Annotated in this window: 62 protein-coding genes and 1 pseudogene (2 of these 63 running past the window's edge); 30 read left to right on the top strand and 33 right to left on the bottom strand. The window is 46.9% G+C overall.

The features are described 5' to 3' along the window. Positions 1-570: the 5' portion of a 3-hydroxyacyl-CoA dehydrogenase/enoyl-CoA hydratase family protein gene (locus LCM10_RS10970; RefSeq protein ID WP_224876302.1), read on the bottom strand. It extends 1,815 nt beyond the left edge of the window; 570 of the gene's 2,385 nt are visible here — the first part of the coding sequence; the start codon lies at positions 568-570; the stop codon falls past the left edge of the window. Between the two features lie 266 nt (positions 571-836). Between LCM10_RS10970 and LCM10_RS10965 the strand changes: the two genes are divergently transcribed. From LCM10_RS10965 to LCM10_RS10955, 3 genes are all read left to right on the top strand, one after another. Then, positions 837-968, top strand: coding sequence for a YuzL family protein (locus tag LCM10_RS10965; protein ID WP_224876301.1), 132 nt, complete (start codon positions 837-839; stop codon positions 966-968). Positions 969-1,204: 236 nt separating this feature from the next. Then, complete coding sequence (locus LCM10_RS10960) at positions 1,205-1,834, top strand: YczE/YyaS/YitT family protein (protein WP_224876300.1); 630 nt, start codon at positions 1,205-1,207, stop codon at positions 1,832-1,834. Positions 1,835-1,969: 135 nt separating this feature from the next. Next, a complete protein-coding gene (locus LCM10_RS10955) occupies positions 1,970-2,920 on the top strand; it encodes a bile acid:sodium symporter family protein (protein WP_224876299.1) in 951 nt (316 codons plus the stop codon). A gap of 55 nt (positions 2,921-2,975) precedes the next feature. Here LCM10_RS10955 and LCM10_RS10950 read toward each other — a convergent pair whose 3' ends face one another. Further along, a complete protein-coding gene (locus tag LCM10_RS10950; protein WP_224876298.1) occupies positions 2,976-3,893 on the bottom strand; it encodes a proline dehydrogenase family protein in 918 nt (305 codons plus the stop codon). Between the two features lie 287 nt (positions 3,894-4,180). Between LCM10_RS10950 and LCM10_RS10945 the strand changes: the two genes are divergently transcribed. After that, on the top strand, positions 4,181-4,444 hold the full coding sequence (locus LCM10_RS10945) for a hypothetical protein (protein WP_224876297.1): 264 nt from the start codon (positions 4,181-4,183) through the stop codon (positions 4,442-4,444). 16 nt (positions 4,445-4,460) lie between these two features. Then, a complete protein-coding gene (locus LCM10_RS10940) occupies positions 4,461-4,814 on the top strand; it encodes a spore coat protein (protein WP_224876296.1) in 354 nt (117 codons plus the stop codon). A gap of 219 nt (positions 4,815-5,033) precedes the next feature. Here the strand turns inward: LCM10_RS10940 and LCM10_RS10935 are convergent, their stop codons facing one another. The 5 genes from LCM10_RS10935 to LCM10_RS10915 are packed head-to-tail and all read right to left on the bottom strand — an operon-like array spanning position 5,034 to position 8,958. Then, positions 5,034-5,297, bottom strand: coding sequence for a DUF2573 family protein (locus LCM10_RS10935; protein WP_224876295.1), 264 nt, complete (start codon positions 5,295-5,297; stop codon positions 5,034-5,036). A 21-nt stretch (positions 5,298-5,318) separates the two neighbouring features. Beyond that, positions 5,319-6,083 (bottom strand): siderophore-iron reductase FhuF, encoded by a 765-nt coding sequence (gene fhuF, locus LCM10_RS10930; protein WP_224876294.1) that lies wholly within the window; start codon positions 6,081-6,083, stop codon positions 5,319-5,321. Then, positions 6,080-6,895 carry an ABC transporter ATP-binding protein gene (locus LCM10_RS10925; RefSeq protein ID WP_224876293.1) on the bottom strand — a complete coding sequence of 272 codons (816 nt, stop codon included), beginning with the start codon at positions 6,893-6,895 and terminating at the stop codon, positions 6,080-6,082. The genes fhuF and LCM10_RS10925 overlap by 4 nt, the downstream gene beginning before the upstream one ends. Positions 6,896-6,910: 15 nt before the next feature. After that, positions 6,911-7,966 (bottom strand): FecCD family ABC transporter permease, encoded by a 1,056-nt coding sequence (locus tag LCM10_RS10920; RefSeq protein ID WP_224876292.1) that lies wholly within the window; start codon positions 7,964-7,966, stop codon positions 6,911-6,913. A 2-nt stretch (positions 7,967-7,968) separates the two neighbouring features. Beyond that, positions 7,969-8,958: a FecCD family ABC transporter permease gene (locus LCM10_RS10915; RefSeq protein WP_224876291.1), complete on the bottom strand. Its 990-nt coding sequence runs from the start codon at positions 8,956-8,958 to the stop codon at positions 7,969-7,971. Between the two features lie 212 nt (positions 8,959-9,170). Here LCM10_RS10915 and LCM10_RS10910 point away from each other — a divergent pair, with 212 nt between their 5' ends. The 4 genes from LCM10_RS10910 to LCM10_RS10895 all read left to right on the top strand — a co-directional run bounded on the left by LCM10_RS10910 (position 9,171) and on the right by LCM10_RS10895 (position 14,101). Further along, positions 9,171-10,130 carry an ABC transporter substrate-binding protein gene (locus LCM10_RS10910; protein WP_224876290.1) on the top strand — a complete coding sequence of 320 codons (960 nt, stop codon included), beginning with the start codon at positions 9,171-9,173 and terminating at the stop codon, positions 10,128-10,130. A 271-nt stretch (positions 10,131-10,401) separates the two neighbouring features. Beyond that, positions 10,402-11,904, top strand: a complete 1,503-nt coding sequence (locus LCM10_RS10905; RefSeq protein ID WP_224876289.1) for a spore germination protein — start codon at positions 10,402-10,404, stop codon at positions 11,902-11,904. Between the two features lie 14 nt (positions 11,905-11,918). Beyond that, entirely contained in the window at positions 11,919-13,007 is a 1,089-nt protein-coding gene (locus LCM10_RS10900; RefSeq protein WP_224876288.1) for a GerAB/ArcD/ProY family transporter, read from the top strand. Then, on the top strand, positions 13,004-14,101 hold the full coding sequence (locus tag LCM10_RS10895) for a Ger(x)C family spore germination protein (protein WP_224876287.1): 1,098 nt from the start codon (positions 13,004-13,006) through the stop codon (positions 14,099-14,101). The genes LCM10_RS10900 and LCM10_RS10895 overlap by 4 nt, the downstream gene beginning before the upstream one ends. Positions 14,102-14,214: 113 nt before the next feature. Here the strand turns inward: LCM10_RS10895 and LCM10_RS10890 are convergent, their stop codons facing one another. Next, positions 14,215-15,261: an oxidoreductase gene (locus LCM10_RS10890; RefSeq protein ID WP_224876286.1), complete on the bottom strand. Its 1,047-nt coding sequence runs from the start codon at positions 15,259-15,261 to the stop codon at positions 14,215-14,217. Positions 15,262-15,407: 146 nt separating this feature from the next. Here LCM10_RS10890 and LCM10_RS10885 point away from each other — a divergent pair, with 146 nt between their 5' ends. Then, on the top strand, positions 15,408-15,722 hold the full coding sequence (locus LCM10_RS10885; RefSeq protein ID WP_224876285.1) for a thioredoxin family protein: 315 nt from the start codon (positions 15,408-15,410) through the stop codon (positions 15,720-15,722). A gap of 49 nt (positions 15,723-15,771) precedes the next feature. Here the strand turns inward: LCM10_RS10885 and LCM10_RS10880 are convergent, their stop codons facing one another. Then, a complete protein-coding gene (locus tag LCM10_RS10880; RefSeq protein WP_224876284.1) occupies positions 15,772-17,220 on the bottom strand; it encodes an esterase/lipase family protein in 1,449 nt (482 codons plus the stop codon). Positions 17,221-17,376: 156 nt separating this feature from the next. On the opposite strand from LCM10_RS10880, the gene LCM10_RS10875 reads away from it, so the two are divergent. Beyond that, positions 17,377-17,517, top strand: coding sequence for a hypothetical protein (locus LCM10_RS10875; RefSeq protein ID WP_224876283.1), 141 nt, complete (start codon positions 17,377-17,379; stop codon positions 17,515-17,517). 108 nt (positions 17,518-17,625) lie between these two features. Here LCM10_RS10875 and LCM10_RS10870 read toward each other — a convergent pair whose 3' ends face one another. Beyond that, entirely contained in the window at positions 17,626-17,781 is a 156-nt protein-coding gene (locus tag LCM10_RS10870; RefSeq protein ID WP_224876282.1) for a hypothetical protein, read from the bottom strand. A 119-nt stretch (positions 17,782-17,900) separates the two neighbouring features. Here LCM10_RS10870 and LCM10_RS10865 point away from each other — a divergent pair, with 119 nt between their 5' ends. Further along, on the top strand, positions 17,901-18,080 hold the full coding sequence (locus LCM10_RS10865; RefSeq protein ID WP_224876281.1) for an H-type small acid-soluble spore protein: 180 nt from the start codon (positions 17,901-17,903) through the stop codon (positions 18,078-18,080). A gap of 60 nt (positions 18,081-18,140) precedes the next feature. On the opposite strand, the gene LCM10_RS10860 is transcribed toward LCM10_RS10865, so the two are convergent. The 3 genes and pseudogenes from LCM10_RS10860 to LCM10_RS20865 form a co-directional block, all read right to left on the bottom strand. Then, positions 18,141-19,511 (bottom strand): alkaline phosphatase, encoded by a 1,371-nt coding sequence (locus tag LCM10_RS10860; RefSeq protein WP_224876280.1) that lies wholly within the window; start codon positions 19,509-19,511, stop codon positions 18,141-18,143. 119 nt (positions 19,512-19,630) lie between these two features. Next, the gene (locus LCM10_RS10855) at positions 19,631-20,524 is read right to left on the bottom strand and encodes a dimethylarginine dimethylaminohydrolase family protein (RefSeq protein WP_224876279.1); all 894 of its coding nucleotides are present in this window, start codon (positions 20,522-20,524) and stop codon (positions 19,631-19,633) included. Positions 20,525-20,734: 210 nt separating this feature from the next. Then, positions 20,735-21,267, bottom strand: a pseudogene (locus LCM10_RS20865) (KGG domain-containing protein). Between the two features lie 397 nt (positions 21,268-21,664). On the opposite strand from LCM10_RS20865, the gene LCM10_RS10840 reads away from it, so the two are divergent. After that, positions 21,665-22,282, top strand: a complete 618-nt coding sequence (locus tag LCM10_RS10840) for an acetate uptake transporter (RefSeq protein ID WP_224876278.1) — start codon at positions 21,665-21,667, stop codon at positions 22,280-22,282. Positions 22,283-22,333: 51 nt separating this feature from the next. On the opposite strand, the gene LCM10_RS10835 is transcribed toward LCM10_RS10840, so the two are convergent. Next, positions 22,334-23,914 (bottom strand): long-chain-fatty-acid--CoA ligase, encoded by a 1,581-nt coding sequence (locus LCM10_RS10835; protein WP_224876277.1) that lies wholly within the window; start codon positions 23,912-23,914, stop codon positions 22,334-22,336. Between the two features lie 796 nt (positions 23,915-24,710). After that, positions 24,711-26,330 carry a DEAD/DEAH box helicase gene (locus tag LCM10_RS10830; RefSeq protein ID WP_412103388.1) on the bottom strand — a complete coding sequence of 540 codons (1,620 nt, stop codon included), beginning with the start codon at positions 26,328-26,330 and terminating at the stop codon, positions 24,711-24,713. Between the two features lie 91 nt (positions 26,331-26,421). On the opposite strand from LCM10_RS10830, the gene LCM10_RS10825 reads away from it, so the two are divergent. Beyond that, a complete protein-coding gene (locus LCM10_RS10825; RefSeq protein ID WP_224876275.1) occupies positions 26,422-26,877 on the top strand; it encodes a hypothetical protein in 456 nt (151 codons plus the stop codon). A gap of 46 nt (positions 26,878-26,923) precedes the next feature. Here LCM10_RS10825 and LCM10_RS10820 read toward each other — a convergent pair whose 3' ends face one another. Both LCM10_RS10820 and LCM10_RS10815 read right to left on the bottom strand, forming a co-directional pair. Beyond that, on the bottom strand, positions 26,924-28,087 hold the full coding sequence (locus LCM10_RS10820) for an iron-containing alcohol dehydrogenase (protein ID WP_224876274.1): 1,164 nt from the start codon (positions 28,085-28,087) through the stop codon (positions 26,924-26,926). A gap of 101 nt (positions 28,088-28,188) precedes the next feature. Next, the gene (locus LCM10_RS10815; protein WP_224876273.1) at positions 28,189-29,070 is read right to left on the bottom strand and encodes a LysR family transcriptional regulator; all 882 of its coding nucleotides are present in this window, start codon (positions 29,068-29,070) and stop codon (positions 28,189-28,191) included. Between the two features lie 109 nt (positions 29,071-29,179). On the opposite strand from LCM10_RS10815, the gene LCM10_RS10810 reads away from it, so the two are divergent. The 6 genes from LCM10_RS10810 (at position 29,180) to LCM10_RS10785 (ending at position 33,119) form a co-directional block, all read left to right on the top strand. Next, positions 29,180-30,463 carry an APC family permease gene (locus LCM10_RS10810; protein WP_224876272.1) on the top strand — a complete coding sequence of 428 codons (1,284 nt, stop codon included), beginning with the start codon at positions 29,180-29,182 and terminating at the stop codon, positions 30,461-30,463. A gap of 13 nt (positions 30,464-30,476) precedes the next feature. After that, positions 30,477-31,013, top strand: a complete 537-nt coding sequence (locus tag LCM10_RS10805) for a flavodoxin family protein (protein ID WP_224876271.1) — start codon at positions 30,477-30,479, stop codon at positions 31,011-31,013. A 94-nt stretch (positions 31,014-31,107) separates the two neighbouring features. After that, on the top strand, positions 31,108-31,395 hold the full coding sequence (locus tag LCM10_RS10800) for a hypothetical protein (RefSeq protein ID WP_224876270.1): 288 nt from the start codon (positions 31,108-31,110) through the stop codon (positions 31,393-31,395). 87 nt (positions 31,396-31,482) lie between these two features. Continuing rightward, positions 31,483-31,905 carry an organic hydroperoxide resistance protein gene (locus LCM10_RS10795; RefSeq protein WP_224876269.1) on the top strand — a complete coding sequence of 141 codons (423 nt, stop codon included), beginning with the start codon at positions 31,483-31,485 and terminating at the stop codon, positions 31,903-31,905. A 94-nt stretch (positions 31,906-31,999) separates the two neighbouring features. Further along, complete coding sequence (locus tag LCM10_RS10790; RefSeq protein ID WP_224876268.1) at positions 32,000-32,407, top strand: VOC family protein; 408 nt, start codon at positions 32,000-32,002, stop codon at positions 32,405-32,407. Positions 32,408-32,549: 142 nt separating this feature from the next. Then, positions 32,550-33,119: a DUF6944 family repetitive protein gene (locus tag LCM10_RS10785; protein WP_224876267.1), complete on the top strand. Its 570-nt coding sequence runs from the start codon at positions 32,550-32,552 to the stop codon at positions 33,117-33,119. Here the strand turns inward: LCM10_RS10785 and LCM10_RS10780 are convergent. After that, entirely contained in the window at positions 33,083-34,060 is a 978-nt protein-coding gene (locus LCM10_RS10780; RefSeq protein WP_224876266.1) for an LLM class flavin-dependent oxidoreductase, read from the bottom strand. The genes LCM10_RS10785 and LCM10_RS10780 overlap by 37 nt on opposite strands. 131 nt (positions 34,061-34,191) lie before the next feature. Here LCM10_RS10780 and LCM10_RS10775 point away from each other — a divergent pair, with 131 nt between their 5' ends. Continuing rightward, positions 34,192-34,347: a hypothetical protein gene (locus LCM10_RS10775; protein WP_224876265.1), complete on the top strand. Its 156-nt coding sequence runs from the start codon at positions 34,192-34,194 to the stop codon at positions 34,345-34,347. Positions 34,348-34,391: 44 nt separating this feature from the next. Here LCM10_RS10775 and LCM10_RS10770 read toward each other — a convergent pair whose 3' ends face one another. Continuing rightward, a complete protein-coding gene (locus LCM10_RS10770; RefSeq protein WP_224876264.1) occupies positions 34,392-35,243 on the bottom strand; it encodes a VOC family protein in 852 nt (283 codons plus the stop codon). 133 nt (positions 35,244-35,376) lie between these two features. Between LCM10_RS10770 and LCM10_RS10765 the strand changes: the two genes are divergently transcribed. Then, complete coding sequence (locus LCM10_RS10765; protein WP_224876263.1) at positions 35,377-35,691, top strand: winged helix-turn-helix transcriptional regulator; 315 nt, start codon at positions 35,377-35,379, stop codon at positions 35,689-35,691. A 31-nt stretch (positions 35,692-35,722) separates the two neighbouring features. On the opposite strand, the gene LCM10_RS10760 is transcribed toward LCM10_RS10765, so the two are convergent. Further along, positions 35,723-36,706, bottom strand: coding sequence for a nuclease-related domain-containing protein (locus LCM10_RS10760; RefSeq protein WP_224876262.1), 984 nt, complete (start codon positions 36,704-36,706; stop codon positions 35,723-35,725). Between the two features lie 377 nt (positions 36,707-37,083). After that, positions 37,084-37,239 carry a DUF1540 domain-containing protein gene (locus LCM10_RS10755; protein ID WP_224876261.1) on the bottom strand — a complete coding sequence of 52 codons (156 nt, stop codon included), beginning with the start codon at positions 37,237-37,239 and terminating at the stop codon, positions 37,084-37,086. A 170-nt stretch (positions 37,240-37,409) separates the two neighbouring features. On the opposite strand from LCM10_RS10755, the gene LCM10_RS10750 reads away from it, so the two are divergent. Beyond that, the gene (locus LCM10_RS10750) at positions 37,410-37,616 is read left to right on the top strand and encodes a hypothetical protein (protein WP_224876401.1); all 207 of its coding nucleotides are present in this window, start codon (positions 37,410-37,412) and stop codon (positions 37,614-37,616) included. A gap of 31 nt (positions 37,617-37,647) precedes the next feature. On the opposite strand, the gene LCM10_RS10745 is transcribed toward LCM10_RS10750, so the two are convergent. Beyond that, positions 37,648-38,799: an MFS transporter gene (locus LCM10_RS10745; RefSeq protein WP_412103393.1), complete on the bottom strand. Its 1,152-nt coding sequence runs from the start codon at positions 38,797-38,799 to the stop codon at positions 37,648-37,650. Between the two features lie 186 nt (positions 38,800-38,985). On the opposite strand from LCM10_RS10745, the gene LCM10_RS10740 reads away from it, so the two are divergent. Together LCM10_RS10740 and guaC are read left to right on the top strand one after the other, a co-directional pair. After that, positions 38,986-39,417 carry a MarR family winged helix-turn-helix transcriptional regulator gene (locus tag LCM10_RS10740; protein ID WP_224876259.1) on the top strand — a complete coding sequence of 144 codons (432 nt, stop codon included), beginning with the start codon at positions 38,986-38,988 and terminating at the stop codon, positions 39,415-39,417. A gap of 172 nt (positions 39,418-39,589) precedes the next feature. Further along, positions 39,590-40,573, top strand: coding sequence for a GMP reductase (gene guaC, locus LCM10_RS10735; RefSeq protein WP_224876258.1), 984 nt, complete (start codon positions 39,590-39,592; stop codon positions 40,571-40,573). A gap of 63 nt (positions 40,574-40,636) precedes the next feature. On the opposite strand, the gene LCM10_RS10730 is transcribed toward guaC, so the two are convergent. Further along, positions 40,637-41,536 carry a cation diffusion facilitator family transporter gene (locus LCM10_RS10730; protein WP_224876257.1) on the bottom strand — a complete coding sequence of 300 codons (900 nt, stop codon included), beginning with the start codon at positions 41,534-41,536 and terminating at the stop codon, positions 40,637-40,639. A 95-nt stretch (positions 41,537-41,631) separates the two neighbouring features. Then, on the bottom strand, positions 41,632-41,907 hold the full coding sequence (locus LCM10_RS10725; RefSeq protein WP_224876256.1) for a hypothetical protein: 276 nt from the start codon (positions 41,905-41,907) through the stop codon (positions 41,632-41,634). Positions 41,908-42,013: 106 nt separating this feature from the next. On the opposite strand from LCM10_RS10725, the gene LCM10_RS10720 reads away from it, so the two are divergent. Further along, on the top strand, positions 42,014-42,382 hold the full coding sequence (locus LCM10_RS10720) for a cbb3-type cytochrome c oxidase subunit I (protein ID WP_224876255.1): 369 nt from the start codon (positions 42,014-42,016) through the stop codon (positions 42,380-42,382). 51 nt (positions 42,383-42,433) lie between these two features. On the opposite strand, the gene LCM10_RS10715 is transcribed toward LCM10_RS10720, so the two are convergent. Further along, on the bottom strand, positions 42,434-43,303 hold the full coding sequence (locus LCM10_RS10715; protein WP_224876254.1) for a TetR/AcrR family transcriptional regulator: 870 nt from the start codon (positions 43,301-43,303) through the stop codon (positions 42,434-42,436). A 303-nt stretch (positions 43,304-43,606) separates the two neighbouring features. Here LCM10_RS10715 and LCM10_RS10710 point away from each other — a divergent pair, with 303 nt between their 5' ends. After that, on the top strand, positions 43,607-46,678 hold the full coding sequence (locus LCM10_RS10710) for an efflux RND transporter permease subunit (RefSeq protein ID WP_224876253.1): 3,072 nt from the start codon (positions 43,607-43,609) through the stop codon (positions 46,676-46,678). A gap of 195 nt (positions 46,679-46,873) precedes the next feature. Here LCM10_RS10710 and LCM10_RS10705 read toward each other — a convergent pair whose 3' ends face one another. Together LCM10_RS10705 and LCM10_RS10700 are read right to left on the bottom strand one after the other, a co-directional pair. Beyond that, positions 46,874-47,854, bottom strand: a complete 981-nt coding sequence (locus tag LCM10_RS10705; RefSeq protein ID WP_224876252.1) for a nuclease-related domain-containing protein — start codon at positions 47,852-47,854, stop codon at positions 46,874-46,876. 336 nt (positions 47,855-48,190) lie between these two features. After that, positions 48,191-49,558 (bottom strand): VWA domain-containing protein, encoded by a 1,368-nt coding sequence (locus tag LCM10_RS10700; protein WP_224876251.1) that lies wholly within the window; start codon positions 49,556-49,558, stop codon positions 48,191-48,193. A 630-nt stretch (positions 49,559-50,188) separates the two neighbouring features. Here LCM10_RS10700 and LCM10_RS10695 point away from each other — a divergent pair. After that, positions 50,189-50,380 carry a hypothetical protein gene (locus tag LCM10_RS10695; protein WP_224876250.1) on the top strand — a complete coding sequence of 64 codons (192 nt, stop codon included), beginning with the start codon at positions 50,189-50,191 and terminating at the stop codon, positions 50,378-50,380. A 58-nt stretch (positions 50,381-50,438) separates the two neighbouring features. Here the strand turns inward: LCM10_RS10695 and LCM10_RS10690 are convergent, their stop codons facing one another. Both LCM10_RS10690 and LCM10_RS10685 read right to left on the bottom strand, forming a co-directional pair. Beyond that, entirely contained in the window at positions 50,439-50,885 is a 447-nt protein-coding gene (locus LCM10_RS10690; protein ID WP_224876400.1) for a DUF4385 domain-containing protein, read from the bottom strand. Between the two features lie 97 nt (positions 50,886-50,982). Next, positions 50,983-51,174, bottom strand: coding sequence for a hypothetical protein (locus LCM10_RS10685; protein WP_224876249.1), 192 nt, complete (start codon positions 51,172-51,174; stop codon positions 50,983-50,985). Positions 51,175-51,361: 187 nt separating this feature from the next. Here LCM10_RS10685 and LCM10_RS10680 point away from each other — a divergent pair, with 187 nt between their 5' ends. Then, positions 51,362-52,561 (top strand): iron-containing alcohol dehydrogenase, encoded by a 1,200-nt coding sequence (locus tag LCM10_RS10680; RefSeq protein WP_224876248.1) that lies wholly within the window; start codon positions 51,362-51,364, stop codon positions 52,559-52,561. A 45-nt stretch (positions 52,562-52,606) separates the two neighbouring features. Here LCM10_RS10680 and LCM10_RS10675 read toward each other — a convergent pair whose 3' ends face one another. Next, positions 52,607-53,587 carry a zinc-binding dehydrogenase gene (locus LCM10_RS10675; RefSeq protein WP_224876247.1) on the bottom strand — a complete coding sequence of 327 codons (981 nt, stop codon included), beginning with the start codon at positions 53,585-53,587 and terminating at the stop codon, positions 52,607-52,609. Between the two features lie 190 nt (positions 53,588-53,777). On the opposite strand from LCM10_RS10675, the gene LCM10_RS10670 reads away from it, so the two are divergent. Continuing rightward, positions 53,778-54,149, top strand: a complete 372-nt coding sequence (locus LCM10_RS10670) for a winged helix-turn-helix transcriptional regulator (protein WP_224876246.1) — start codon at positions 53,778-53,780, stop codon at positions 54,147-54,149. 39 nt (positions 54,150-54,188) lie between these two features. Here the strand turns inward: LCM10_RS10670 and LCM10_RS10665 are convergent, their stop codons facing one another. From LCM10_RS10665 to LCM10_RS10655, 3 genes are all read right to left on the bottom strand, one after another. Beyond that, a complete protein-coding gene (locus tag LCM10_RS10665) occupies positions 54,189-55,133 on the bottom strand; it encodes an arginine deiminase family protein (protein ID WP_224876245.1) in 945 nt (314 codons plus the stop codon). Between the two features lie 139 nt (positions 55,134-55,272). Further along, a complete protein-coding gene (locus LCM10_RS10660) occupies positions 55,273-56,013 on the bottom strand; it encodes a YqcI/YcgG family protein (protein WP_224876244.1) in 741 nt (246 codons plus the stop codon). Positions 56,014-56,076: 63 nt separating this feature from the next. Then, a protein-coding gene (locus LCM10_RS10655; RefSeq protein WP_224876243.1) for a LysE family transporter crosses the window boundary here: on the bottom strand, positions 56,077-56,540 show its 3' portion. Its footprint extends 166 nt past the window's final position; only the last 464 of its 630 coding nucleotides appear in the window; its start codon lies off the right edge, out of view; the stop codon is at positions 56,077-56,079.

Here is a 56,540-nt window from a genome sequence, read left to right as displayed (position 1 = left end):
GAAGGTTTTCATGAAGTCCACTACATCCACATCCGTCTTTTTCGTCGGGATGACTTCAAGAAGCTTCAAGTAACGCGGCGGATTGAAAAAATGTGTTCCGAGGAAGTTCTTTTGGAAATCCTCTGAACGCCCTTCCGACATCGCCTCGATGGATATACCGGAAGTATTCGAGCTTACGATGCTTCCTGGCTTACGATATTTTTCAACCTGTTCGAATACAATCTTCTTGATATCCAGATTTTCAACAACGACTTCAATGATCCAATCGCAATCACTGATCTTCTCCATATCGTCTTCAAAGTTACCTGCCGAAATGAGTGATAGGTTTTGTTTAGTAGTAAGTGGAGCAGGTTTTTGCTTCAATAATTTTTTTAAAGCGTTTTCACTTAATCGATTACGAAAGGCCTTGCTTTCCTCTGTCAGACCCTTTGCTTTATCTTCATCTGTCAATTCTCTTGGTACGATGTCAAGTAACATTGTCGGAATACCGATGTTCGCTAAGTGTGCTGCAATCCCTGATCCCATGACGCCTGATCCTAAAACAGCAGCTTTTTGAATTCTGCGAGTCAATGTGTTTTCCCCCTTTGTGAGCACTGTGATAATGATTTTTGTAATAACCGGGCTGATCATGCAGTCCGGGTAAATGGAGTTTGAATGAATACTCATTCATTTTTCGGTCAAAAAAAAGACCCGATTGAGTTCTGTTATCTATAATATATCGGATATTCTAAAATATCGCAATATTTAAACGTTTAAAATAAGGAATTTTTGCAAGAAAATTTTTAAGTCATAAACTTTTACCGTCTGGGACATTTTATGAATGGAGGTGTTCATTCATGGCAAAGCGCAAGAAAAACCCGTCAAAGGCTGGAGTCAGTGCGGCAAGTGTGAAAGGTAACGCAGGTCCGACCGTCGAACATGACGGCGGAAAAGTGAACAGCCAAAACAATCAATTCAAAAAGCAATGATGGATCATCACAGGTGTCTGAACGGGTGCCTGTGATGATTTTTTCATTTGCAAGTAGCTTCATTACTTCTCCCCTATCATCATATGCAAAAATTCACTTTGCTTCCCATCATGTTTTCAAGTAAACTATCAGTATTGTTACTAGTTGTCAGACCTCTTACTACACGTTCCACATCGGTACGAGTCGTCTCACACTGCTTATTTTTGATAACGTTTACAGATGAGGAGAGAAAATAGATGATGATGAAAAGATCAATATTTTTCACGATAGGGTTATTCATATTGACGCTCGGGGTTTCCTTGATTATTAAATCAGGACTCGGTGCCTCTGCCTGGGATGCACTAGCAGTCGGCCAGTCAAGGATGTTTGGGATCACGGTCGGCACGGCCGTGTTCATCAATGGGATTGTCTTGATCATACTGAATGCGATCATTATGAAAAAACGTCCGGATATCCTCGCGACCTTGACAATCTTCGTCATTGGACTATTGATTGATTTCTGGCTTCTTGTTGTGTTGGCTGACTTTGCACCTCAAGCTTTGATCAATCAATTCCTTGCGATTGGGTTTGGGATCCTGACTGTCGGTCTTGGTGTTTCGATCTACCTGCAGGCAAAATTCCCTGCAAGCCCGATGGACACGCTTATGGTCGCGATTCATACCCGCTTTGGTTTGAACTTGCGCAACTCACGGATCATCTCTGAAGGGTTTGCGTTGACACTCGCTTTCCTATTTAAAGGCGATATCGGGATCGGGACCATCCTCGTCACCCTCTTACTCGGATTCGTTGTTCAGTACTTGTTTCCGATCTTTGAACAATTGTTCGAGAGGGACACGTATTCAAAAGCTGCCGTTCCCACTGAATAGCAAGAAGACCTTCCCGCATTTCCGGGGAGGTTTTTTTCATTTATACGGCTATGCCCTCAAACAATAAACAGGATGAAACAAGTCATTACATGATATGATGATTTTATTATTCTGTTTCCTATAGGAGCGTATTATATGCTGCACGCACTAAATAAAAAATTGGAGAAACTGATGCCCTTCATCACGCCGTCCGCTGTCTTGATCGGTGTTCTGTTTGCTTCTTCTTTATCACATCTGACGTTCATCGTCCCATGGGTATTTGCGTTCATGACGTTTTCCGGTAGCTTGAGCTCGAATTTCCACTCCGTGAAGAAGGCCGTTTCATTTCCAGTTCCACTATTGACCTCCCTCCTTATCCTTCATATCTTGATGCCGCTTTGGGCATTCGGGATGGGGAGCATCGTCTTCCCTGAAGACGGGTTGACCGTGACGGGTCTTCTGCTGGCGATGGTCATTCCTACTGGGATCACGAGCTTCGTCTGGGTGACCATCTATAAAGGAAATATCGGACTCGCCCTCTCGATCATACTCGTCGATACCATCCTGTCACCGTTCATTGTCCCGGCAAGCCTTTCATTTATTGTCGGACAGAAGGTTGAAATGGACAGCTGGAGTATCATGAATGGCCTGATGTGGATGGTGGTGATCCCTTCAATCATCGGGATGATTTGCAACCATGTGACGAAAGGGACGATCAAGGACACTCTCGGAAAGAGGTTATCCCCTTTTTCAAAGATTGGTATCGGGGTCGTTGTTGCCATCAATAGTTCTGCCGTCGCCCCTTATCTAAAAGAATTCAGTCCCAAACTATTCATGATTGCTTTCACCGTCTTGTTCATCGCTGTCTCCGGATTCGCCCTCGCCTGGCTGCTCGGGACAATGCTCAAACAATCAAGGGATACGAAAACAAGCCTCCTGTTCACTGGGGGGATGCGTAATATAAGTGCCGGTGCCGTCATCGCCGTTCATTACTTCCCTGCTGCCGTCGCTGTACCGGTTGTGATCGGCATGCTCTTTCAGCAGGTGCTCGCTTCCTTCTTCGGGTTCCTTTTCCACCGGCGTGAACTGCGGATGGAAGGAAATTAATGAATACGAAAAAGGATCCCATTGTCGACAATGGGATCCTTTTTTTATATTCATCTTATTTCTTCATGACGCCTTTCAGGACAAATGCCACGTTGGCAGGACGTTCTGCGAGACGTCTCATGAAATACCCATACCAATCCGTCCCATAAGGAACGTAGACACGCATCTTGTATCCTTCTTTTACAAGCTCATGCTGACGCTCCACACAGATGCCAAACAGCATCTGGAACTCGAATTGGTCCCTTGGGATATTATGCTCTTCAGCAAGCTTCTTCGTGTATTCGATGATGTGATCATCATGTGTCGCGATCGCCGTATAATTTCCATTCAGCATATGCATCTTGATGATTTTCTTAAAATTGTCGTCCACGTCTTTCTTCTCAGGGAAGGCAACTTTAGGCGACTCTTTATAAGCCCCCTTCACAAGACGAAGGTTCGGGGAATACGCATTCAACTCTTCAATATCCTTTTCTGTCCGGTATAGATAAGCTTGGATGACGGTGCCGATGTTGTCGTATTCGGACTTCAATGCCTTGAATATTTCAAGCGTCTTACCGCATCGGGAATAATCTTCCATATCAATCGTTACAAAGACTCCATGCTTCTTCGCTTCTTCAAGGATCATCCTCATATTCTTCATGACGACTTCCTCACTTAAATCAAGACCCATGGACGTCATCTTCAGTGAAAGTTGGGAATTAAGGTTTTCCCTCCCGATTGCACGGACAGCCTCCACACATTCAAGGGCCATTTCATTGGCTTCCTCGACATTATCAACAAACTCACCTAAATAATCAATCGTTACTACAAGGTTCTGTTTATTCAATTCACGAATGACCTCTACCGCTTGGTCTATAGAAGAACCGGCAACAAATCGGGACGCCCCGAAACGTAGGCCGTATTTCTTAGCTAGCTTAGTGATCGGCTTATTTTTAGAAAGGAATAAAAAGAAATTACGCATTGCTTGCTCCATGTTGCTACCTCCCTGAAAAAAGAACATATATGCCATACTATGAAAACGTTTTCTTTTCTGATAAAAAGAAAAGATTTCTTGTAGTATTCTATTTACCAACATTTTATCACCATTTAAACAATTTGAATATACTTTTGTTACTGTCTTGGTAGAATATTATCGAAATTTGTCAGAGGTGCATATCCCCCATAAATATAGGCACACTAACGGTTGATTGCGATTGACAAGGGTGTATTTTCCAGAAACCCCAGGACTTTATACCCGACAACCAAAAGGAGGAATCATTTATGCAGCAACAACCTCAACAAGGCAGCCAGCAACAGACATATACGCAGCCCCCTCAAATGTTGACAACGAAGGATTCACTATACTTGAATGACATGCTGGCATGGAATTTGAACGCCATGAAAAAATGTCATTTTGCAGCTACACATTGCCAGGATCAAGAGATAAAGGCGGCCCTTGACCGTTGCGGCCAAATGCACCAGCGTCACTACGAACAATTATTGGCGCACTTGAACACCACAAATCCGAATCAGGGCATGATGTAGAAGGGAGACTGAACGCATGAATCAGCAAAACCAGAATCAACAGAAAATCCAAAATCCGCAAACACAAGTCCCGTCCACTCCTCAAATGAATGACCGTGACTTTATGACAGACGTCCTGTCTCAAGAAAAATACATGACCGCTTCTTACTGCACGGCCCTCAATGAAGCTAGCCATGCGGCACTGTATCAAGACTTGCTTACGATCTTCAACGAAACCCAGAACGCGCAGCGGGAGCTCTACAATGAAATGTTCCGCAAGGGCTGGTATAAGCTTGAAGCAGCAGACAGCCAAAAAATCCAGCAGTCTTATCAGCAGCACCAGCAGTACTCTTCACAATTCCCATATGGGACAGGTGGACAGTTGCAATAGTGTTGAATCAGTGGTCCTCTATTTTGAGGACCACTTTTTAGATTAGGGTGAAAGCGCGAGTCCGTCCTTTTCTTGAAGGCCCTTCGTTGAACTGAAAGAGGTCGGGGTTTTCCAAGCAACTTGTCGAATCATGTCCCTTTACAACTACCTTGCCTCCCGACGACGTCGCCACTCCCTCACACAAAAAAAGCACCCACACATGGGGTACTTTCTACACGTCTATTCATCCTTCTTCTTACGGTTCAATTCTTCACGATGCGCTTCATTCAACGCTTTCATTTCACCGATGAGATTCTTCATCTCTTCTTTACCATCCGGATATAATGAGTTCCAATGCTTCACCAGCGCCGGCATTTGTTTGGCGATGAACGTGTAAAGCGCATATTGAGTCACCATTTCTTTTTTCTCAGGCGTTGTTTCTCCGATGAGCAGCTCTGTATATTTTTCAATCAATGCATCGAATTGTTCTGGAAATTCACTCATGGACTGGTTCCTCCCTTATGATTACTTCTCCTTGCACGACAGTGGACAGGTTTTACAGCGGAATCGTTCACCATTTTCCAACCGATAGGATAAGCAGCACGTCTTTCTCACACGGATCTTCTCATCGAAACCGTCTCTGTGAACTTTATCAGTATAATATCTGTTAAGGGGATTTTCCTTATACGCCCCGAATACATGACGGTTCTCTTCACTCAGTAAATAAGCGAAATCACGTTCCTTTTTCTCCCGCAGCTCTTCACTCGTTACGAACGCTTCATTTTCATACACCCAGAAAAGATAGACCGCACTGTTTTCCCATAAGATCCGTTTGGACAGCCTGGCGGTTTCATTCAGGACGGAGATGACTATATCAAGATGGCCCCTGAACAGGGACTGGAAGAATTCCTCTTTTTCAGATTGTGACGTGAACTCCGGTGCGCTTTCATCCTTCAGAAAAATACGGGGCAGCCAGAGCCCCTTTTCATTGATGTGATCGACAAGGATGAGATTATGGGGTGACAGATTCAACTTCCGATTCCAGAAGGTGGCCGCGAGCATCCCCAATGCCGGGATGAACGCATATCGTTTCATAAAAAGGGATGCGGCCGTCCTTAATTCATCCGCACCCGTCAAGGCAACCCGTTCCTCAAGATACCGGACCATCATCCCGTCTTCAAAAAGGAGCCGTGATGCCTCCACTCCGCCCGTTACTGACGGATCCCATTTCTGAAGCCGGTACTCTCCGAGAAGCGCCCATTGTTCATCCGAAAGTGTCGGGGCTCTCACACCTTCTCACCCACCTCATTGAGGATGCATCTCCCTTTTCCGAACGGGATGCAAAGCGGGGTGCCGAATAACGGGTCGCTCGTAACCTGACAATCCATATCAAACACATTCTTCACCAGTTCACAGTTTATGATCTTTTCAGGTTTGCCCTGGGCATAGATTTTCTGATCACGGATGGCTACGATATTGTGCGCGTATCGGCATGCAAGATTCAAATCATGAAGCACCATGACAATCGTACGCTCTTCCGTCTCGTTCAGTTCGAACAGAAGATCGAGGATTTCAATCTGGTGTGTCATATCCAGATACGTAGTGGGCTCATCCAACAGGATGATGTCCGTATCCTGTGCAAGCGTGAGTGCAATCCATGCCCGCTGGCGCTGACCGCCTGAAAGTTCATCGACTTTGCGGTGCTGAAGTTCTTCCATTTTCGTTGCCTTCAGTGCATTCTGGACAATTTCCTCATCTTTCTGCGACCATTGCTTGAGCCATGTCTGATGAGGGTACCTCCCCTGTTTCACCAATTGAAGCACCGAAAGCCCCTCTGGTGCCGTCGGGGACTGGGGGAGGATCGCCATCTTGCGCGCCACTTCCTTGGTCGACATCTTCGCAATGGCATCGCCTTCCAAAAGGACAGACCCCTGCTTCGGTTTCAATAGACGGGCAATGGACCGGAGCAGCGTTGATTTCCCACAGCCGTTCCCGCCGATGAATACCGTGATTTCCCCTTTTGGGATTTCAATATTCAGTTCATCAATAATGATCCTTTCACCGTAAGAGAGGGTCAGATCTTTCGTTTCAAGCATGCTCATTGCGCAGCCAACTCCTTAAGAATTTCTCGTTTTAAATAACAAATAAATAAAATACGGGGCACCGATCGCAGCCGTGAACACCCCGGCAGGGACCTCGAGAGGCAAGAACAGCGTACGGCCGATCAAGTCAGCAAGCATCACAAGGATCCCGCCGATGAGGGCAGAAGCAGGAAGCAGTGCACCGTATGAGGAACCGACCATCCTTCTTGCCATATGCGGGGCCATCAAGCCGACAAACCCGATGCCGCCTGCAAAGGAAACCGCTCCCCCAACTAAAACCGTGGCCATCAGCAAGAGGAAGAAACGCTGTCTTTGTACGTGCCCCCCGACTCCCTTGGCCAGTTCTTCACCAAGTTCCTGTATATTCAATTGACGTACGAGTAAAAAGCTGATCAGAATGAACACGATACTCCAAGGAAGGAGGATCGCCACATCCTGCCAATCCGATCCATTCACGGTACCGGTGATCCAGATATTCGCCTGGCTCGCCCTGTATATCGGACCCATGATCATCAACAGGGTCGTAACGGCCTGGGTAAGGGCTGATATCCCGATCCCGATCAAGACGAGCCTGACGGGTGAAACGCCTTTTCTCCATGCCAGGAAATATACCAGAAAGGCGACGACCGCAGCCCCTGAAAAGGCAGCAACCGGCATCCACTGGATGCTGACCGGGAGCGTGCCATCTTCGTTACTGAAAAGCGTCAGGAATGCGACGACTGCCGCTCCCGCCCCGCCGGTGATCCCGATGATATCGGGCGATGCAAGTGGATTCCTGATCATCCCCTGCAAGATCCCACCCGCTACTGCAAGTGCCATCCCCGCAAGGAGCGCAATGATGATGCGAGGCAGACGGAAGGTTTTTACGACGAGCTGTTCAAGGCCTGTCCCACCTCCAAAAAAGACACTAGCAACATTCCACGGTGCGATCTTCATATCCCCGATCCCTGTGCTCACTACTAACACGAGGAGCGTCAGGACACCAAGGATCACCACTTTTTTTAATGCTGATAGATCGATTAAGAATGACAGTCGATCTTTAAATAAACGTTTCCCTATGAATCTATTCATTTTCAGAACCCCTTCCTAGCCACATATACGAAGAACGGGGCACCGATGACAGCGGTCATGACCCCGACGGGCACTTCCTGGGGCATGATGATGTAACGCGCTGCAATGTCGGCAATCAGCAAAAGGACCGCTCCCAACAAGCCTGCATAAGGAATGAGCCACTTGTGATCGACTCCGATCAATTTCCTGGCTAAATGAGGGATGACGATCCCGATGAATCCGATTGGTCCGGCAATCGCAACCGAACCGCCGGCTAAGAGGACGACGATCAAGAGTGCAAGGAATTTGATCAGGTTGGTCTTGAGCCCGAGCCCTTTGGCCACATCCTCCCCCATTGCTAGGATATTCATTTTTCCGGCAAGGATGAGGGCACCAATCCAGCCTGTCAGGATATAAGGGAATACCCCTGTCAAAATCTCAAGCTTCCTTCCCTGGACCGATCCCGCAAGCCAGAAAAGCACCTGTTCAAGCGCGGATTCATCAAGTACAAGCAGTCCTTGTGTAAAGGATGAAAACATCGCCGTGATTGCGGCTCCGGCAAGGGTAAGCTTCATCGGTGTCAATCCGTTATTCCCTGCGGCACCGATCGCATACACCCCAAAGGCGGCAATGCCTGCGCCGAGGAAAGACAGCCAAGTGAACGCCCCGAGGTCGGTGACGCCGAACAATGTCACGGCTGCAACGACCATGAACCCGCCACCGGCATTGATCCCGAATATGCCGGGCGAGGCGAGTGGATTCTTCGTCAAAGTCTGCATAAGGACCCCTGATATGGCAAGTGACGCTCCAACTACCGCTGCAATCAGCGCCCTCGGCAACCTGATTGTCTGCAGCACCAGATGCTCCGTTGACTGATTTGGATTGATAAACGCCTCCACCGCTGTTCTCCACGACGTTTCCGTATATCCATAAATAATGCTCATTCCGATGCTTAAGAAAAGGAAGAGGATCGTTACCATAAATAATATGAACTGCTTCTGAGTTTTCATCATATGTTTACCTTTCCACACGAAAGTAGTTCCTTCGTTAAAATCATTGTGTTCGTTTACACTTCACATTTTATTGTAAAAAAGATTATCATAAGCGTCAATGATTTTGAAAATCATTATCAATTAGATATTGACAATGAAAACCTTCTCAACTATTATAATGATTGTAAATGATAATCATTATCAACCACTACACATTAGGAGGACTCATACATATGAAATTAAAGAGTACGATATCACTACTTCTGATCGCTTCCCTTCTGCTTCTGGCAGCATGCGGGAATAAAGATGAAAAAGAAGATGCTACAGAAGAAGAAGGCACGAAAAATGAAGCCTATACAGTGGAACATGCAATGGGTACGACAGAAATTGAAGGAACGCCTGAAAAAGTGGTCATCCTTACAAATGAAGGTACGGAAGCCTTGCTTTCGATGGGGGTCACCCCGGTTGGCGCCGTTCAGTCCTGGACTGGAGACCCTTGGTATGATCATATTTCTGACAAAATGAAAGATGTTGAAGTAGTCGGAACGGAAAGTGAATTGAACATCGAAGCAATCGCAAAGCTTCAGCCAGACCTGATCATCGGAACGAAACTTCGTCAGGAAGAACAATACAACCAATTGAAAGAAATCGCTCCGACTGTCATGTCTGAAACACTTAAAGGCAATTGGAAAGAAAACTTCGAACTTTATGCAAAAGCATTGAATAAAGAAGAAAAAGGACAAGAAGTGCTGGCTGATTATGACCAGCGCATCGAAGACCTGAAAGGACAATTGGGAGATAAGCTGAATCAGGAAATTTCCATGGTCCGCTTCCTTGCAGGCGACGTCCGCATCTATCATAAAGATTCATTCTCCGGGGTCATCCTCGATCAATTAGGCTTCAAACGACCGGAGGGTCAGGATGTGGATGACTTTGCCGAAAAAGGTGTGACGAAAGAGCGCATCCCTGCAATGGATGGGGACACCCTCTTCTACTTCACATACGAAACAGGTGACGGCGAAGCGAACAAACTGGCAGAAGAATGGATCAATGATCCGCTCTTCCAAAACCTTGAGGTAGCCAAATCAGGAAACGTCCACGAGGTCAGTGATGCGATCTGGAACACAGCAGGCGGTGTCATCGCAGCGAACGAAATGCTCGATGATATTGAAAAATATTTCTTGGAACAATAATGATTGAAGAAAGATCAGGATGTAGTCCTGGTCTTTTTTTGTTGGATTCTTTTAGATGAACTTGTTGATGTCTTGCATTTGAACGGATTGTTAGGCGCAGACTCCTTTTGGTAAAGCTCACCGCCCTTACATGGAACAGGACAATCGTGTTTTACAGGGCCTGTTGTTAAATCACCCCTCTCTCCAACTTTTCCATCCCCCCTCAATTTTTCATATTTATCCCTGTTTAGGAAACACTACCGTAGACACCACATTGACGTGAGGGATTTATATGTTTTCAATCTTTAAAAATAAGAGTTCAGATAAAAACAACAAGAAACCGACATTTGAAAGCATTAAGATCAGCTTGGAAAAATCAGCTGATTATGAACAGTCTTATTATCAAAATCCTTATACTGGCCTGAAGTTCAGCCTCCATTTCGTCACGACCTTGATCGACGGGAAGATCCTTCAGGAAGATCTCCTCCCATCTGTATTATCAAAGGGGTTCAAGGATCTTGAAGACCTGCACACACTTGTGCCGATCGTGGATATCCAGATCTCAACTGATGAATCGATCATTGAGCAGAAATTATTCAATGGATATACGATGTTGACGATCGGGGGATCACAGCGGAAATTTGCTTTCATCGCCACAAAAAATGAGATGGGACGCAAGGTTTCGCAACCGGAAGTGGAATTCAGTGTCGTTGGCCCGAAAGAAGCGTTCGTAGAATCTCTCAGCGATAATTTGAATCTTGTTCGTAAAAGGATCCCAATTAAAGAATTGACGGTCGAAGAGTTTAATGTCGGATCCATTACTCACACCAGGATTGCCCTGCTCTATTTGGATGGGCTCGCTAATGAAGCGAACGTGAATACGATGAGGCAGCGTATCGATGGAATCAACTTCGATCAGGTCACGGATTCTTCCTTCATCGAACAGTTGATTGCAGACAATAGCGTCTCTCCTTTTCCTCAGCTTCTTGATTCGGAAAGACCGGACCGTGTGGCATCGGTATTGATAGAAGGAAAGGTCATCGTCATGGTGGACGGCTCTCCTCATGCGTTGATCGGCCCCACGACGTTAGTGGAGTTTTTCAATGCATACGAGGATTATTTCCTTAACTTTATCGTGGCATCCTTTTTCAGGCTCGTCCGGGTTTTTGCCGTGGCATTCTCAATCTTGATTACACCGATTTATGTGGCGGCGCTCACCTATCATTACGAACTGATCCCGAAAGACCTCATGGCGACGCTGGTCACTTCCAGGCAGGAAATCCCATTGCCACCGATACTGGAGGCCTTATTCCTAGAGTTGACGATCGAGCTCCTGCGAGAGGCTGGAGCCAGACTTCCAACAAAGGTCGGTCAGACGATCGGTATCGTAGGCGGTATCGTAATCGGGACGGCATCGGTTGAAGCCGGCCTGACGAGTAACGTATTGCTCATCCTCGTAGCCCTCGCAGCGCTCGCGTCGTTTACGACGCCGGTCTATCGGATGGGTAATACAATCCGTATCCTGCGCTTCCCTTTCTTGCTGCTTGCCCAGCTTTGGGGACTGCTTGGGATCGTCTTTTGCTTCTGCTTACTGATGGGTCACCTATTGCAGCTTACTTCACTAGGACGCCCTTTCCTGGAGCCGCTATTCCCGCCGAGGCTTAAGGACCTGAAGGATGCGCTGATCCGCTTCCCGTTCAATAAACAAGCCTTGCGCCCGGGGTATCTACAAACAACCAAAAAAGTCCGCTTCAACTCTCAGGAAGGAAAGGAAAAGCTCGATATCGATGAATGATTGGAGGTGCCACGATGCTGCAGATCCCAGAACGAAATAAAATCAGTCCCGGACTGGTTTTCTTTCTCGTCCATTCCATACAGGTAGGTGGGGGTGTCCTTGGTTTTCAGCGGATCATCGCCAGAAACGCAGGGTATGACGGCTGGATTGCTGTCATCCTTGCCGGCATCTTCACGCATATCCTGATGATCATTATGTATAAGCTCGTGGAACTTGGCGAAGGGGATATCGTATCGGTTCATGCACTGGCTTTTGGGAAATGGCTAGGAAAGATATTCGACATGATTTTTGTCCTCTATTTCAGTTTGTTGGTCATCACCATTCTCAGGACTTACATTGAAGTGTTGCAGGTCTGGATGTATCCGAGGCTCAGCACGTTCATTTTCTCGCTGTCATTTCTTCTGCTCTGCTATTATTTCGTGAACGGTGGCGTGAGGGTCATTACTGGGACGGCTTTCTTCGGGACCATCCTCCCGAGCTATCTTGCGCTTTCCTTTGCCTTCACATTCCCATATGCCGATTTCAGGAATATCCTTCCCGTCTTTGACCATTCACTCAAAGACATTTTGATTTCCACCAAGAATATGTCTTTGACTTATTTGGGATACGAATCGATTGTCGTTCTTTATCCATTCATCAAGAATGCCAAACAATCGCAAAAATATGCACACTGGGGGCTTTTCACCACCACGATGGGCTATACGATCATCGCCCTTATATCGTTTGCTTTCTTCAGTGAGAAGCAGCTGGAGAAGACCGTCTGGGCCACACTTTCCATGTGGAAGATCGTCGAAATGCCTTTCGTAGAAAGATTCGAATACATCGGGATCGCCAACTGGTGCCTGATCATCCTTCCCAATGTGTGTATCACGCTGTGGTGCGCAAGCAGGATCTTAAAGAGAATGACTCCGATGAAGCACCGGCATTCTTTGGTCGTGGTTTCCATACTATGCTTATCGACTCTATCATTCTTTACCAGTCGGCATCAGGTAAACTTCTTGAACGACTGGGCGGGAAGAATCGGCTTTTATATCAACTTTATTTACCTTCCACTTCTATTATTGCTCGTCATCTTGATGAAGAAGGTGAGAAAGAAATCATGAAAAAGAGAAGCCTAATTGGAATTGCATTGATTTCCATGTTGTTATCAGGATGTGTCGAACGGGAAATCCTCGATGACCTGTATATCGAGACCGTCAAAGGATACGATGTCGGGGACAACAGTAAAATCAGGGGAACAGCCATGTTTCCGATCTATCAGCCTGACAAGACGATTGAGAATATGACTCTCTCGGCAGAAGCTTCTTCGACGAGGGAAGTACTTGAAAAGCTGTCGCGGATGTCACAGCAGCCCCTTGTCAGGGGAGGATTGGATGCTGTGGTGATCGGGGAGGAATTCGCCAAAAAAGGCGTCATCGATGTGGCCGATTCCCTGCAAAGGGATGCAAGCATCGGGGCACGTGTCTATCTGATGGTGACGGAAGGAACTGCGCAAGAAGTCCTTAAAGGTCAATACGGAATCAGGGGAAACGGGATGTACATATCGAATCTCTTGAAACAGAATATAACGCGAAGGGAACTGCCTGAAACGAATCTTCATATGTTCTTGTTCGACTACTATCAGGAAGGACAGACCCCCTACCTCCCGATTATCAGAAAGGTATCAGATAATACGCTTCAAGTCGTAGGGGTCGCGCTCTTTAAGGATGATAAAATGATTGATTCCATCCCCGCAGATGATATGTTTTTTTTCAAAGTGTTGGTTGACAGGGTGTCAGAAGGAAGCCATGTTGTCAAGCTTCATGAGGAAGAAGACGGAAATGAGCCGAATATTGAAGCCTCCGTCACCAGCCTTAAATCCAAACATGACATCGAGGTCGCGCACGAAAAACAACCAGTTGAAGTGACGATCACGATTACAATCAGGGGAATCATCAAAGAGTTTACCGGAAAGAAATTGACATCTGGACGAATCACTCAAATCGAAGAGCATATGAAGAAGGATATTGAAGAAAAATCACTGAAAATGCTTAAACAATTCCAAAAGGACGGATTGGACCCCGTCGGGATCGGCCAAAGTCAAAAACATGGTGTAAAAGGATTTGATATAAAGGAGTGGGAAAAGGAGCTCTATCCTAATGTAAAATTCATTATTAAACCGGACGTCCGGATCGTCGAAGGCGGTACCGTGGAATAGGCTTGCCATGGAAAAAAACATCACTGCAATGCCTGAGCCAGCGGCAGTAACAAAAAAGGAGGAGCAACGGGCTGAACATTCCCGTTGCTCCTCCTTATTTTTTCTTCAAGGGATCAAACTTCCCCAATCTTTATCGCCCTCTTGTCATGCGAGCTTTGAATGCACGCTTCAATGATGCGGATGACATCATTCGCATCTTCCGCTCGTACAGGGACAGTGCCATTGTTCCTGAGAGCTTCATAGATGCCTTCGTAATACTTCGTGTAATCCCCTTTTTCCGAAGGCAGTCTGCCAGTTGTCACTCCATCTTCATTTGCGAGTGACAGTGTTCCCCATAAGCTTTCATCCTCACGTCCCCATTCACTTGAATAAGGGTCGATCCCTTCTTTCAGGTCGGATTCCTGAGGGTCCATGCCAACCTTCATAAAGCTTCCCGTTTTACCATGCACTTGGTAACGCGGCCCCGGGTCCAGGACCATCGAACGGGAATAGAGACCGACCCTCATTCCTTCATAGCCGAAAGTGATCTGGAAATAGTCCTCAGCTTTCTCGGGATCACGTTGAGCGAACACATCCGCAAACACCCATTGCGGCTTACCGAATAAGCATAATGCCTGATCGATCAAATGGGCACCGAGATCATATAGCACCCCTCCCCCATCGATCTTATTTTCTTTCCATCGATCCTTGACGGCTGGCCTGTAGCGGTCGAAGTGAGCTTCATAAGTAGCCAATTCACCTAACCGTTTTTCATTTAACAGCTTTTCGAGGGTGAGGAAATCCGCATCCCAGCGACGATTATGGAAGACCGACAGTAAGAGCCCCTTCTCTTCCGCTAACCTGATGAGCTCATCCCCTTCTGCACTGTTCGTGACGAAAGGTTTTTCCACCACCACATGCTTCCCAGCCTCGAGGGCCTTCTTGATCATCGTGTAATGTAAATGATTCGGTGTCGTGATGACGACTAGCTCGATTTCTTCTTGAAGCAGCTCGTCCAACGTCTTGACGACTTTTATTCCTTCTAGGTCCTGCTGGACTTTCTCTTCGTTTGAAGACATGACGGTATGTATCGTGAACTTCTCGGAATGCTGCAGTAATGGACGATGAAAGCTTTGTCCTGAAAATCCGTAGCCTGCCAAGCCTATAGTAATTGGTTTCATGTTATCACCTGTTTCTTTGGATTGTGTTTTCTATCTTATCATGTTGGAGTACGGTTGGTGAAATTCTTTACTCCGGGCTTTTGATCAATCACGGTTTACGGAACGTTTAACCTGTGGTTACAATAAAGGAGAAAGGGGGTTTACACATGCAATCGATTAAAAATAAAGAAACATTCGACGAAATCATCACGACCGACCAACCGGTGGTCATTAAATTCCATGCCGACTGGTGCCCTGACTGCCGACGCATGGACATGTTCATTGATGAGATCATGGAGCAATACAGTGAGTATAAATGGTACGATATCAACAAGGATGAATTGCCTGAAATCGCTGAGAAATACGATGTCATGGGCATCCCAAGCCTGCTCGTATGGAAGAACGGTGAAAAAATCGCCCACCTACACAGCGCAAATGCCAAAACGCCTGACCAAGTAACCGAATTCATGAACTCACTATAATAGAAGGTACGTCCCTCACTGCTTTAAAGCAATGAGGGACGTACCTTTTTCATTCGAGGATGGTGCCGTCGCTCTTGACGAATATGGTTTTGATGACAGTCCGCTCGTATTTATGGCCTTGTGCAGTCACTCCGTTGATGTCGATTGTGATATTGTGGATGCCTTCTTCGTACGCTGCAAGGTCTTCCTGATTAAGGCTATCAGGGTTTTTAATCGCTTGCGTCCGTTTCGGTTCCTTTTCGGGAATATGCATCACATGGACGTTCGTATGTACCTTCTTGGTATCGTCCATTTTTCCGATGGAATCATCCTTCCCCTTGAAGAGGTCTTCCAACCGCGGATTCACCCCGTCTTTAAACAGCAGATTCAATAAATACATGTCTGTTCGATCATTCCTTGCTTCAAGGAGCCATCTGCCGGCGGATGGATGAACGATCTTGAGCGAATGATGAAAGGCACCTGGAAAGAACCCTGTTTCATCCATCCCGATGGAAAAGCCCATATGCTTATTGCCACCCGGGTCTGTCAGGGTAAGGGCTGTATCATCGAGACTGTTGATCCAATCGATGGTGAGTTCATCCACACCATCTTCAACCCAAAACCATTCCTCTCCTTTACCCGTATACTCCCCTCCCCTATGCAGAACGGAGGTTCCGCTCTCTCCTGCTTCTAACGTAATGGATGCGAACGGCGGTTCCTCCACATCTTCCAATAGTAGTCCCTTGATGTAAGGGAAGATTTCCTCTCCCTGCTTGATCGTTTTATGAGTCCAATCCCGGGCAACCATTTTCTTGCCATAAGGGAGCCGGGAACTCTTCACGGTAACCGCTCCGTCATTCGGCCCAAACCGGCTCAAGTACAGACCGCCCCAGAACAATTCAGAACCCATGCCACCCCAGCCGGTCCCACCGAATGTGTAAAAAGGCGTATGAAGACTAGCATCAAGGTGATCCGTACGCTCCCTGAAGGCCTTCATATAAGCCGTCTGAAGGGAAAATATGGCATCACTCTTACTATTGATCTTCTCGGTCAGCCAGCTTGCCCATTTGCTATAAGCAAGGTCGGCAAGCTCCGCCCCGTGATGAGGGGTCGAAAGAGTGATCGCACGCCTGACATACGGTGAGGCTCCGTGATGGACCATGGCCGTCTGGGCGTCGATCCCACCCTTGCTGTGTGCGACGATCACCAATTTTTTCTTGAAGTAATCACTTATTTCTTTCATTTTTTCTGCCAAAAGCAATCCGTTCGCCCACATGTCACTACTTCCGGACAAATTGATGAACGCTGTTTGGAATCCATGGGAGCAGGCTAATTCACCGATATCATGACCAGCGATCCGCCATGTATCGGAATTGGTGTTGATTCCATGAATGAACAGGATCGGATCGCTCCCATCCAGGACTTCATCAGGACGTGGACCAGAATTCCAAGTACCAGGTTCCAAATCCCGCGTTCCTTTAGGCGCAAGATTCGAAGACGAGTTCCGGAAATTTTTCATTTCACCGACCTCCTTTTCTCTCTTGTTCGCTATTTCATGAAAAAAACCTTCTTATCAATGCGAAAACAGGACTCTATGCTTATTTTGCGAAGCACCATGCATAACCCCCTTCTTTTTTTCCAACACTAACATGAAAGGCTAAAGGAGGGATGACACGTGACAAAGAAGTTCAATGATGGAAGCAGCAATCAAAATTCACCGAAACGTGGTACAACTGAATTTGCTTCCGAAATTACGACCGGGGACAACAGTAAAGGGAATAAACATAACAAAGATCAAAAAAAGAAAACGAAATAATCGACGAGCTACCATTGCTGGTGGCTTTTATTTATTCAAGGGGTGCCGGGGATCGATCTAAAAAAAGAAAAAACCGATTTCGGAATCACATCCAAAATCGGTTTCCTCTCACTCTTTATCATCAGCACTGTTTAAAATCGGTGTTCCGCCGCCTTGAAGATAATACGGTGCTGAGTAATCCTTAGGGTGATCTTCTTTCCCGTAAAACGCTTCATTCATTTCGATATTTGCCTCTGAAGTGGATGTTTTCTCTTCTTTTTTCATATCAGCATCATCCTTTCCACCATAGCGTACCTGTTCCCGAGGCAAAATATACAGGCATGATTCAGAAGCAACGGGACACACTAACCAAAGGAATCAGAACCTAATGGGAGGAATTGAATATGGAACTTAATCGGGTAAAACAGATCTTGTCTTCTTCAGCGGACATCGAGGTCAAGTATAATGATGCTTCCGTCTGGATTGATGAAGTGATGGAAGATGGACAGACCGCGGTCGTTCATTTGCGGGGACCTTTGGAAGAGAGGTCACAGGTCAGCATTTCCGATTTACAAGAAGGATGAACGCTACGAAAAAAAAAAGCCATGCAGTACTATCACTGCATGGCTTTCGCATGGTCAGTCTTATTTGATTTTCCCTTTATTGTTAAGGATTTCAAAGATCAATTCTGCTTGGTTCGTATTATCGATCATGCCTGCAAACTTCTCTTTTTGAGGTCCGAATGCATAGACAGGTACGTCATCCCCTGTGTGACCGTCCGTTGTCCAGCCAGTACCGGAGCGAACATCGAAGATCTTCTCGATTGCATTATCGATTTCAGTTTTATCCTTCGTTTCTGCTGCTTCTTTAACAGAAGCAATTTCTTCGCTTGTTAGTTCTAGATCAATATACTGAGCTAGAGTGTCTTCGACAGAAGCACCGTTCGCAATTTCTTCAGCCATGAAATCAGGTGTGCGTTTAGCAGCATTGATTGGGTCTGGATTCCAATTATATTCTCCGTTTGATCCAATCGTGAACCCGCCTGTAGAGTGGTCAGCTGTAACGACTACCAAAGTTTCGCCATTTTCTTTCGCAAAGTCACGTACTTTTTCGAATGCCTTTTCGAAATCTCTCATTTCACTCATCGCTCCGACTACGTCATTATCATGACCAGCCCAGTCGATTTCACTACCTTCTACCATCAAGAAGAAACCTTCGTCATTCCCTTTCAGGCGATCTAGCGCTGAAGTTGTCATATCTGCAAGGCTAGGCTGCTCCTGATCACGGTCGATCATCTTGTCCATACCTTCTTCAGCGAAAAGTCCAAGGATTTGACCATTCTTATCAGCTTTCATTTCATCTGTTGATGTCACATAGCTGTATCCGTCTTTCTTGAACTCATCTGCAAGGTTGCGGTCTTCTCTTTCAAAGAATGAAGTACCTCCGCCAAGCATGACGTCGATTTTATGCTCGCCGTTGATCATTTCATCAAAGTAATCATTGGCAATTTCGTTTTCATTGTGTCGGTCTTCATCGTGCGCACCGAAAGAAGCTGGAGTGGCATGAGTGATTTCGGAAGTTGAAACGATCCCTGTTGACATGCCGTTTTCTTTCGCTTGCTCCAATACGGTTTTCACGTTCGACTTATCATTGTCGACTCCGATTGCGTTGTTATAAGTTTTAACACCGGCGCTCATTGCAGTCGCTGCCGCTGCCGAATCCGTTACATTTTCTTCTTCATCTTCGGGATAGGTGGATTGCAGACCCACAAGATATGGATCGAATGCCGTTTTTTCGAATTCCATTGTATCCGGATTGTCATTCATATAACGAAGAGCTGTCGTATAAGGTACACCCATACCGTCACCGATCATGAAGATGACATTCTTCGCTTTCCCGTTTTTAGAATCTTGTGCCTTTGCTTCTGTATCGTCTTGATTCAACCCGATAACACTGCCAACCGCTAAGGAAGATACAACTGCCAGTGGAAGAATTTTTTTCAATGATTTCTTCATTTTCCTACCTCCTAGAATTTGAATACAGTTACTAGAATAGTAGAAAGATGTAAACATCCTTTTTCATAGAGGCTACAAAAATGTAAAAGGTTTGTAAACTTGGACGAAAGGTACGTCCCTCATCGCTTTAAAGCAGTGAGGGACGTACCTTTGTCCTGCTCCCTTATGACCGGAAGCGTACAGCATCTGAATGAGCCGCCTGATTTGATGATTTCAGAGAAGTCGGTTTCGATGACCGTGAAGCCTTTTCCCCTGATTTTTTCGTTCAGTCCTCTGTTCCCAGTGAGACTGATGATCTTGTGGTCCCCAATCGCCAGTACGTTCGGACCCATCTGGAATTGCTCCCGGTCATCCACTTCGATGACATTGTACCGGGCTTTGATTTTTTGCAGGTCTTTCTTTGAAAAGGCAGGCGGATATACGATGGCTGCTTCTTCCGAAAGGATCGTGAACACACAGTCAAGGTGAAGGATGTCGCTTCTCAGGGGTAGTGCATGCACAGTATGATCCGGAAGCAGCTTCTTCAAATTCTGGATGGCCAGACGGTTGGTCCGTCCACTGATCCCGACCCATACATCCTTTCCATCAACAAGCACATCCCCTCCTTCAATCGAGTGACCTGCCAGGTGGATGTGAGGAAGCGCATTCGCCTCCAGCCATTCCATCAGTACCTTCACTTCGCCCTTCCTCAGCTCTGCGTTCATGGAAGAAACAAAGAATTCATTGCCGATGCAAAATCCGATATCCCTGGTGAATACCTGCTCGTTCAATTCTTCAAGGGGTTCGAGATGACTCACCCTGACCCCATGTTCCTCAAGGATCCGGACAAATTGATCGTGCTGCTTGATCGCTTTATCTATATCAATATTTTCTTTCAGATAATGTTTTTGTGTTTCGTTGATAACTTCGGTGATTCTCATATTCAGAGGTGAAACCACCAATACCTTTTTCAATCTTCCATATTCGTTAGGGCAAAATGCACTTTCCCTGACTGCTTGCTCTGACAGGTTCATAGGGCTTTACCTCCTATTATTTTCGTTTCGGAGTGAGTATTCCCTCTTTCGCTTTGAGTGAAACCATGGAATTCGTTGCGACCATTGAAGGTGATGAGAAATGAAGAGGGGAAGAGCCGTGCGAAAGGGTGGTGAGGGACACGTACCGATACCATTCCCGTCCACGTAAAAAAGGGACCCTTGTGCCGGATCCCTTTTCGTAGTTATGGATTAGTTGTTGTTTGAATTATTGGTGTTTGATTGATTGGAGCTGTTGCCGCCTTTTTCTCCGATTTCCTGATAGAACTCTTTACTATGATTGTTCGAAGTGGCTTCTCCACCTTTTTCCCCGATCTCTTGATAAAACTCTTTGTCGTGGTTGCGTGCTGTCGCGTTTCCGCCTTTTCGGCCAGCTTCTTCATAACTCATCTTTTCATTATTATTATTTGAACTGTTTGCCATGTTGTTTCCTCTCCTTTAAGTGTAATGGTTGAATCCAATGACTACTTTCGGAAATGACGTTTCCAATGACTGCTGATTTAGCTATTGCTTGACGATTGGTTTCCACCGCCGGAGCTTTTACCGCCCTTTTCGCCGATATCCTGGTAGAATTCCTTATCATGATTGCTGGCAGTCGCTTCCCCGCCCTTTTCCCCGATCTCTTGATAGAATTCCTTATCGTGGTTGCGGGAGGTAGCTTCCCCACCTTTGCGGCCAGCTTCCTCATAGCTCATCTTATTATTGTTGTTCTGATTGTCTGCCATGTTGTTTCCTCTCCTTTTGAGTGTAATTAGTGTAGTGACCAATGACTCTTACAGAAATGACGTTTCCAATGACTTTTTCTTTAAAAAACTAAGGTGAATCCTCATTTGCTGTTCGTATCAAGCAGCCCTATGGCTTATCTTTTCTCTTAAAACAGAATGCCATATTGTAAGAATCCTCCTTTGTTTTTTTATGTTACATAGGCTTGTTTACCATCTTTTTGAAAAGATAAACATCATGATGGGCTGTTTTTTTATAAAAATTTCCAAATCCTAATGAGAGCAGGCATCCCCACAGAAAAAATTTTTATGAAAGTTATGCTTACATCCTTTTTTGCTATTGTGCCCCATCGATTTTTTCTGTAAATTAGTCAAGTATGTTTTTTTAGGAGGAATCATCATGAATCAATCACAAACAACTCAACGAGTTCAAATATCAGCGGCGGACCCTTCTGCCATCGGGTTATTCGGGCTTGCAATGGTCACACTCGTGGCCTCATCATCCAAGCTTGGGTGGACGGACGGCGTATCATTTGTGCTGCCTTGGGCGATCTTCCTTGGTGGATTTGCACAGCTATTTGCTTCTATCCAAGATGCGAAACACAATAATACGTTCGGCATGACAGCCTTTGGAGCATTCGGACTGTTCTGGCTCGGTGTCGGGGCATCCTGGCTGATCCAGTTCGGTGTGTTCGGAGAAGATGCGGCTGCAGCCGTCGATCCCGAGCAATTAGGGATCGCCTTCATCGGTTACTTGATCTTCAGCCTGTTCATGACGATCGGAGCGATGGAAACACATAAGGTACTGTTCATCATTTTCGTATTGATCGACTTCTTGTTCATTGGCCTTTCATTGTCAACATTGGGGATCATGCCAGAAGCGATGCACACATTGGCGGCCGTTTCGGAGCTATTGATTTCACTCTTCAGCTTCTATGGATCGGCAGCGAGTGTGCTGAATGATCATTTCGGAAAAGTGACGCTTCCAGTCGGAAAGCCGTTCGGCATTTTTAAATAAGATCAACAAAAAGACGTGTGAGGAGGCTCACACGTCTTTTTATTGATTTTATTAGTGTACCATCCGGTCCCGGTCTTTCCAGAACTCCTTTCGGATGACGACTTTCTGGATCTTCCCTGAAGCCGTTTTCGGAAGTTCTTCCGCAAATGTGATTCCCTTCGGTGCTTTGAAATGGGCTAATTTTTCACGGCTGAACGAGATGAGTTCTTCTTCTGTCAGCGTGTAGCCTTCCCGGGTGACGACCACGGCATGCGGTACCTCTCCCCAACGTTCGTCAGGCACTGCAATCACCGCCGCTTCAAGTACACCGGGATGTTCATAAAGCGCACCCTCGACTTCAATGGAAGAAATATTCTCCCCGCCGCTGATGATGACATCCTTCATCCGGTCGACAATCTCGATATAACCGTCCCCATCGACGACCGCCATATCCCCCGTATGTAACCAACCATCGCGGATCGTTGCATTTGTCGCTTCGGGGTTCTTGAAATACCCCTCCATGACTGTGTTGGTCCTCGTCACGATTTCGCCGATTGCCTTGCCGTCATGAGGAACCTCGTTTCCTACCTCATCCACGACCTTGACCTTGGCACCGACCATACTGTATCCCGCCTTGGCCTTCAATCGGTACTTCTCTTCCTTCGTTTTTTCAAGCTCCGTCGACCGGATCACCGATGTCGTGATGAGCGGTGAGATCTCGGTCATCCCATACACCTGGATGAACTCCCACTTCAGATCCTCTTCTACTTTCCTCACAAAAGCCGGAGGAGGTGCGGACCCTGCAATCACGACTCTCACCGGCTGATCGATGACTGGTTTATCAGCTTCATATTGTTCAAGAATCATATTGAGGACGGTCGGCGCCATATGCATGATCGATACGCCGTGCTTCTTCACTTTTTCCAAAATGACCTTCGGATCCACTCTCCTCAGCATCACCTGTGTCGCACCGTTCGCCGTATAGTAGAAAGGCGATCCCCAGCCGTTCACGTGGAACATCGGCAGCACATGCAGCAGCGTGTCCTGATCTGACACCTTCAGATGGTGCATGCTTGAAAGCGCGTGAAGATAATTGGACCGATGCGTCAGGAGGACTCCCTTCGGATCCCCGGTTGTCCCGCTTGTGTAGAGTAGCGAAGCGATATCGGTTTCTTCAAGTGGGACCCTGTCGAAGGGATCGGGGCTGAATTGGCCCCTCCACTCGTCATAGCCGGGGTAAGCATCCTGTGATTCGCCGTGGATGATGACATGTTGGAGATTCGGCACTTTTGATAAAATCGGCTTCACGAGCGGGTACAACTCTTCATCCACAAACAAAGCCTTGCTCTCACTGTGTGTGAGGATGAACTCATAATCCGCTGGTTTGAGGCGAGTATTGAGCGGAGCCATCACGCCTCCGACACCGTACACCCCGTAGAATCCTTCCAGCATTTCCGTCGTATTTGGTGCGAGGTACGCGACTTTATCCCCTTTTTGGACGCCAAGCGCTCGCAATCCGCGGGAAAGCTGATTGACCCGCGCATTCAACTGTTTATATGTAAGTCTCTTTTCATCATCGATGATCGCGGTTTTATCTCCGTATTGCTCGACCGCCCGATCAAGAAAATCCGTTAACACTAAAGGTACATGCATGCTGTCATTCCATCCCCTTCCTAAAATAGTAAAGCGTTTACTTTATTTATAAGGGAATGAGCTGGAGATATCAAGTTAGTTGTTTTAATTTTCTGATAAATAATAGAGGGGACGGGTTTTGTTTAGATCCTGATTTTAGATGGAATAGCGATTGGGGGAGATAATTGAGGAGGTTATTGAGGAGTCGGGTTTCGTTTCGTTTAGATTTCTGGATTGGGGCGGTTTGGAGGGGGCGATTGGGAGGGCGATTAGTGTAAATGGGAGGATTGGGGGGTTATTAGGGGGGGCGTGTAGAGTGGAGTTGGGGGATTGGTGCTATTTTTAGGGGGTGTATAGAGAAAATTGGGTGGATTGGGGGTATTTATTGGGATTGTATTGACTGAAATTGGGGATTGGGGCTTTTTATTGGGATTGTATTGAGTGAAATTGGGGATTGGGACTATTTATTGGGATTGTATTCAGTGAAATTGGGGATTGGGACTATTTATTGGGATTGTATTCAGTGAAATTGGGGATCGGTGCGTTTTTAAGGAGGCATTTAGAGTACAATTGGGGATCGGAAGAGATGGAATTGGAATTTAAATGGGGAATCTTTCGGAATCGGAGCATAATCTTCGAATTTCAAATGATAATCTTTTAATTTTCACCTTGAATCTTCGAATTCAGCCCACTATTCTTTCGATTCTGCGAATAATTCCGTCACTTACCAAAATTAACCACAAAACGACCACTCACAACAAAAAAGCATGGTGGCACACTACTGTGCCACCATGCTTTTTCAATCTTAGCCACTACATCAAGACCGGCCTCTTCTTCCACCTGAACGCTGGCTTGAGCCGCCGCTGCGTCCACTGGATCTGTCGCCTGTCCCGCGGCCGCCGCCTCTGCCTGCAGATGACGATCCTCTTCCAGATGGATTCCTGCCGTCAGACCTTTCAGCTGAACGGTTGCTTGATCCGTGTCTGCCGTCAGAACTACCAGCAGATCGCCCGCTTGTTCCACTTCTACCATCAGGCCTACCAGCCGATCGTCCGCTTGTTCCACTTCTACCATCAGGCCTACCAGCCGATCGTCCGCTCGACCCGCGGCCGCTGCCCCTTCCGGCTGATGCACGGCCACCGTCACGTCCCGACGATCCACGTCCGGCTGATCCACGTCCACCCGATCCTCGTCCGCCTCTCCCGCTGCGTTCCCGGCTCTCCTGTATTTTCCGTTCCCTTCGATCTTTGGCACTTTCGTTGGTTCCTTTACCTCGGGACGGGGATGGGCTCGCTTCGGCAGCCGCCGCCACATCCACCTCGCGCCTAGGAAGCGAACGCTCGATTCCTTTTTCAATCATTTCAAGCGCTTGTTTATCCTTCAATGCCACGAACGTAATCGCCAATCCGTCTTTTCCGGCACGACCCGTGCGTCCGATGCGGTGGATATAGCTCTCCACGTCCTGCGGGATGTCGTAGTTGAAGACGTGGGTGACGCCTTCCACGTCCAAGCCACGGGCTGCCACATCGGTTGCGATCAACAAGTGGATCTTCGCTTCGCGGAACTTTTTCATGACGGCTTCCCTTTTTGCCTGCGACAGGTCGCCGTGAAGCTCATCGACAAGGAAGCCTCTGGCTTTCAAGTCCATCAACAGTTTGCTGACCCGCCTTTTCGTACGGCAGAAAATGATGCCGAGGAACGGCTGGACATCATGGATCGTCTGGCTTAGGGCGTCCAACTTACGGCGGTCGGTCGTTTCGACGACTTCCTGATGGATTTCCTCGACGATTTTCTCTTTTTCACGGATTTGCACGTTGTGCGGGTTGTTCATGTAACGTTTCCCGATTTTGCGGATGTCCTTTGACATCGTTGCCGAGAACAATGCGGTCTGCCTTGTGTAAGGCGTCTCGCGGATGATGGCCTCCACTTCATCGAAGAATCCGATGTGTAGCATTTGGTCCGCCTCATCCAAGACGAGGAAGGATACTTCTGAAAAGTCGACTGTGCCGCGGCGGACGTGATCAAGGATCCGTCCCGGCGTGCCGATGACGATGTGGATGCTGCGGTTCTTCAGACGGCTGATCTGCTTTTCGACATCCTGCCCGCCATAAACGGCCAGTACATTGATGTCTTCTTTTGAAGCAGACAGAAGCTGATTGAGTTCCGCGGTCACTTGGATCGCCAGTTCTCTTGTCGGAGTGACGATCAAGGATTGGATGCTTTCTTTCTCTTTATCAATTTTCGCAAGCATCGGCAGCAGGAAGGCCATTGTTTTTCCCGTACCGGTCTGTGCTTGTCCAATAACATCTTCGCCATTTAGTAAAACAGGTATCGTTTCTACCTGGATCGGTGTCGGTTCTGTAATCGATTGTTCTTTCAGTGCATCTGTATACATTGTTTGAATCCCTAAGGATGTGAAATCTTTCAATATGCTCACCTCTTCACATCATTATACCCCGAACCCTTCTTGAAAAATAGGGGACTGTGCTATAATGGGTAAATCGTAAAAGTAGAAATGAGGTATTTACTTGCTTACATTTGAAGAAAAACTCGCCATCATTGAAACATTCGATGAGCTCACAAAGAAAGAGGTGTCGCTCAATCGGGTGAATTTCCACTTTGAGGACAGCCTTTATGAAAAGACCGTTGTGGTCCATCATCTGCACCCAAACGGGAACGGATTCGTCTATACAGGGAATCTTCCCCAGTATGATTCCAATCAAAAAGGGCTCGTCAATATCATGGATTTCAATGAAGAAGAACTTCGTGCCATCATCTCGGCGTCCATTTCTTACCTGTCAGAGGAAGAAGAAGTGGAACCTGGTGTCGAGCAGACATGGAAGGATGCAGAAGGGCATACGCTTCTGCTCGTGGAAGAGGATGACCGCTGGAACATCTATGCCGGGGATAATCTGGAGGACAGCTTCGGCGGATATGATGAGGCCGCACTTTATCTAAGGGAAGAAGGCTTCCGCCAGCGTTAAATGAAAAAGGACAGATCCGCACTGGGATCTGTCCTTTTTTCATGTCTTATAATGAGCGCTTCAGGATATCGCGCACGCTATCGTAATCCATTTCCTTATACGTACCGACGCCAGGTTTGATGAATGTCTTTTCGACGATCGCATCAAAGTCACGGTCGTCAATCTCATAGTCGGCCAATGTGCTCGGTGCCCCGAGGGAATTCCAGAAGTCGCGAAGGGCTTTCGCTCCTTCCCTCGCTACCTCGATATCCTCTTTCCCTTCAGGGGAGATGCCGAATACGTTGACGGCGAGCTGCTTGACGCGTGACGGATCTTCTTCGAGGACGTGCTCGAGCCAATTCGGGAACAGGATGGCAAGTCCGCCGCCATGCGGGATGTCATATACTGCAGAAATCGCATGCTCGATGCGGTGGGTCGCCCAGTCCCCTCCGTCCGTTCCGTTCGCAAGCGAGCCGTTGAACGCAGTCGTACTGATATACATCATCGTTTCCCTATGCTTGAACGATTGCAGGTCTTCGAGAAGCTTCGGACCTGTGGCGATCGCCGTACGCAACAATGATTCGATGAAGCCATCGATCATCGGCGTATTTTCCGTGCGGTGGAAATAATGCTCTAATGCATGGGACATGCTGTCGACAATGCCGTACACCGTCTGATCGCGTGGAACGGAGAATGTGTATGAAGGATCCAAGATCGAGAATGTCGGGAACACATGCGGTGAGCTCCACCCTAACTTATCATTCGTTTCCCAGTTGGTGATGACCGATACATTGTTCATCTCAGAACCTGTAGCTGCCAATGTCAGCACGGTCCCGAACGGGCGGGCTGCTTCAATCGGGGCTTTCATTGTAATCAGCTCCCATACGTCACCTTCGTATTCAGCACCTGCCGAGATCGCTTTTGTGCAGTCGATCACACTTCCTCCGCCAACCGCTAAAATGAAGTCGATCCCTTCCTTTTTACAAATGTCCACACCTTTGCGGACCGTTGATAAACGAGGGTTCGGTTCGACCCCAGTCAATTCGAAAACAGTCGCTCCCAATTTTTCAAGCTCTCCCATGACATCATCATAGACGCCATTCTTCTTGATACTGCCTCCGCCGTAAACGAGGAGCACCTTCAGTCCTTTATCCAGGATGGCTGATAACTGCTTCACTTCCCCTTTTCCGAAGTAAAGCTTTGTAGGATTATATTGTAAAAATGTATTCAAATTAAACACCTCTTTGGATTGGTTTCGGGAACTAGTGTAACATAGCTTCTACACTCGCAGATATTGATACTTTTTCATACTGTCCATCAAAATATTTGATATTAGTTGTTCTCCGTCAAGGACGAGATCAGTTGATTCAATGGAGGCGTCAGCCATTTTTTCTTTTGATACACAATCTGAGTGTAGATGCTGATCCCTTCATGGTCGAACGGGATCTGGATCACCTTGCCGCTTTCAATTTCCTTTTTCACGGCGATCTCCGGTAAGATGGCGATCCCCAAATCATCTGCGACACACTGCTTGATGGCTTCCAGGCTACTGAAGGAAATGACCGACCTCGCCTGGACATTGCCTTCGAGCAGGAGCTGCTCCAGTAATACCCGATACGGACATCCTTCTTCAGTCAGGATCAATGTCTCCTCCTCGAGCTCCTTCAAGTCCATCTCCTTGAGGTGTTGGAGCCGGTGATTCCTTGATGCGATCATCACCAGGGTTTCTTCCCGGATCGGGATGGCCGTCAATTCGGGATGATCAACATACCGGTCGAGCAGGATGGAAAGATCGAATGTCCCGTCCAGCGTCCCCTCTTTCAGATTCGGGCAAAGCCCCGATTCCAGCAGGATCTTGAGCTCCGGATGCCGTATCTTCAGTTCCTTTATGTACGGAGTGATGAAATAGGCAGCCAGTGATTCCACGGTGCCGATGCGCAATGTCCCTCGTAGATTATGCTCATTCGAGATCCGCTCCTCCGCCTCATCCATGAGTGCCAGGATGCGGTCCACATAGTAATAAAGCTCTTCTCCCGATTGCGTGAGGCGCATTTTCCGCCCAACGCGTTCGAACAATCTCACACGGAAGTGATCCTCCAGTTTCTTGATCTGGGTCGTCACGCTGGACTGGGCATACCCGAGCTCTTCCCCGGTCTTTGTATAACTTCCCCATTTAGCCACTTCTTTAAATGTATAAAAATAATTCAAATCCATCTTCTATCACCCATCAGTTTTTACAATAGTTTATATCGATAATTATAGATAACTACGATGATACTATCAATGATATACTCTCCCATGAACATTACTACAGGAGGTTATCATGAGCGAACTTCAGAAATCATTGAGTTTACCGCAGATCATTGCTTTATATATAGGGGCCGTCCTTGGGTCGGGGGTTTTATTTTTACCAGGAGTAGCGGCAAGTATGAGTGGACCGTTATCGATTGCTGCATGGATTGTCATATCAGTAGCAGCCGTTCCCCTTGCCCTGACGATGGGACTATTATCCGCGTTCCACCCAAGTTCAGGGGGCGTTTCCCACTTCGTCTCGCTTGCATTCGGGAAGAAGTTCGGGACCGTGATCGGATGGATGTTCCTGCTATCCGTCCCGACAGGTGTACCCATCATCGCGCTGACGGGGAGTTCTTATGTCGGACAATTATTTCAATGGAATCACCAACAGGTAGTACTCGGTGCCGCCGTCATTTTGGCCGTTGTCCTGTTGATCAACTTCTTCGGGGTCAAAACGATGGGCATCATCCAGACGCTTGTGATCTCATTGATCTTATTCGTGCTTTTATTCTCGATTTTTTCAAGCATCCCACATGTGGAGGCTGTGAATTTCACCCCTTTCTCTCCTAACGGGATGTGGTCGGTGGTACCGACGATCGGGATCCTTTTCTGGTGTTTCATCGGATGGGAAAGTGTCACCCATATGTCTGGTGAATTCAATGATCCTGGCAAGGATGCGCTTAAAGGCGTTTTATGGAGTGCAGGCATCGTCTCCTTCATCTATATCCTTCTCGGTATCATGGTCGTCGGTACGGGAAGCTACCAAAACGGCATGGCTGAAACGGCATTGAGCGGCATGGTCCAGCTTTCGTTCGGTAAAACCGGTGGCATCTTGGTCAGCATCACGGCGCTGTTCATCTCCATCGCAAGCTCCAACGCCTATGTCAGTGCCGGCTCAAGGATTGCGTACACGCTATCCCAGCAAAAGGCAGCACCGAAATGGTTCGGTACGTTGCATGCTTCCTACCGTACGCCAGTCGGGGGTCTCAGGTTCATCGCGCTAATTTTCGCAATCCTATTGACAGGTGTCTATTTTCAAGTAATATCATTAGAAACATTGCTTCCATTTCCGAATGCCACCTATTTTGCAACCTATATCGGGGGTGCCGCGGCCGGAGTGAAGTTATTGAAGCACCATCAGGTCGGAAAGGTTTCGTCCATTGCCTCCCTCATCCTGACACTTGGGTTCTTCCCGTTTCTCGGATGGGTGGCATTGTACCCGGTCATGGTCATCATCATCGTCTATTTGTGGAAGTCTAACAGGGAAAAAGCAGACATTCACGTAAACAAACATGCTGATTTAAAGTCATAAAGGAGTGTTACGAATGAAAGTATTAGCTTTATTAGGCAGCACGAGAAAAAACGGCAACTCTGAATACCTTGCAAAAAAAATCCTGGAAGGCACGGATCACACGCTAGTCCATCTTGCCGACAAGCACATCGAACCGATCGTCGACCTTCGTCATGACGAGGGAGGATTTTCACGTGTCGATGATGATTACGAAGAGCTTGTAGAGCTGATCGAAGAACATGATGTCCTGCTATTTGCCACCCCTCTTTACTGGTACGGCATGAGCGGCCCGATGAAGAATTTCTTCGATCGCTGGAGTCAGTATCTTCGCGATGAACGATTCAACTTGAAGGAAGAACTCACCAAGAAGAAGGCATACGTGGTCATCAGCGGCGGCTCGAGTGCCAACATCAAAGGCCTTCCCCTTGTACAGCAGTTCAATTACATCTTCGAATTCGTCAATATGGAATTCGCTGATTATATGATCGGAGCCGGTGTGAAGCCGGGCGAGGTTCGAAGCGACCTTGCCGCACTGGAAAAAGCCGAGCACTGGAACGCATTGTTCCGATGATCAAAAAAGGATGATCCTAAAGGGGTCATCCTTTTTTGTTTATTGAGATGAGATTGGGAAACATTATACATAACACACTCATCGGAGGCGCATCATGAATTTACCAACGATCCATACGAATATCTGGGATGCCATCATCGCGATTCCCATCATCATTTTGCTGACACAAGTGATCAAGCTCGCCTTTAAGCCCCCTTCCTTCCTTGTGCCGAATATCGCCGTCATACTCGGACTGCTCATTTCCATCTTCATCAGTCATAAAGGTCATTTCGTTGTGGGGACCTTCATGGGATTCTTCTACGGGTACGCCGCCATCGGGAATTATTCCTCGTTGAAAACGACGGTCCTCGCTTATCGTAAGCAGCGGGAAGTCATCGAATGAAAACACGGCACATCGGGATGTTTAATTTCCCCTCAATATGTAAAAAGTAAAAGTGTTTCAATTATTGTTTGAAGAGGAGTGGATGAAATGGACGCATTATATACAGCAAAAGCGACGGCAAAAGGCGGTCGCGCAGGAAAAGTGACGAGCAGTGACGGTGTATTGGACCTGAACCTTGCAATGCCGAAATCACTCGGAGGAAACGGTGCAGAGGGTGCAACGAACCCTGAACAATTATTTGCAGCCGGTTACTCTGCGTGCTTCGATAGTGCCTTGAACCTCGTGGCTGGCCAGGCGAAGAAAAAAATCGAATCCGAGGTCACGGCGGAGGTCTCCATCGGTAAAGATACCGACGGCGGATTCAAACTCGCGGTCGTGCTATCTGTAGCCGTCGGCGGTGTCGAACTGGATGAGGCGAAGCAGCTCGTCGAGAAAGCACATACTGTATGCCCTTATTCGAAAGCGACCGATGGCAATATTGAAGTGCAGCTTGAAACGACAACTCTTTAACCCAAACAGGATGGGCATTCAATTGCCTATCCTGTTTTCTTTTTGGTTATAATGAAAGCGTGAAACATAGTAAATGACTGGAGTGGATGCTCAAATGAAACAAGCGACGCCATATTTGTTTTTTGATGGAAAAGCGGGGGAAGCATTAGCCTATTACAAGGAGATATTCCAAGGGGAAGTGATGGACGTTCAAACCTTCGGTGAAGCAGACTTTCCGACGCCACCCGAATATGATGAACGGATCATGCATGCACGCTTTAAAAAAGGGGACCTGTTCCTGATGGTATCCGATTCATTCGGAGATCAAACGGTCACTGTCGGCAATCATATCGCACTGGTCCTGGAATTTGAAAGTGAAGAAGAAATTAACAATCATTATGAGCGTCTTTCAAAAGAAGGGTCCGTTCACATGGAGCTTCAGGATACATTTTGGGGAGCTGTTTATGCAAAGGTCGAGGACCCTTTCGGTGTGATTTGGGATTTGAATTATACGAAAGGTTGATGAAGGAGGGCTGGGTTTCCAGTCTTTTTTTTATGCTGCACATCTGAATTGCAACTAGTCCCATCCCGCTTTCTCGGGTTAACCATTTCGTGGCCATCTGTATAAACTAATGTATTGTAGCACTTAAAAGCAGGCGATAACTATGGGAAACGAATTGAAGGCACTCCTTGGTTCCTGGATCACGGCGACCGGGACGGTGGTATCCGCCATCTCCAACACTCCAACGGAAGCGGTGCAGGATGGAATCAGAGTGGACCTCGACATCATCGGCAACGAATTACAGGCATCGGGCAATGCACTGGAGGCAGACTCGGTCACTGAATGGAATTTAGAGAAAACCGGGCTCATCATCCAATCCTCTGGGAATCTGACGATTGTGGCAGGCTTGTTGTTTGATATGAATAAAACGAACGAACTGATTGCGGTCTTCAAAGGCAATCTTCTTCAGGCACTCGGGGGAAGTGCTGCCCTTTCCGAAGCGCTTGACGGGGAAAGGACGTTGAATCAATTATTGGACATTAATGGGCAGCTGCTGCAAGTGATCGGAAACTCCTTGCAGGCGATTGCGGCCATCCTTGAGTTGAACGGGGAAGACAATGATAGCCTGAACCTCGCGGGAAGCTGGATCCAGGCCACCGGTGCTGTACTGGCGGCAATCTCCCTGACGAGATCCATCTATCCCCCGAACACAGCTTCCGCCAGCAATTCATAAGACCTGACCTTCTCTTCAAAGTCAGCAATATTCGTAATCACCCTGAATTCATCCGTACCATAGATTTCACTGAGCAATCCAAGCTCTTCCTTCACTTTTTCAGGCGTTCCGATAATCGCCCGTTTGCGATTCTCCCTTACTTTTTCCATTTCCCTTGCCGAAAGTTTGCGGCTTTCCGCTTCTTCCTTTGTCGGGATCCGCGTGTCGATCCCCCGTTCCACTTCGAGCAACCAGATGTCCTGACTTTTTGCAATCCTCTCCGCTTCCTCCTGTGTCGGTGCACAAACGACAAAGACGCACACATTGCTGACAGGCTCCTTTAGGGTGGCTGATGGGATGAATCCAAGATGGTATTCATCAAGTGCCCTCTTCCCATTGACCGGATTAATGAAGTGCCCGTATGTAAAAGCCGTGCCGTTCTCGGCAGCGACCTTGGCTCCGCGATGTGTGATCCCGAGGATCCAAGTCTCCGGAGGCGTACCGACTTTCGGATAAGCCGTCACATCTGTATTTCCTGACAGGAAGCCCTGCAGTCTCTCCACCTGGCGAGGAAATTCATTCATACTTTTCTTCAACCCATCGGTCAACGCCAAACGCGTTGCATAAGATCCCCCCGGTGACCGGCCGATCCCAAGATCGATCCTTCCCGGGAATAATGTTTGCAGTACGTTGAAATCCTCGGCAATCTTGTACGGACTGTATTGTGGGAGAAGCACCCCACCCGAACCGATCCGGATCCTTTTCGTCATGGATGCAAGATGTGAAATCAGCACTTGCGGCGCTGAACCTGCCATCCCGTTCGTATTATGATGTTCTGCCACCCAAAACCGGCTGTAGCCAAGCTCTTCCGTTATTTGCGCGAGTCTCACTGTTTCATCGAATGCCGCTTTCGCATCCTGTCCTTTCGTGATGACTGATTGATCAAGTACACTCAGTTTCATCCTGTCCCCTCCAATCTCCTTCTCTCCATTATCCCACTTTTTCCTTCTCTCTAAAAAAATGATGCTTACACGGTATACTTTTCATTTTTCCTTTCACACTAAAGGAGAAATCAATGACAGGAGGGATCATCTTGAAAAAGAGAAAGTATGATCTGGAAGAAAGCAAGGTAGCCTCGACGTATGATGAAGAGCAGTCTCTTGGAGAAGTTGCAACGGAAGAGGACGTCAAAGAGGGAGAAGCCACGATGGTGACCGGGCTTGTTTATGATGAGGTCGATCCGAGCTAAAGGTTAAGGAAAAACCGCCTCATTTGATCAAATGAGGCGGTAGGCTAAGCTTTCAGTATGATTGTATTTCCTGAAGGATCTACTGTCGTCATGTTCCCGTCCAGTTCACGATGAACCTCAACACCAAGACTCGCTAACCGGCTAATCGCTTCCGATCTTTCTTCCACACTAGGAAAATGGATATCAAACGCCCGGAGCCCGACACTGTCCACGGGAGGTGTTGGTGCGCCCACGCCATTCCACGTATTCAAGCCGATATGGTGGTGATAGCCGCCTGTCGAGATGAATAACGCCTGATTCCCAAATCTCGAAACCACTTCAAACCCAAGTCCCACTGTATAAAAATCCGCTGTTTCAGCCAGTTCTGCAGCATGCAGATGAATGTGACCCATTTTGGTTTGTGGCGGCAGTCCATTCCAGGATTCACCTTGTCCTTCCGCTAAAATCGCTTTCGCATCGATCGGGTCAACAGCCATCTTCACCTGTCCGTCCTGCCACGTCCAGGTGGAAGCCGGCTTATCCCAATAGATTTCGATTCCATTTGCATCGGGATCATTGAGATAAAGTGCCTCACTCACCAGATGATCCGATGAACCCAAAGGAATATTCAAGCGGACGAAATGATTCAGGATCCTTCCCAAGTCCGCCCTTTCCGGTAATAAGAGGGCAAAGTGATAAAGGCCAGTCGTCCGGGGCTGTTTTGAACTGACATCCTCCGGTTGCTCGATCGTAACAAGCGTCCTATGACCGTCCGCAGTCAATCGTGCCTTCCTTTCTGAACGTTCCAATACGGTAAACCCGATGACCCTTTGATAAAAATCAAGTGACCTCTCAAGATTGCCCACTTTGATCGTGACATGATCGACGTGGGCATGTGGCGGTTGGTGAAAGTTCATTGGCCTGCTCTCCTTTTTATTGGTGGTTACTTTATGTAACCTATTTTATTTTAATAACTTATTATCGTCAAGTAATTCATTTATCGTTTATTACGCGATGTGATATAATCCTCTCAAAAGGAGGGATCGACCGTTGAACCATTCCACGATATGTCCCAGATTTGAAAAAGCCATCAGCATCATCAGTCAGCGATGGAACGCACTCATCATCTATCAACTACTGACCGGTCCCCAGCGGAACTGCACAATTAAAGACGCAACCGGCATCAGTGGACGGCTTCTATCACAGCGTCTGAAAGAGCTGGAAGAGGAAGGAATCGTCGAACGCAACGTATATCCGGAAACCCCGGTCCGCATCGAATATTCCCTTACCGAAAAAGGATACGCCATGGAACCGCTCATGAAGACGATTGAAAGATGGTCCCAGGAATGGATGGAGATGAAGTGATGGACCTGTCAGGGTTTTATGGCGGGTTTTTTTATTTGTTAGAAAGTTTGGTTAGAGGAGTGAGGTTGTAGGTTGTTCCTTTTTGGGTACCGGTGGTTGGGAGGTTGAGGGATTTCAGGAGTCTCAACGAAACATGACGTGACCTGAGATTCAGAAACCTTCTAAATTCAAGGTTTGTAAGCGTTGGACCAATCAGTAACTCGTAATCCAGTAAAGCTCTGAGGTGCCCTTCTTTATCACTGCTTTTACATTTTGGGCAATACCAGGTACCGTGCATCCGGATCAGGGGTCTAAACTTGCAGGTTGTACAAATTACTCCCGGCAATATCTCTTTCGTTGAAATTTTAAATTTCTCTAAAACAGGAGGATTTGCCTCTTCATGTTTTTTCTTGATCATTATGATTAGTCTTTTTACTTCTTTATCCGTGTACACTTCTGCTTTGATTAGGTTTGATAACTGAGAAACTTTTGTTGGGAGTAATTGTTTGTGAAAGACTTTAGAAGAAAGGAATTTGTAATCCGAGGAGGTTTTTATAAGAGTTTTATCATTACTTATGACCACAAAGCCGTGGATAGGAATAGCAGGGAAATGATGTTGTCTGAGCCATTTTGTTAATTGATTCACTTGCTGGCTTACTTGAATCAGAGGATCTGGAAAGGAAAGTTCTTGTCCATCTTTTGTTTGAATCAGTTGATTGAATACCCTGTCAAAATAGATTGTACCCGCGAAATTCTTTACCTCCATGACTAGAATCGTTTTCCGTGAAAGAATGAGTGTGTCAATCTGAAAGTAAATGCCATCCACCTTTAATCTTACGCCATGCAATTGTACATATTCATCCGGGTCTAGGAACCCCAACACATATTCCAAGGACACCTCCCCTTTATGCCCAGCCAATCGCTTTTTCCATTCATCTTTTATGAGCGGGATTTTAACATGTAGCGGATCAAGCCTTCCTTGTAATGCATCCAATTTGAGAATAATTCTGGGGACTGTGCATTCTTTTACCTTCATGTCTTCACTCCAATTCAATTTATTCCGTACTTATTCTCTTTCAGGGTGCCAAAACCCTTTTAAATACGTCATTTATCTACTTAAAAGGTACTATCAAAGGTAGATTTGCTCGAAAAATTAAATTTATGCTCGAAATCATAAAGTCTATGCTCGAATTTCAAAGATTTATGCTCGAAATGATTAGTCGTATGCTCGAATTGTCGAATGTCGAATGATTGCTACATTAACCAGCCCACTCCTCAACTAGCCAAAACCAAATCCCCATCCCCACGCATAAGAATGAGAACAATTATCAATACTAACTAAAAACAGGCAGCCACGGCAATGGCTGCCTGTACGAATCGCGAATCCGCTTCACTGCTGAATGACGGATCTACTTACATACCAGGTTCAAATGTCTTACAGTCCGTTTCTTCGCTGTTATGAGCTTTATTCCCCTTGTGGCTCACAACGAAGATTTGGTCGGCTGAGCATTTCTTGCCTTCTTTGTTGTATCTGCAGTTACTTACTTCACATAGTACATCTTGTGCCATGTTTCTTCACCTCCTCATTTAGTTATTAGAATTCACTACTTTCCTTCCGTTCATACGTTAGAGGTGTCCTCATTCATACCCCCTCTTCTCCAGCCATAGAATGAAAAAAGTTAGGATTGTGAGTGGATCGGAGACGTTTGTATCATGTGCAAAATCTTGCCTTTGAAATCATGGATGAAATGAATGCTGTTAAGCAGCTTGATGCGAGGGTGGAGCTCAAGCATGTGGTGGATCATTTATCGAGGGCCATCGGTAGCCTGGCCGATCCATCGGGTACCTTTTCACTTGATTATGTTGAGGAAAAAGTAGCCGAGGCTCATTATTCCATTTTCCGGAACCGGAAGAAATTGTCCTGCTTGAAGGTAATTCTCACATAAGAAGAGGACCGCCGACACACGGCGGTCCTCTTTATCCTTCCAACACTTCGACATGTTGCCCCCTCTTCTGTCGGGTCACATATCGATAAACGAAAATCGTGATCAGTACCATCCCACCCGAGAAAAGATACAAACCAGTAAAACCGATTCCCGCTGCGATCATGCCGAGGACGACCGAGCCGATGGCGATGCCGAGGTCATAGAAAATGAAGAAGGTCGCGGTGGAATGACCGGTCCTTTCCCTCGGGGCCGACCCGATGGCCATTGTCTGGAAGCACGGAAGCAGTGCTCCGTATCCTAGTCCGATCAGGCCACCAGCCAACAGGAGAACGGCTGATGACTGTGTGATACTCAGGATGATCAGGCCGATCAGGAAAATGGCAAGGGACGGATAGATGACAGAATCCGGACCCCTGCGATCAAATAATCTTCCTGTATACGGTCTCGAAAGCAGCATTGCCGCTGCGAAGACGACGAAGAAATAACTGACCGATTCAAAGAGTCCGATCTCTTTTGCATAAATGGAGATGAACGACATGATGCCTGAATAGGCAAACGCTGTGAGGAAGCCAACAACGGCAATCGGTACCGCCCTGACTTCGATCAGATCATTCCAGGAAAATCGTTTCGACGTGTTCACAATAGATTCTCCTTCAACCGGTTTAATCCAGAGTGAAAAGACGAACGCGACCACGATGGTCACGGCGAGTCCAAGGAACAAGATATCATACGGGATGAATCTGATCAGGGCAAGCGCCAGGAACGGTCCGGCCACGACGGCGAGGTTCATGGACATTGCAAAGTAACCGAGCCCCTCCCCCTTCCTTTTTTGCGGGATCAGATCGGCTGCGATCGATACGAGGACGGTGGAGGCGATGCTGAACCAGATTCCGTGAAAGAACCTTAACCCCAGAAGCCAACTGAAATCCCGGATGAAATAATAAAGGAAGGCGGACACGCCGAATAGAAAGACGGAGACTACGAGTGACTTCTTTTTTCCCCATGCTTCAATGATTTTCCCTGAGAAAGGACGGATGATGATGGCTGAAATCAGGAAGATGGTCGTCACCATACCAGCCTCCGCCCCGCTCCCTCCGAACTCATCCATCACATATACGGGCAACACGGTCAATAGCGAATAAAATACAAGAAAGACAAAGAAGTTAATGGATAATGCCATCATGAACGGCTTTGTCCATATATTCCCGGAAGTATGCTTCACTTACAATTCCCCTTTTAAAAATAATTGTTACACTAATTATACGGCAAATTACTTGTTGTAACAACTAACTGAAATTGAAATCGTTCTCAATCATTCCTTCTTTTGTTGTATGATAGAGATAGAATAATGACTAGTAGGTGATGCAGCATGCGCGAGACACGTGACGAATCGATCGGTCTATTTACAAGCAATACGGTGAAGAATATCATCCGGTTTCTGTCGATCAACCTGAAGGGGTTCGATATTACGCCTGAACAGTGGACAGTGCTGAAGAGGCTGTCTGAAAATGACGGAATCAATCAGAAGGAATTGGCTGTTAAGTCCGAAAAAGATCAGCCGACTGTAACGAGGATCCTGGATATTCTTGAGAGGAAAGAACTCATCAGTAAACAAAAAAATGCAGAAGACCGCCGCTCCTTTCTCCTCTTCATTACAGAGAAAGGAACCGCTCTGAAGGAAGAATTGTCCCCATTCATTGAAGAGATATGGGAAAACAGGATTCTCAGCGGGATTTCAGAAGAGGAATTGGATACGTACCGTCATGTACTGATCAAGATGAACGAGAATCTGGAGAAATGATGAACAGGACCTGTGAAAGGGTCCTGTTTTTTTGTCATGCCATACATCATGAAGTATTCATCTTTTCAGCAAAAAATCTTTGACAGTCTGGCAAAAAATGTTGTATAGTACGTAAGGGACGAACATTCAACAGTTTACTTAGAATAAATATTCGTTTTTAGGGGTGTTATTAATGGAGAATGTATTTGATTACGAAGATATTCAATTAATTCCTGCGAAATGCGTTGTAAATAGCCGATCAGAATGCGATACGAGCGTGGAACTTGGTGGCCGTAAGTTCAAGCTGCCGGTCGTGCCTGCAAATATGCAAACAATCATCGATGAAAAAATCGCCGTTTACCTGGCAGAACAAAATTATTTCTATATCATGCACCGTTTCGAACCTGAAAAAAGAATAAATTTCATTCGTGAAATGAATGAGCGTGGCCTTTACGCTTCCATCAGCGTTGGTGTAAAGGAAGAAGAATACACATTTGTGGAAGAGCTGGCGGAACAAGGCCTGACTCCTGAATATATTACGATTGACATTGCACACGGTCATTCCAATGCCGTGATCAATATGATTCAGCATATCAAGAAGCACCTTCCTGAAAGCTTTGTGATTGCCGGTAACGTCGGGACGCCCGAGGCGGTCAGAGAGCTTGAGCATGCCGGTGCGGATGCGACTAAGGTCGGCATCGGGCCAGGGAAAGTCTGCATCACGAAGATTAAGACCGGATTCGGAACTGGCGGCTGGCAGCTGGCGGCTCTGCGCTGGTGTGCGAAAGCGGCTTCCAAGCCGATCATCGCGGATGGCGGGATCCGTACCCACGGTGACGTCGCAAAATCGATCCGTTTCGGTGCATCCATGGTTATGATCGGATCACTGTTTGCGGGACACGAAGAATCTCCTGGTGAAACGATCGAGAAGGACGGAAAGCTTTATAAGGAATACTTCGGATCTGCATCCGAATTCCAAAAAGGCGAAAAGAAAAACGTCGAAGGTAAGAAAATGTTCGTGGAACATAAAGGATCACTAGAAGATACATTGGTGGAAATGGAGCAGGATCTTCAGTCCTCCATCTCCTATGCAGGCGGAACGAATCTTGATGCAATCCGCCACGTCGACTACGTGGTCGTAAAAAATTCCATCTTCAATGGAGATAAAGTCTATTAAACGTGAAAAGGGACGTACCTTCCTGTTGGAAGGTACGTCCCTCGTTGCGTTAATGTGGTGAAGTCAGTTTGGTTCCACGTGGACGTGGACGTCATAGATTTCGTAATCCTGTTCGAGCTTTTTTTCCACTTTGGTGGAGATATCGTGGGCGTCATTGATGTTGAGAGCGGGATTCACGGTGATGACAATGTCCACGACGATGTTATTTCCATACCTTCTCGCCTTGATATCCTTGATCCCCTTCACACCAGCTATCCCATCGATTGTTTCCCTGTATTCCTTAATCAGCTCTTGATCAAAGCCATCCGTGAGCTGATGGGAAGCTTCCCGGAAAATCCCCCACGCCGTCTTGCATATGAGGATCCCGACAATGATGGCGGTGAAGGGATCCAGCCACGCGAGATTGAATTGCGATCCGATGATGCCGATGACCGCGCCGATACTCACCCAGGAATCGGATAGATTATCCTTGGCAGCGGCCATGACCGATTGGCTCTTGATCTTCAGAGCCAATTGTTTGTTGTAACGGTAAACAAGATACATCACGAGTGCAGAAAACAGTCCAGTCCATGCCGAAATCATATCGGGCGGTTCGGAATACCCTTCGAACAATGACATAATCGCCCCTGCCAACACCTGGATCCCGACGACCGCCATGATGAATGAAGCGATCATCGAAGCGACCATCTCGGACTTCCAGTGGCCATAAAGGTGGTCGTCATCGGCCGGCTTACGGGATAATCTCAATCCGATCAAGACGGCGGTCGATGCCAATATATCGGTTGTATTATTCAATCCGTCCGCCTTCAACGCCTCCGAACCACTCATGTGACCGATCACTAATTTTAAAATGGATAACCCTATGTATGTAACGATGCTGAGGATGGCTCCCCGTTCGCCCAGCTTCAAATCGGAATACCTTTTATCGTCCAATATTCTAACCTCCAAACACTGCCAGAACATTTTACCAAGAGGGATCCGTGTGGGTCTACGGCAACCTTTTTCTATGTACCCATCTAAATCACTTTAAGTAAAAAGAGTTGCCCGGAGGAAAACCCTTAGTTTTGAACGATCATGCTTACGAAGCGTTCCCTTTCCCTTGAATCGGCAAGGATTCTCTCCACTCTCCCCTTTTGATTCACATACGCCTGTAGCTCAGGATTATGATAGATCCTTTCGTAATAAAGGCCATTTCCGCTTAACTCCTTGAACCATTTTTCACCTTTTAGTTTCCTGACGTTTCGCCTGAACGCGATGTCATCCAGATCAATCCCACCTGCGAACAGCCAACCTAGAAGAGCAGCGAACACAACCTTAAAGATTTTTTTCATCATCAACAGCCTCCTGCTACATATTGTGATCACGCAACTTTTGACCCATGATACATGTTCTACCATTTCCATAAAATTCATATAGTTCTGAAGAGAAGGAGGGATATCAATGGGTATCAAGTTGATCAAGATTTCAGTCATCTACTTCATGATCGGTGTGTTATTCGGACTCTTTATGTCCATGACGCACGATTACAGCTTCACACCGGTACATGTCCATATCAACCTTTTGGGATGGACAGCACTGACACTGGCAGGTCTCATTTATCATTCATTCCCGGCCACTTCGACGACAAAGCTTGCAAAAGCACATTTCTGGCTCCATAACATTGGACTTCCGCTCATGATGATCGGTTTGTTCATCCTCATTTTAGGCAACGAAGGAATCATTCCTGTCATCGCAGTGGGTGGTGTATTGACCACACTGGGTGTCCTATTGTTTGGATACAATATCTTAACGAATTTGAAGGCAGAATAGTTTCATTTATTTGGAAAAACATTCAAAAAAACAGCTGCCGCCTTTCATACACTAAGGCAGCAGCTGTTTTTCCAATTCGGATACTTCTTGTTGCAACTCAGCTGAATCTGCAAGAAGCCTGAGCATCCCTTTGATGATCAGTTCATCCGGCTTTGACTTTTTGCATTCTTCCGATATCCGGTCGGCAATCGTTACATATTGATCTGAATCGTTTAACTCATGGATCTTTCCATAAAGATGCGACCAGGCCTCTTCCCTTTTCTCAAACGAAATGAAGGCGCCTTCCCTGTCCATATCGACCGCGAACGGCTTCATCATGTCATCATTGAGGAGCGGTGTGCTTTTCCCATCGAAAAAATCATTGGCAAGGGTGACGATTTGTCTCACGATATGCTTCCCGAGGTCAGCAGGCTTCAGATCACTCTCCGTCGAAATGAGGAGCATCATATAAGAGGAATAGATGGATTGCGTCATCCACATCAGATCCCATTTATATGGATCGATCCTGTTCCCGTAAAGACGATGGAGATTATGCTGCAGCCAACTGAACAGCCTCCCCCGCATCCGGTGCTCCATGGCAGCCAGCTTCTCGCTGTTCTTGGCCGACTCCCCCCTCATATGCATCTTCATATACGATTTATACTCCAAGATCCCTTCGAACTGCACTTGAAACTGCTTCGCCAACCGTTCCTCCGGTGACATCTTCCCGTCCAGCCCGACAACGAATGCCCGTTCAAAGACGAGCTGCTGATAATGTTCATAAATCGATATGATTAAATCTTCCTTTGATTGGAAAAAAGAGTATAAGGAACCTTTTGATATTCCTATACTATCGGCGATTTGCTGCATGGAGGTCTGATTGTAGCCCTGTTCCGCGAACAGTTCGACCGCAGCTTCCAATATCGCTTTGCGTTTATTCACTTGCTCCACCTCTTTCACAAACTCCATCAACCGGGTGTTATGCCCTTATTCTACAGGCAGCTTGAGCACCTGTATGGTAAGAAGAGCTCCACTCATACGGATTAAAACTCATTTTATCACAGCATGCAAACAGTCCGGCACCCCGTTTCCAACCAGCACATTATTCCTTGACTATTCTATACAATCGTGAAAAAATGACTATTGAGTCAAACAACAATAAAGTTATTATACCAAGGATTGACTAGATCTATAAAAAATAAATTTGACCAACGAGTCAACCAACAAAAAAGGAGGAAACCAATCATGATCAAAGCCATCTTGGAGCGTTCAAAGATCACCCTCATCTTTGTCCTGCTCTTCGCCATTATCGGGATTTTCACATTTTTCCAACTGCCTCAGAGGGAAATCCCTGAAACAGAAGTGAATATCGGGACGGTTTCAACGGTGTATCCAGGTGCAACCGTCGGAACGGTCGAACGGACCGTCACGAATCCGATCGAGAATTCACTACAGTCGATTGATGGAATCAAGGAACTCAACTCATCATCCGCTGCCGGCTTTTCTACTATTATTGTAGAGGTCGAGGATGGGAAAGACAAAGGGGAAGTGTTCAGCGATGTGCGCCAAGCCGTATATGATGCGTCCGCGTCTTTTCCTGACGAAGTTTTCGATCCGGAAATAAACGAGTCGACGGTGAAGATGCCGGTCGTCTCCTATCAGCTCACCAGCGAAAACCGTGATAGCCTCCAGGATCTCCAAGAAGAGATGAACCGCTGGAAAACGGAAGTTGAAGAACTTTCAGGTGTATCGGGTGTGACCGTAAAGGGACTTCCCGAGGAGCAAATACTCATTGAGCTCGATCTTCAGAAGTTGAAGGAATCCGGGCTCAATGGTTCGAACGTGATGAAAGCCATCAACGATGAGTTCTACCCTACCCCACTAGGGAAAGAAACGATCGATGATGAAGTCGTCCAACTGACGGTAGAACATTACGAAAGCATTGAAGACATGAAGAAAGTCTTTGTCGGAAAGAGCCCTGATGGGGATTCTGTGCTTCTTGGGGATATCGCCGATGTAACAATCTCGCCTAAGGACGCAAAGGACATTGTCACCTTTGAAGGAGACCCTGCCGTTTCATTTACTGCCTACGTCAAGCAAGGCGAAGATATCCCGTCCGTCGATGAACGGGTGAAAGAAAAGGTGGAAGAGCTCTCGGGTAATCTGCCTGACAACGTTGAATTAGTCCCTTATTACTCACAGGCAAACATCGTGAACGATATCTTTAAAGGGCTGTTCACGTCCCTTGCCATTTCGGTCCTTGCCGTCATTGTCACGACAGCAGTCGGCCTGACCGGTTCCGGCGTATTGGTCGTGGCACTTGCCATTCCGATTTCGGTCCTTGCCGGGTTGATCCCGCTCCCTTATGCAGGTGTGGATCTTAACCAGATTTCCGTCATCGGGGCCATCATCGCACTCGGTATCCTCGTCGATGACTCGATCGTGATGAACGACAACATCCAGCGCCGCTATAAGCTCGGCGATAGTGCCCTGATGGGAGCGGTGAACGGTGTGAAGGAGATGTGGGTCTCCATCTTGACCTCTTCCCTCGCAATCGTGTTCACTTTCCTGCCGCTCGTCTTTTTATCCGGCGGGAACGGCGCCTTCATCCGGGCGTTGCCGACCGTCTTGATCACAACGATCCTGGCATCGACAGTCGCGGCACTTATTTTTGTACCGGTTCTTCGATACATGCTTTACAGCAAAACGAAGAAGAAAATTTCGGATTCACCGGGACTCCTCGGGAAACCATTGGATAAACTCGCAGATTTTTATGCAGATAAGATTTTGAAGCGCTTTTCAAAAAAACCATTATTGACGGCAGCACTCGGATTGGTTTTCACAACGGCGATCTTCGGTTTGATCGCATTCACGCCGTTTGAATTCTTCCCATCGGCGGATCGTGAGGAAGTGACCATCGATGTCACCCTTCCGATTGGAACGACTCTTGAAGAGACATCCGACACACTCGCCGAAATGGAAGACCGATTAAAGTCCGATAAGGGAGTCTATGAAACGAGTGTTTTTGCCGGAACGGGACTTCCGAACCTGTTCAACAGCTCTCTCGAGAACTCCGGGGACAACACCGGTCAGATCGTGGCACGTGTTGACCGCGAAAACCAGACGGCCCAGGGACTGATCGATGACTGGACCGAAAAGCTACGCAGCGAGTTCCCTGACGCAGTCCTATTCATGGAAACCATCCAGCAGGGACCACCGGCAGGCGCACCGGTCACGGTGACCGTATCTGGTCCCGAAATCGAGAAGCTGCTTGAACTCCGGGACTCACTAAAAGATGATATTGGAAAACTGGATACGAACCTCGTTGTCGACAACATAGGCGAACTGTCCCCTGTAAGGGAATATGTCCCGGACCGTGATGCCCTCGAGGAAAATGGCATCACCGTCAACCAGATCAGCGAACAGATCCGATTGGCGACAGAAGGCATTCCGCTTAAGGCCTTTGATAACGGCGTCACGAAGAGGGATATGAATCTTGTGCTCGATGGAAGCGAAGGTGAACTCGACCTTTCTTCATTGGAATTACCGGCTGCTGCCGGTCAGAATCCTACAGGACCACCGAAACTCATCGGACTTGATGAACTGGTGACGGTTGAAAAGAAAGAAGAAATCCAGCAGATTCCACATATCGATGGCGAGCGCGCCATCACCATCCGTGCCTTCCCTGAAAACGAAGAGGGATATGAAGCGGATGTACAGGAAATCGTAGATGAAGCGAAGAAAGACCTTGGACCCGAGTACAACGTGACGATTGGCGGGGAAAATGAAGCTCAAGACAGCTTCTTCTCAGAAATCACCATCCTGTTCACGATCGTGATTTTCCTTGTGTACTTGCTGATTGCCCTGCAATTCAATTCACTTTCCATGCCTTTCCTTGTATTGGTTGCCGTTTATCTGGCGATTGCAGGTGCCATCCTTGGACTATTCGTCACCCAGACACCGATCAGCTTCCTTGCCGTTATGGGAATGGTGTCACTGACCGGGATTGTCGTACGGAACTCGATCGTTCTCATCGAGTTCACCGAACAGCGACTGCGTGATGGCATGAATGTGAAAGAAGCAGTGATTGAAGCCGGACGTGCAAGACTACGCCCGATCGTCCTTACTGCTTTGACCTCCATCGTCGCTTTACTGCCGGTCGCATTCAGCGGAGACACCTTATTCACTCCGCTTGCCGTGACCATCATCTCAGGAATCGCCTTCTCTGTCATCCTTACATTGATGATCGTACCGATGCTCTACCTAGTATTCGACCGATTCAGAGGCAAAAAGAGACAGCGTCATGCAGTAGAATAATAACGTATGAAGGTACGTCCCTCGTTGCTTTAAAGCAGTGAGGGACGTACCTTGTTTTGTGTTTTAAATGAATGGCGGTTAGTTTGTAGGTTTACTAGTTCAGTTTTATTTTTTTATAAAAAGAAATCGCTGCCTGTTATTATGCGATAATTCGTAAATTGAATTTGCTTGACAGAACAACACCCTCTACGAACTTCACTGCAAATCTGTAATCAATGGTTGGAGGGAATATCGTCTATTTCTAGTCGTCCCGGTCGATGGTAGATTCATTTGTGACAGCATCCGGGCTGCGCTTGAAAGGGATTGAAGATGGGTGAAGCATCTCATTTCTTGATTGGAGATGGTGGTGTCGACGAGGAGTGCATAATCCTGAAGCGCTTCGATGTGGGCATCCTTTTTCTTGATGCGGCAAGTTGGGCACCACCATGTTCCTTGAATTCTTTGCATCGAAAGGGATTGGCACTCTACGCAATGAACGCCTGGCAGGATATCGAAGGATGATAGTTGAAATTGTGAGAGGAGATCGGGTTCGTGGGGGATGTCTGATTTCATTAGCTGTTTCGCCAACCGATTCAACTCTTTTGTGGTCATCACGGGCTTTGGATATTTCAAAGTCAGTTTTTTCACTTCATAGACCAGTCTTTCGCTGCGGATCAGCTTGTCGAGGACGAGTTTGTCTTGGGGTGAATTTTTAATGAAGGTATGGTTGTTAGTCAGGACGACTCGATATTCGATCGGGATGTCGGGGTGATTCTTTGTGATCAGCCAATTCTCTAGTCCTTCCTTTTGTTTGTATGCCTGGAGGATCGGATCGGGGAACACCTCGGTCGTTTCATGCCTGGTCCGGATCATTTGATTGAAGTTTGTATCAATGAAGATCTCACCTGCTATGTTCTTCACTTCTGCAATGAGGATGAAGTTCGTATGGAGGACGAGGGCATCGATTTGAAAGAAGAAATCTTTGTACGAAAGGCGCAGATTGAATAGAATCACGTATTCTTTATCAGGTAGAAAGCGGACATGATAGGTGAGGGACAGCTCCCCTTTGTATCCTGCTTCCAGCTTCCTCAATTCTGCTTCGATTTCATGTCTTAGAGGGTGTTTGCGTAGGATTCTTCTCAGTAAGGCGTATAATTTGAAGATTTTTATTGGGGGACGGGGCTTTTTCTTGATCAATTGACCACTCCTTTTTTGTGTCGAGGTTTTGAACGGGTATGGGAAGGAAATTTGGTGCCTTATCTGGGATGTGGCTGGGGGCTTGGTGTGGAAATCTTTCGGGAATGGCTGTTTATCTTCGAGTATTGGATGGAAATCTTTGAGTTTCCCCCACTATTCTTCGAGTTCAGCTCGTTAATCTTTTAATTTCGCAGTTTATTCCGTCACTTACCATATTATAACAAATCGCCCTCGAAACAAGCTATCTTTTTTAGTTACACACGATCAAACACACAAGGTCCGTCCCTCACTCCGTTAAAGCAGTAAAGGACAGACCTTGTGTATTTCTATTATCAATCAGTAATCGTTCTTCTTATCTATCGTTTCATTTATCTTGTCGTTTCCTTCTTCCACATAATTGTTCCATTCTTCATTTCCGTTATCCACTGATTCGTTCCACAGTTTATTCCCCTTATCGACGATGTACTGCCACATTCCATTGTTTCGATCGATGATTAGAGAAAAGGTGTCATTGATCGGATGATCGTAATCATCATATTTTTCATTGAGATATGACTGTGCTGCTTTTAATCTATCTTTTTCCCTTGTCACCTTTTCTTTCATTTCTTCTTTCGTTTCATTCGCTAGTTTCTTTTTCTCTTCCTTCAGGGCAAAAGCCTGTTCCTTACCGGCTTCCTTCCATTCGTACCACTCTTTCTGGAGTTCCTCGCACTGTTTCCTCATATAATCCTTGAGTTCCCTTTCCGAATCGACGTACTTGAATTCTCCGTTACCGGCATCTGCCACGTCCTTCAATAAAGCCTGCCCCTCATTGTCTACATCGAATCCGATGATGTTGACGACCGTTTTCACGTTGTTATTCGAATCACTCAGTTTCTTGGCAGCTGCAACCGGGTCACCATCACATGTTTCGATTCCGTCGCTCACAACATAGACCACGACTTCCTGAGCATCGGCAGGTATATCTTTTTCTACCGAATTCAATGCATTGGCGATCGGGGTCCAGCCTGCAGGCTTAAAGGTATTTAACGCATCTTTGAACTTCGCATCATCGTAGGACCCATTGTATACCGTTTCCGTGCTGCTGCATGACAGCTTTTTATCTGCGTCCTCGCCGCTTCCCTTATGACCGTAGACACTAAGGGACACAGTCGATTGCTCCGGGACGAGTTTGGCAAAGTCCGTGACCGCTTCTTTTGCAGCCTCCATTTTTGTTTTCCCGCCGACTTTGCCATTCATGCTTCCGCTTGAATCCATTAAGATCGCAACATGCGTTTTCTTTAATTGAGGGTTGTCAATTTTGCCATCCGGCCTGTCGATTTTCACATCCACAGTTGAATCAAACGTAAAGAATGTTTCCATTCCCTCGTGATAATCTTCACCCAATAAATAGATCATCTCTTCCATATACTGCTTTGCCGTTAAGTCTTTGGGAAGCTTATCTAGTTCTGCCTGTACTTTTTCTTCATCATAGTTGTCTCCGCTGAACTTCCCTGGTTTCCTTAACAGTTCCTTCTCTGTGTCGGTCAGCTCCCTGTCGATCGAATCAAGCTCGACATACTCCACTTTTTTCTCTTGATAACCTTCCTCCTTCTTTTCGGTTTTCTCAACCGCGGCTTTGCTGCTTTCTTCCTTTTTCCCGCTTTCCCCTGCCCCGCACCCGGCAAGAAGAATCACTGCGATGGCGATCATCAGCTGTTTCATAAGTCTCCTCCTCATTTTCCATTCCATCTATTGATACCCTGCTAATAAATGTAAATAAACACCTTTACCATTAAAACATGACCAGCCCGGCTCATGGGAGGAGGGAAAAGAAAACGAGAAGAAAGACCCAGTGATTGATAGGTAAAAAGATTCGTTCGTTTCTTATGAAGGGGTGACCAATAGTCCTACTCGAGCAAGTTGGGGAAATGTTTTTCTCCTTTTTGGGATGGGCATGTCGTCAAGCAGTCCATTTTTTTCTAAAAGTGGCAAGTGTGGCATGTCGGGCACCAACAAGCTTCTTTGGCTCTTCGGTTTTGATCGGTGTCTCGATTTTGCGTATGCTTGGTCCGGAATCTTTCGGGAATGGGTGAGAATCTTCGAGTTTCGGTCCCAAATCTTCGAGTTTCGCCCACTAATCTTCGAGCTTTGCCCGCTAATCTTCGAGCTTTGCCCGCTAATCTTTCAATTTCACGATTAATTCCGTCACTTACCAAATTTTAACACACCACATCCCCTACAACTGTCTTTCTCACGCACTCCCGCAACCAAACCACCTCAGGGCCATTCTCATTTTAAAAACGCTTTCACGTCAACGGAATAAATTATTCAGTAGGAAGGAGTGATACTTACATGGAAAGTCCTATCTGGTTATTCCTATTCGGCATTTTGTCAGGCTTTGCACTGCTTCGGGTGCCGCTGACAGGATTCCTGGCGCCGATCAACCCGATCGTAGATGTTATCGGGGTTCTCGCGGTATTATTATTCAGCATCGTACTCATCTATAAAGGAGTCATGCACCTCATCCACCACAGAAGACGCTAAGGTCAAACAAAGGTACGTCCCTCATCGCGTTAAAGCGATGAGGGACGTACCTTTAACTTTATCCATATTCCTTTTGGTGTTGCCGTTTTAAAGAGAGGTAGTCTTGATCTTCCCTTGCACGCTTCCATTTTTCTTCGAAGATGGCGGCAGATTCTGCTTTGACAGGGTCGGGTTCCCGCTCCTTCACGTCACCATCCTTGTCATATTTCCTGCCTCCCTTATAGTTTGCGTAGCGGCGGGATCTCGTGTAGCCCATCTGCAGGAATTTCCGGGCCATGTCCATACCGACGAAGTCATCTTTCTTTTTGTAGTCTAGGAACATGCTATAAATTTTATCAGAGGATTCCTTTGCGATAGCTGGCGTTTTGAAGCGCCAGTGGGGCAGGATTTCACTTTTGTACGGTTCGACGAGCAGGACTCCCTGTTCCCCCCTGCCGACCCGGTACAGTTCGGGATTTTCACGGAAATCGGTGGAGTCGAAATCAAGTGAGTAATCGAATGGCATTGTATCATCCTTTTTCATGGTGTATACCCCAACGCTTCTTAGCCCTAACTCTCTCACATAAAAAAAAGACCTGCATAAAAACAGGCCGTTCATCACTTTATTTTCCGGTCTCATCCAGCGCCTGGTACTTCGCTTGATACTTCCCTCCGTCTGCCACTTCGGAATGGTACAGGGCCTTCATGGCAAAGCTTCTTTCCAAGCCTTGTTCTGCCATCAATTTCTTCAACCGATCCTGGAGTTCTTTCTCGTCTTTCATCAATCGTTTCATTTGGGAACGTATATATTTCAAGGTTTCATCTCCTTTTTTGAATTACGATGAAGGTTCATTATAACAAGCTCACCGTATTTTAAAAAGCTTTGGTGGTCACCTATGATAGAATCAAACTAATAAACAGGGTAAAACGCAAATATATATAAGCATAGACAACCTTGGATCGGCCTCCCACTATACCCTATTAAAAAAGAGAGGGATTTCTATGTACAAATTGTATTGCAGGTCCTATCAAACGGCGTATCGTGCTGCTTTATATTTCCTTCCATGGCGGAAACCAAGGTTGATCGAGGGAGAGAATAGCCTCTCAGAACTGCCGGCTGTGTTAAAAGGGGAAGGCATTTTGCGCGTCCTGATCGTCACTGATGAAGGCATTTCCGCCCTAGGATTGATGGACGGGCTCCTTCAAGGATTGACGGATGCTACGATTGATTACACCATTTACGATCAAACCGTCCCGAATCCGACCATCGGGAACATCGAAGACGCCTTGAAGTTGTATCATGAGAGTGGATGTGACGCTATCATCGCATTCGGAGGCGGATCGCCGATCGACTGTGCCAAAGGGGTGGCAGCGAGGGTGGCGAGACCCCAGAAAACGATTCCGGAGATGAGGGGCCAGCTGAAAATCAGGAGGAAACTTCCACCTCTCGTTGCCATCCCGACGACCGCTGGAACGGGAAGCGAAGCAACGATCGCAGCTGTCATCTCAAATCCGGAAACACATGAAAAGTATGCCATCAATGACCTGGTCCTGATTCCGCAGATTGCGGTTCTTGATCCATTGCTGACGGTGAACCTTCCACCGCACATCACGTCGACGACCGGAATGGACGCACTCACTCATGCAATCGAGGCGTATATCGGCAGAAGCAGGACCCGTGAGACGATGATGTGCAGCAGGCAGGCCGTCAAGTTGATCTTCAGCAATCTAACCGAAGCCTATACGAACGGGGAGCATCTCACCGCCAGGTCCCATATGCAGAAAGCTTCCTACCTCGCCGGCGTCGCGTTCACCCGTGCGTATGTAGGGTACGTACACGCCATCGCGCACACGCTTGGCGGATTCTACTCGACTCCACACGGACTTGCGAATGCGGTCATCCTGCCTTATGTTCTGGACTATTACGGGGAGTCGGTGCATCAGCCGCTTGCTGAATTGGCCGACGTTGCCGGTATCGGTTCACGGGCTGATACCGCCGCAGAAAAATCAACGGCCTTCATCGAAGCGATCAAGAAACTCAACCGAGACATGAAGATCCCTGACAAAATCAGCGGTATCTCCGACCGTGATATCCCGCTCATGGTCAAGCGGGCATTAACGGAAGCCAACCCATTCTATCCAGTGCCCAAAATCCTCTCACAGGCAGATTTAACGAAACTTTTTTCACAGATAAAGGAATGAACAAAAAGGAGCCCCTCTCCTAGACGGGCTCCTTCTTAACATCCATTATTTGATCTTCGCCACAATTTTCCCTTTCACATGGCGTTCCGATAATCGGCTCAACGCTTCAGGGACTTCTTCCAGTCCGATGACTTCTTTCAGCATGGCATCAATTTTCCCTTCAGCAAGAAGTTCGAGCATCCGATCCCCGATGACAGAGAAATCTTTTTGAGCTTTCACATCATTGGACTGATGCGCCGCTGCCAACGCGATTTCATGGTAGGAAACCACTTTGGTGAATGGTTTTACGACCGTGAAGTCCGGTGCTCCCGCGATGTAAACGATATGTCCCATGTATGCGAGCATATCGAGTGCTTCGGTCGCACTTTGTCTGCTTACCGCATCGACTACGGCATCGACTCCACGTCCTCCGGTGATTTCCATCACTTTCTCTTTCACGTTCTCCTCGCGATAATCAATGACAAAATCGGCTCCAAGCGATTTCACGTACTCATGATTGTGCGAAGAAGCGGTCGAGATGACGGTTTTCCCTGCAAGCTTCGCGAGCTGGACACCGAATCCGCCGACTCCGCCTGCACCTCCATGGATCAGGATCGTGTCGACTTGTTCCAATGGCAGCTTGCGGTGGATCGCCTGATACGCTGTGTATCCTGCAGTCGGAAGCGCAGCTGCGTCTTCAAATGAGATGCTGTCTGGAATTTTTGAAGCGGTGTGGGCAGTGATCAACGCATATTCTGCGTACCCACCCTTTCTCGTTAAATCCCCGTGGTAAAGGACACGGTCCCCTTTTTTCCAGTCTGTTACACCTTCCCCTACTTCCGCTACCACTCCGGCAACGTCAAGTCCGAGGATATGGGGATATGTCCAGTTCGGGTTACCGTTTGTGCCCGTTTTGTAATCAACCGGGTTCAAGCCGGCAGCGTGCACCTCGACCAGTAATTCACCTTTACCCGGTGCAGGTGTTGCCATTTCCTCCACTTTCATGTCTTTCCATAACCCTTTATCTTTAAGAAGCAAAGCTTTCATTCTATGTCCACTCCTATCAAAATCGTTTTTTATTTACTTACATGGTATATAATATATACTGTAAAGGAAGTAAACAAGTAGGCACTATTTTGTATCCTAGTTACCGTTTAGGAACCTTGTAGGGGACGATCCCCAAAGAAAATGCTTCCTCGCCGGTGGCTAGTTAATTGAAGAAAGGAAGACATCAAACATGAAAGAACTACACCCTGAATATCAATGCGCGATCGATCTTGTCATCGATGTGATCGGCGGCAAGTGGAAGGTGTTGATCCTATGGAACTTGAATGAAGGATCGAAGCGATTCAATGAGTTGAAACGGACCCTCCCGAACATCACCCAGAAGATGTTGACACAGCAGCTCCGGGAACTCGAAGAGCATGGCCTTGTCTCCCGGAAGGTCTTCCAGGAAGTGCCTCCGCGTGTGGAATACTCCACAACCGATATGGGTAAAAAGCTGCAATCGACGCTTTTTGAAATGTGCAGATGGGGAGACGAATATGCCGAACAGCAGGGCATTACGATGAATCGATGCTGGACTTCGTATAACTTCATGGAAAAATAGCGGGATGGACTTGTCGGAACATGACAAGTCCATCTTTTCTTATCGCCGTTCCAAAGGAAGCGTCATACAGCGGATGCCTCCGCCGCCTTTTTCCAATTCATCCACATCCACTTCGATGATCTTCATTTTCTTGAACGTGGGATGTTCACGCAGAATGGCTTTGTTGATTTTTGTACTCACCAGAATCGTCTCCGGATTGATATTGAGGAAATTGATATCGGCGACGGTGTGTTTGACGTGATCGGTCCATAGCACCTCAAATCCATGGCGCTGCAGGAAGTCACCAGCCATGGTGTACGTTGAGCCGCTACTTGTCACGACTTGCACCGGAAATAAACGCATATAACTTTTCCCAACCAAAAGATTGGGACCTACGACGTTGCAGTTCATATCAAGATGCATCGTCTCTCCCTTCCTCGGCAAATCGATCACGCCGATTTCAGAGAACCCCGCCTTGAAGATCCGGCCTTTTATAGCCTCGAGGCTTTCGATGCTTGTCCGGAGACCTGTATTGATGAAAACAGTATCTTTATTGAGGACGAAGACATCCCCATTTTCCAATGCTTTCATATCGTTGTTGGCCTTGATCGGGAATGTTTCGTCATCAAACCATTCCTGGAAGAGTCCATGGCTGTGAACATACTCCGGTGCCCGCATCGTGGCACCTGCATCTCCGGGAATCAATGTATTTCCATAGACACATGCCAAATCCCGTACAAACACCCGGTTGATCAGATGGGGATTCAGTTCTGCATGTTCCCCCTTTAAATACTTGGAATAGTCGATGACCTTTACACCTTCATCCTCCATCGCCTTTACCATCTCTTCATGACTTTCATGTGCTTTCTCCTGTTGCACCGGTCTCTCCCAGCCGACATAGTCTGCCGTGCGCTGATCGGGAACGTCCAAGGTGGTCGGTGAACAAACGACGACCGCTTTCAACTCATCATGTTCGCTCCAGCAGTTAGGTTGTACGTTAAGCATGAGCAAGCCTCCTTCTGTTTACTTCTTTACTTTCTCCTTTCACCTGAAAAAACATTCTGGCCTGGTTCATGTTGGAATCACTCGCTTTCCGTCCTCAAAGGGGATTTCACCAAATAAAAAAGAGCCAAAGCACCGTGCTTCAACTCTTAAGCTTCTTGAGGCTATTGAGGAATGGACATTTCGAAAGTGATGAATCATCGTCACGGAGGAAATACTGTTCCCATTCATGGTTATCCTCCTGACCGTACCATTTCAGGCTCGGGTGCACGTCGATTTCATCGAATTCCGCCAGCCGCTTGCGGATCACTTTTTTCAATTTTTGCCCGAATGGTGTGGACGAATTGATTTTATCGAATACCCAGCGCGGCTGAAATGCGAGGAGTAAATAAGGGAAGTGACGGCTTTTACGGGCATCGTGTGCAGGAGTCGCACAAAAGGCAAAATAAGGCTCTCCGTTGAAGCAGAACTCCCATGTATGATCGTGCGGATCCTTTGAGATTTCATCCGGCCAAGGTGTTTCATCCAGTTCATGCACACGGTTCAAGACAGACCAGAATAGATCTTCATACTGTTCGGTGGAAGTCCCGTTCAACTCTTCCGAATCGAAGAACACGACCAGGGAGGCATAATCCCCCGTCCCCCGCGAGATTTCTCCATAGTCCTGCAGGAAAGTCGCAAGCTCTTCAATTGATTCAGCGTTTCGTGGATCTCCTGCAAAACCAAAACGCAATGTATCTTTTAAAAATCCTTGTATCCCAGGAACACAAGGATAGGGTTGTTGGTCATCAACCATCATGTTTGAAAAATGGGTATAAGCATGCTGCTGCCACTGGGGTAGTTCCCCAATATGTTCATCTATCCATGTTTTTCTATATAACATCCAGTGAATCCCTCCTAACAATTACACACTATCCTATTAGGAGAAGGAGAAATGGGTGTCTGTCTAGCCGATCAAAATGCGGGCAGCCTGTACACCGAAATAGACCCCGAAGCCGATCAGCACGATGCCTGAAATGATCGAGATCAGCCGGATGATGGATGGATTGAACCACCTGCCTGTCCCTGCTGCGACGGATGCCATCACAAAATCCCAAAGCGTGATCCCAAGAAAAATTCCCATGCTGTAGATCAAGATCTGCCAGCCCTCATAATGACTGGACGTCTTCGCGAGGATGGATCCATAGATGCCGAGCCAGAACAATATGCTGAGAGGATTGGAAATGGCCATGAAAAAACCGGTACGGAATGCTTTAGATTTCGTCTCATTTTGTGAAGATTTATGCTGATTGCTTGCATCCCCTGCTTTGAGGACGCTTTCCAATCCTGTATAGACCAGGACGAAAAAACCGAACATCCATAAAAATAACTGGACGATGGGCGTGTCCACAAATTGGGCAAGCCCGAAAA

The sequence above is a fragment of the Rossellomorea aquimaris genome, from assembly GCF_020171925.1.
Classification (GTDB): domain Bacteria; phylum Bacillota; class Bacilli; order Bacillales; family Bacillaceae_B; genus Rossellomorea; species Rossellomorea aquimaris_F.
Note: the sequence above shows the minus strand (reverse complement) of the source record. Positions and strands in the feature narration are given on the sequence as shown.

Coding starts and splice junctions, on each gene's coding strand:
- LCM10_RS10965 (WP_224876301.1), top strand. CDS start 837: ATGGCAAAGCGCAAGAAAAACCCGTCAAAGGCTGGAGTCAGTGCGGCA.
- LCM10_RS10665 (WP_224876245.1), bottom strand. CDS start 55,133: ATGCTTAACGTACAACCTAACTGCTGGAGCGAACATGATGAGTTGAAA.
- LCM10_RS10780 (WP_224876266.1), bottom strand. CDS start 34,060: ATGAAACTGAGTGTACTTGATCAATCAGTCATCACGAAAGGACAGGAT.
- LCM10_RS10690 (WP_224876400.1), bottom strand. CDS start 50,885: ATGCCATTCGATTACTCACTTGATTTCGACTCCACCGATTTCCGTGAA.
- LCM10_RS10835 (WP_224876277.1), bottom strand. CDS start 23,914: ATGCATGTACCTTTAGTGTTAACGGATTTTCTTGATCGGGCGGTCGAG.
- LCM10_RS10905 (WP_224876289.1), top strand. CDS start 10,402: ATGTTTTCAATCTTTAAAAATAAGAGTTCAGATAAAAACAACAAGAAA.
- LCM10_RS10770 (WP_224876264.1), bottom strand. CDS start 35,243: ATGAACTTTCACCAACCGCCACATGCCCACGTCGATCATGTCACGATC.
- LCM10_RS10870 (WP_224876282.1), bottom strand. CDS start 17,781: ATGAAAAAAGAAGAGAAAACATCCACTTCAGAGGCAAATATCGAAATG.
- LCM10_RS10750 (WP_224876401.1), top strand. CDS start 37,410: ATGGATGAAATGAATGCTGTTAAGCAGCTTGATGCGAGGGTGGAGCTC.
- LCM10_RS10855 (WP_224876279.1), bottom strand. CDS start 20,524: ATGAACCTGTCAGAGCAAGCAGTCAGGGAAAGTGCATTTTGCCCTAAC.
- LCM10_RS10810 (WP_224876272.1), top strand. CDS start 29,180: ATGAGCGAACTTCAGAAATCATTGAGTTTACCGCAGATCATTGCTTTA.
- LCM10_RS10935 (WP_224876295.1), bottom strand. CDS start 5,297: ATGAGTGAATTTCCAGAACAATTCGATGCATTGATTGAAAAATATACA.
- LCM10_RS10945 (WP_224876297.1), top strand. CDS start 4,181: ATGCAGCAACAACCTCAACAAGGCAGCCAGCAACAGACATATACGCAG.
- LCM10_RS10950 (WP_224876298.1), bottom strand. CDS start 3,893: ATGGAGCAAGCAATGCGTAATTTCTTTTTATTCCTTTCTAAAAATAAG.
- LCM10_RS10925 (WP_224876293.1), bottom strand. CDS start 6,895: ATGAGCATGCTTGAAACGAAAGATCTGACCCTCTCTTACGGTGAAAGG.
- LCM10_RS10895 (WP_224876287.1), top strand. CDS start 13,004: ATGAAAAAGAGAAGCCTAATTGGAATTGCATTGATTTCCATGTTGTTA.
- LCM10_RS10790 (WP_224876268.1), top strand. CDS start 32,000: ATGAAACAAGCGACGCCATATTTGTTTTTTGATGGAAAAGCGGGGGAA.
- LCM10_RS10660 (WP_224876244.1), bottom strand. CDS start 56,013: ATGTTATATAGAAAAACATGGATAGATGAACATATTGGGGAACTACCC.
- guaC (WP_224876258.1), top strand. CDS start 39,590: ATGGAGAATGTATTTGATTACGAAGATATTCAATTAATTCCTGCGAAA.
- LCM10_RS10675 (WP_224876247.1), bottom strand. CDS start 53,587: ATGAAAGCTTTGCTTCTTAAAGATAAAGGGTTATGGAAAGACATGAAA.
- LCM10_RS10955 (WP_224876299.1), top strand. CDS start 1,970: ATGCTGCACGCACTAAATAAAAAATTGGAGAAACTGATGCCCTTCATC.
- LCM10_RS10695 (WP_224876250.1), top strand. CDS start 50,189: ATGGAAAGTCCTATCTGGTTATTCCTATTCGGCATTTTGTCAGGCTTT.
- LCM10_RS10710 (WP_224876253.1), top strand. CDS start 43,607: ATGATCAAAGCCATCTTGGAGCGTTCAAAGATCACCCTCATCTTTGTC.
- LCM10_RS10760 (WP_224876262.1), bottom strand. CDS start 36,706: ATGAAGGTAAAAGAATGCACAGTCCCCAGAATTATTCTCAAATTGGAT.
- LCM10_RS10890 (WP_224876286.1), bottom strand. CDS start 15,261: ATGAAACCAATTACTATAGGCTTGGCAGGCTACGGATTTTCAGGACAA.
- LCM10_RS10755 (WP_224876261.1), bottom strand. CDS start 37,239: ATGGCACAAGATGTACTATGTGAAGTAAGTAACTGCAGATACAACAAA.
- LCM10_RS10740 (WP_224876259.1), top strand. CDS start 38,986: ATGCGCGAGACACGTGACGAATCGATCGGTCTATTTACAAGCAATACG.
- LCM10_RS10910 (WP_224876290.1), top strand. CDS start 9,171: ATGAAATTAAAGAGTACGATATCACTACTTCTGATCGCTTCCCTTCTG.
- LCM10_RS10745 (WP_412103393.1), bottom strand. CDS start 38,799: ATGATGGCATTATCCATTAACTTCTTTGTCTTTCTTGTATTTTATTCG.
- LCM10_RS10730 (WP_224876257.1), bottom strand. CDS start 41,536: ATGTTCTGGCAGTGTTTGGAGGTTAGAATATTGGACGATAAAAGGTAT.
- LCM10_RS10785 (WP_224876267.1), top strand. CDS start 32,550: ATGGGAAACGAATTGAAGGCACTCCTTGGTTCCTGGATCACGGCGACC.
- LCM10_RS10900 (WP_224876288.1), top strand. CDS start 11,919: ATGCTGCAGATCCCAGAACGAAATAAAATCAGTCCCGGACTGGTTTTC.
- LCM10_RS10795 (WP_224876269.1), top strand. CDS start 31,483: ATGGACGCATTATATACAGCAAAAGCGACGGCAAAAGGCGGTCGCGCA.
- LCM10_RS10725 (WP_224876256.1), bottom strand. CDS start 41,907: ATGATGAAAAAAATCTTTAAGGTTGTGTTCGCTGCTCTTCTAGGTTGG.
- LCM10_RS10800 (WP_224876270.1), top strand. CDS start 31,108: ATGAATTTACCAACGATCCATACGAATATCTGGGATGCCATCATCGCG.
- LCM10_RS10915 (WP_224876291.1), bottom strand. CDS start 8,958: ATGATGAAAACTCAGAAGCAGTTCATATTATTTATGGTAACGATCCTC.
- LCM10_RS10860 (WP_224876280.1), bottom strand. CDS start 19,511: ATGAAGAAATCATTGAAAAAAATTCTTCCACTGGCAGTTGTATCTTCC.
- LCM10_RS10940 (WP_224876296.1), top strand. CDS start 4,461: ATGAATCAGCAAAACCAGAATCAACAGAAAATCCAAAATCCGCAAACA.
- LCM10_RS10670 (WP_224876246.1), top strand. CDS start 53,778: ATGAAAGAACTACACCCTGAATATCAATGCGCGATCGATCTTGTCATC.
- LCM10_RS10815 (WP_224876273.1), bottom strand. CDS start 29,070: ATGGATTTGAATTATTTTTATACATTTAAAGAAGTGGCTAAATGGGGA.
- LCM10_RS10840 (WP_224876278.1), top strand. CDS start 21,665: ATGAATCAATCACAAACAACTCAACGAGTTCAAATATCAGCGGCGGAC.
- LCM10_RS10720 (WP_224876255.1), top strand. CDS start 42,014: ATGGGTATCAAGTTGATCAAGATTTCAGTCATCTACTTCATGATCGGT.
- LCM10_RS10880 (WP_224876284.1), bottom strand. CDS start 17,220: ATGAAAAATTTCCGGAACTCGTCTTCGAATCTTGCGCCTAAAGGAACG.
- LCM10_RS10805 (WP_224876271.1), top strand. CDS start 30,477: ATGAAAGTATTAGCTTTATTAGGCAGCACGAGAAAAAACGGCAACTCT.
- LCM10_RS10865 (WP_224876281.1), top strand. CDS start 17,901: ATGGAACTTAATCGGGTAAAACAGATCTTGTCTTCTTCAGCGGACATC.
- LCM10_RS10680 (WP_224876248.1), top strand. CDS start 51,362: ATGTACAAATTGTATTGCAGGTCCTATCAAACGGCGTATCGTGCTGCT.
- LCM10_RS10885 (WP_224876285.1), top strand. CDS start 15,408: ATGCAATCGATTAAAAATAAAGAAACATTCGACGAAATCATCACGACC.
- LCM10_RS10960 (WP_224876300.1), top strand. CDS start 1,205: ATGATGATGAAAAGATCAATATTTTTCACGATAGGGTTATTCATATTG.
- LCM10_RS10920 (WP_224876292.1), bottom strand. CDS start 7,966: ATGAATAGATTCATAGGGAAACGTTTATTTAAAGATCGACTGTCATTC.
- LCM10_RS10700 (WP_224876251.1), bottom strand. CDS start 49,558: ATGAAACAGCTGATGATCGCCATCGCAGTGATTCTTCTTGCCGGGTGC.